Below are 49,693 nucleotides of genomic sequence, written 5' to 3'. Positions count from 1 at the left end.
CGGGGGCTACCGGAGGGGGTCAACAGGAAAATTGCATTTTTGTGAAAAAATCAGATTCCATGGAACTTTCTGAACCAGACAGCGAATTCTCTCATGCCGTCTTCAAAGGAAACTTCAGGCTCCCAACCGCACAATTCTCTCACTTTTTCCAGAGAAGCCCATGTCGATTCCATATCCGCCACAGGACGCGGATGGCGTTCAACCAGAGCCTTCTTCCCCAGATCCTTCTCAAGCAATTCGATCATCCGGGTCACTTTTTCTGGTTTATCCCCGCCAAGATTGAGCAGACGTGACACTCCAGCTTCCGGTGGCTTTGCCAAGATCCTCACAACACCTCTGACGATATCATCGATATAGGTGAAATCGCGTGAAAGGCCTTTCCCTTCATAGAGTGTGACCGGACGGCCTTCTGAGATCGCTTTTGCAAAACCGTAATAAGCCATGTCAGGCCGTCCCCACGGACCATAAACCGTGAAGAATCTCAGTCCTGTCTGCGGAATGCAATACAGATAAGAATAGGATTCCGATGTCAGTTCGGCCGCACGCTTGGTGACCGCATACAGGGAACTCGGCTGTTCGACCCGATCCGTTTCCCGAAAAGGCGTTTCCTGATTGCGTCCGTAAACCGAAGACGAAGACGCATATACAAAATGCCCCAGCTTTTTCAGGCTCCGGCACGCTTCCAGAAGCGCAACCTGCCCCATCACATTCGCCGTCACATAAGAATAGGGATCGATCAGCGAATATCGAACACCAGCCTGAGCGGCGAGATGGATGACGCCTTCCAGATCGGGATGTTGCCCAACAACATCCCGCATGGCCTGCGGGTTGGCCACATCCACTTTCACGAAGCTGAATTTCGGATGAGGCTCAAGTTGGCTTAACCGCGCCATTTTCAGGGAAGGGTCATAATAGTCGTTGAGAACATCAATCCCAACGACATCCATTCCCTGCTTCAGAAGGGCTTCAGCAACATGAAACCCTATAAATCCGGCAACACCGGTAACCAGTATCTTCACAGGACCATCAGTGTTTCAGAGCGGAACTGGAAACAACATCCCCGACACGAATTCCCAGCTTCGCCGTCACACCACCTGCCAGTTCGAGTGTGTTTGCAACCACACCATCACTCCGCAGAATAGCTTCGCTCAGAGGTACGGCATTTTCCGCGATAGCGTGGATGTGGTTCGTGGAATCAATGAAAACGATGTCCAGAGGCACAAGCGTGTTGCGCATCCACATGTCCGACACCTGCGGCGCTGGCCACATGAACAGCATACCCTCGTTCTCAGGCAGGTTCTTGCGGAACATTTCTCCGACTTCCTGCTGACGATAGGTCTTGGCCAGCTCCACCGTGAAAACGTGCTTCTGCCCGTCACGGGTCATGATCGTCAGACTATCCGTTGGCAAACGCGCCTGCGCCTGCGTAATCGGGTCTTCTGCTCTGGCAACACCGGCACTCAGTCCAAGAGCCGCCAGCAGCACAAAACTTAAAGTTCGCATGAAGGTATGACTTTCAGGTTCAGGAAATCAGAAACGGATTGGCCCGCCGTTCTTCGCCGATGGTCGTCGGCATTCCGTGTCCACACAAAACCACGGTATCATCAGGCAGACTTAACAGATGGGTCCGGATGCCATCGATAAGTGCGCGTGAATCCCCATAAGCGAAATCCGTACGGCCGACCGTTCCTCGGAACAGCGTGTCCCCCGCCAGAACGCGCCTATTGTCGTGGTCCATGAAAACGACATGCCCTGGAGTATGACCCGGAATATGCGCCACATGCAGGTCCTGCCCCAGAAAGTGCAGCACCTCTCCGCCCTCGACGAAGCGATCAGGCATTACATTTTCCATGTCGGTAAGCCCGAAAGCAGCAGCCTGTTGCGTAATGCTCTGCAACAGGAACTCATCCCGCCGATCCGGCCCTACAACCGGAACGCTTTGGTTCTGCCGCTTTTCAAGAGCTCTCTTCAGAGAAGCCGCCCCACCAGCGTGATCCAGATGACCATGTGTGAGGAGAATGGCCTCGACAGACATGTCACCCAGTTCCTGAAGGATGTCATCAACATCCCCACCCGGGTCCACCACAACAGCACGGCCCGCGTCATTTGAGAGAATAGTGCAGTTCTGCCGCAAGGGCGTAACCGGCACCCGCTTCGCATACAAAGGAGTCATCACTCCTCCTTCCAGACGATCCGTTCTGATGTGGCGATACAGGCTCCGTCTCCGCACGACAAGTCAACCGGAAGGATTGTATCGCGCAGATCATTGACCCTCTTTCGCAGGAAGGTCACTCTCGCCCTTTCCTCTCCAGACCAAGGTGTCATCATGAGCCGCATCATCCGCACAGAACCCAACGCCATCCTGTCCAAGGCTGTAGAATATCACGGCTTCATTTTCACGCAGGGTGTGGTTGCAGCCGACCTGTCACAGGGTATCGAAGGACAGACCCGCAGCGTTCTCGACCAGCTCGACCAGATCCTTGAAGAACACGGCACCGACAACACCCGTATCCTGCAGGCCCAGATCTGGCTGAAAGACATCGCGGACCGCGCTGCGCTCAACACGCTCTGGTCCGCCTGGCTTCCGGAAAACGCAGCCCCCGCCCGCGCCTGCGTTCAGGCCGTGATGGCCGACCCGAAAATTCTTGTCGAGATCATGCTCACAACAACGAAATGATCTGACCCGAACGATTGTGGCGAGAATACAGCAAGATGTGGTGTCAAAAAGATTTTCCATGGAAATGAAAATTTAACACACAGGTCTGCATTCTACTCTTGTCAGGGTTGCAGGAAGGTTGTTACCTCCCTGTAACCCGAACAACACACAACCAATCAGGATCCTAAAGATCGTGAAGCATAAAAGTTGCCGGAAATCCTTTCTCTCCGCTCTGGCGCTCTCCGCTGTCGCGTTCTTTTCAGGACAGGCTCAGGCCCGTCACAGTTCGGCTCATCACGGACGGTCCGTTTTCCACAGTCACCGTTCCATCAGCCACCATCATGCCTATGCTCACGTCATCCAGTGCGTCGCCTACGCCAAAACGGCCTCCGAGGTCGAACTGCACGGCAATGCGCGGGACTGGTGGTATAATGCTGCTGGCGTTTATGCCCGTGGCTCTGCACCGCAGGCCGGATCGGTTCTAAATTTCCGGGCGATCCGCCGCATGCCCCTCGGCCACGTCGCTGTGGTGCGTTCAGTTGAAGACAGCCGCACGATCTATATCGACCAGTCACACTGGGCCTCGAACGGCATCGCGCACAATGTCCGCGTCGTTGACGTCTCTCCCAACAATGACTGGAGCGCCGTCCGTGTTGCTCTCAATGATCGCAGCGGCCGACTGGGCAGCATCTACCCGACATACGGCTTCATCTATCCCCGTTCCGACGACGGTGACCGCAATCCGGCGCCACATGTTGTGCTGGCCCGTGCCTCAAACGTCTCAGGCTTTCGTCACCGCGCTATCGTGAATGGCTCCGATGCACTGAGCCATCCGATGCTCAGCACCGAAGTCGCCGAAGCTCCGGACGATGCCTTCACCTCGGACGCGCCAGACCGTTCGATTCGCTGATATAATCAGGAAAATATAACCCGGCCACTCAATCCGGTCGGGATTCCCGATGGTAGGGATGGCCGGTATTGATGGCCTGAGCTCGGAAAACCTGTTCGGCAATCAGAACCCTGACCAGCATGTGCGGCCAGGTCAGTTTCCCAAGGGAAATCACGGAATCAGCGCGCTGTATCACGCTCGAATCCAGCCCTTCAGCACCACCAATCAGAAAATGAATGGGACGGCCCGACTCCTGCCAGCGAGACAGCATTTCCGCCAGACGCAGACTGTCAGGCGTCTTTCCCCCCTCATCCAGCGCCACGATCAGGGCATTGTCAGGACAGGCCCCCAGCAGAGCCGCAGCATCCTTGCGCTTCTGCTCCTGGACGCTGCCCTTTGACGGCGCGAGTTCCGTCACCGTCAGGGCGGGCCGGATCCGGCCCGCATAACGTTCGAACAGTTCGCGCTCCGGCCCGGTTTTGAGCCGACCGATTGCGACCAGCTTCATTTAGTCCTGCTCTTCGCCCTGTCCGACCGCGACTTCGTTTTCGCTGCCATCCAGATCCGTGCCCCACATCCGCTCCAAACCATAAAGCTCGCGGCTTTCCGGCTTGAAGAGATGAACGACAACATCGCCGGCATCGATCAGAACCCAGTCACTGCCATTCGCGCCTTCGATCAGAATGCGCTTGATGCCGATCTCATTGAGCTTCTTTTCGATGTGATGCGCCATCGCAGAGATCTGGCGGTCAGCGAGACCGGTCGCAATGACCATGCGGTCTGCGAAGTTCGCACGGCCGACAAGATCCAGAACAACGATGTCTTCACCCTTGTCTTCATCCAGACTCGCGGTGATGACGCTCAGCATGCTGGTCAGAACGTCCGGCTGCACGGCTTCGCGCTTGACGGCCGTTTTCTTCGGTCCGGCAACAGCCGCCTTCTTGCGAGCCGTTCCCGGCACCTTGGCAGCCTCGGCCAGTGCCGCATCGGGGGAGCTGGTTTTCCGGCGCACAGGCTTTTTGGCCTGCGATTCGGGAGAGGTCGTCTTGGTGATGGTTTTTACTCCTGATCGGACTCCGGACGAAACTGGCCGGACTCACGCAACGCTGTAGCCGATATATCGTTCTGCGGCGCAGAAAGGAACGTCCATGCGTTGCCTTTTCGCTCCGCAAGCACCGGAGATTCTCGAGAAGGCCGTCTCTGATGCCGTAAAACTGACGCCGCAGCCCCTCTGAGCGCGGGCGAAACGCTTCCCGGACGCGGAGCAACAGCGATGGGAACCAACGCGGCCAACCGACGCCAGCGCTTCCATCGTGAGAGTTGCGCCAGCCCGTCCGCCCCCATCAGCCAGACGAACCGCACATGCGGAAAGCGCTGCTTCAGCAAGGCCACGGTTTTGACGGTGAAACGCTGCCCCAGACGGGATTCGATATCGGTCGCGACGATTCGCCGCCCATCTGCAATCCGCTCCGCAGACGCAAGGCGCACCCTGAACGGCGCCATCCCCTTGCCCGACTTGAGTGGATTCCCCGGCGAGACCATGAGCCACACCTGATCCAACCGCAACGCCCGCAACGCCCGCCGCGCTACCATGAGATGACCCGTATGGGCGGGATTGAACGACCCCCCCAGCAGGCCGATCCGCATGGTCCGGCCATCCCCAGACGTTGGAATACGTCTCAGCCCCGCACCTGTCCGGTGCCGATCACCTCGTAGCGATAGCATGTGAGCTGTTCGAGCCCCACCGGGCCACGCGCATGCATGCGCCCCGTCGCAATGCCGATTTCTGCACCGAATCCAAACTCCCCACCGTCACAGAACTGCGTGGAGGCATTCCACATCACGACTGCACTGTCCGTCCCGTTGAGAAACTCAGCCGCAGCCTCTGCATCTTCGGCAATAATGGCTTCGGTATGCGAGCTTCCATGCCGGACAATATGATCCAGAGCGTCCTCAACCCCGTCCACAACGGCAATCGACAGCACAGAATCCAGCCATTCCGTCCTGAAATCGTCAGCTCGGGCTGCTTCAAGTGTCGGCACAATCGCGCGAGCCCGGTTATCCGCCCGAAAGGAACATCCTTTCGCCCCCAGCTCCTGAACCAGAAGCGGCAGGAGCATCGGCGCAATCGCAGCGTCAATCAGCAGGGTTTCCGTGGCCCCGCAGACGCCCGTCCGCCGCATTTTCGCATCCAGCAGCACCTTCCGCGCCATGGCCGGATCAGCGCTTGCATGAACATAGGTGTGATTCAGACCATCCGCATGAGAAAGAACCGGAACGCGGGCTTCGCGCTGCACCCGCTCCACAAGGGATTTGCCACCACGCGGAATAATCAGGTCAATCAACCCTGAAGCCTGCAACATGGCCCCCACGAAAGCACGATCGGCAGAGGGCAGAATCTGCACACAGGCCTCATCCAGCCCGGCAGCCCGCAATCCATCTTCCATCGCAGCCTGAATTGCCCGCGCCGAATGCAGGCTCTCCCCGCCCCCGCGCAGAATGACGGCATTGCCAGACTTGATGCACAGCGCCGCCGCATCCGCGCCGACATTCGGACGGCTTTCGTAGATCATGCCGATCACGCCAAGTGGTGTCGCAACCCGGCGGAAGTGCAAACCATTCGGCCGATCCCACTCTGCCAGAATACGTCCCACCGGGTCCGGCAGACGCGCAACATCCTCCAGACCCCGCGCCATGACCTCGATCCGCTCAGGCGTCAGCGTCAAACGGTCGCGAAAAGCAGCGTTCCGATCTTCAGAAAGGCCAGCCAGATCCTGCTGATTGGCCGCACCAATCGCATCAGACCGCTCCCGCAGCGCCTTCGCAGCTTCGAAAAGCGCAAGATTGCGAGTGTCCTCACTGGCGCGCGCCAGACTCCGACTGGCACGACGGGCCTTCTCCGCCAGACCAACCAGAATCCGGGCGACGTCTTCTCCCGCCTCAGACATTGAAGCGGAACAGCAGGACATCACCGTCCTGCACGACATATTCCTTGCCTTCGATCCGCAGTTTGCCGACTTCCTTGGCCCCGGCCTCGCCATTGCAGGCCACATAGTCGTCGAAAGCCACGGTTTCGCAAGCGATGAACCCGCGTTCGAAATCGTTGTGAATCACGGCAGCGGCCTGAGGTGCCTTCGTCCCGGCCGTAATCGTCCAGGCGCGCGATTCCTTCGGCCCAACCGTGAAATACGTCCGCAAACCCAGCAGCTTGTAACCAGCCGCAATCACACGATCCAGCCCGCTATCCGTCAGGCCCAGACCGTCCAGAAATTCCGTCCGGTCTTCATGCGGCAACTGGCTGACTTCCGCTTCAATAGCGGCCGACACCACGACAACGCCTGCACCCTCGGCTTCGGCCCGCTTGCGCACAGCTTCCGAAAACGCATTGCCGGTGGACGCCGAGGCTTCTTCGACGTTGCAGACATACAGAACCGGCTTCGTCGTCAGAAGCTGAAGGCGGGACGCCTCCACTTCCTGCCCCTTCGGAACAGCCGTCCGCGCGGGCTTGCCGTCCCGCAGCGCCGCAAGTAGTGGTTCCATCAGTTCAAGCTGCGCCTGTGCCTCACGATCGTTGCCGCGGGCACGCTTCTGAAGCCCGATCTGACGCTTCTCAAGGCTCTCCAGATCCGCCAGCATCAATTCCGTCTCAATGATGTCCGCGTCACGAACCGGATCAACGCCACCTTCGACATGAGTGATGTCGTCGTCTTCAAAGCAGCGCAGAACATGCACAATGGCATCAACTTCGCGGATATTGGCGAGGAACTGGTTTCCAAGACCTTCGCCCTTGGACGCGCCGCGAACCAGACCGGCAATATCCACGAACTCAAGGCTTGTCGGAACCTTGCGGATGGACTTGCCGATCCGCGCCAGTTCATCCAGCCGCGCATCCGGCACGGCCACACGCCCCGTATTCGGCTCGATGGTGCAGAACGGGTAATTCGCAGCCTGGGCAGCCGCCGTTTCCGTCAGGGCATTGAACAGCGTGGACTTGCCAACATTGGGCAGACCAACGATGCCGCAATTGAAACCCATTCGTGCTCTCCATCATCATTGAAGACCGCTCAGATGCGAACGATCCGTTCCAGAAAATTCCGTTGCCCTGTGTTCGCAGAAACCGAGAAGGCTCACAACCACCTGCCTTCGCGAAAGCGGCTTTTCAGACTTGGCACAATCACGCCGCCAGCAGGGCGACCTTTGTCATGAAGGCTTCGTGCTCTTTTTTGGCCAGCAGGGGTGCCGCATCAGCCATGGCTTCAAGCCAGCGCTCAAGTTCCGGCTCTTCCGCCTTGGCGAAATTACCCAGCACATGACCCGTCACGCGGTCCTTGTGCCCTGGATGACCGATTCCCATCCGCACGCGCCAGTAATCCGGCCCCGCCAGACATTTGTCCATGGACCGCAGACCATTATGCCCCGCGGCGCCACCGCCACGCTTGATGCGTAGCTTGCCGAAAGCAAGATCGAGTTCGTCGTGAAAGGCGGTGATATCATCCGGCGCAATCTTGAAGAACTGCGCGGCCTGCTGAACGCTGTCGCCTGACAGGTTCATATACGTCATCGGCTTAAGGAGAAGAATCTTCTCCCCCCCGATGACGCCTTCGGAGGTCTCCCCCCGGAAGCGCTTGCGCCACGGCGAAAAACCGTGGCGCCTGGCGATCTCATCGACCGCCATAAAGCCGATATTGTGTCTATGACGGCTCATCCCCGGCTCGGGATTGCCGAGACCGGTCCAGAGCCTCATGACATTACTTCTTCTTTGCGCCCGGCTTGGCAGCGGCTTCAGCAGCAGCAGCGGCCTTCGCAGCGGCTTCGGCTTCCATTTCGGCATCAACCGTCGGCGCAGCGATGGAAGCAATGACGACGTCGGTGTTCTGGCCACCCGTCAGCACAACGCCCTCGGTGCCCTTAAGATCCGTCCAACGTACGTTGTCGTGGATCTCAAGACCGCTCAGATCTGCCGTGAAGTGCTCCGGAATGTTCGCCGGATCAGCCTGCACGTCCATGTAATGACGCACGACATTCAGAACGCCGCCACGCTTGATGCCCGGGGACTTCTCTTCGCCAACGAAAGCGATGGAGACTTCGACGTGGATCTTCGTGCCAGCCGTAACGCGCTGGAAATCCACGTGGATCGGGGCGTCGGAAACCGGGTGCAGCTGCACGTCGCGGATCAGGGCCGCAACCGGCTCTGCACCTTCGGCGGCGAGGTTATACACGCGCGAGGACCAGCCACCGCGATGCAGTTCCTTCATGATCACGCGCGGATCAAGTGCGATGATGGAGGGCTCTTCCTTGCCACCGTAGATCACGGCCGGCACCAGGCCCTCACGTCTCGTAGCGCGCGCTGCCCCCTTACCAGCCTTCGCACGCGTCGAGACAGCAAGTGTCGTCAAATTAGCCACTGTTACGCTCCTGCGTATTGAATTTCGTCAACACAGACCTCCAGGGGTGCCTGTGCGAGGCGCGGAGTAGCGGAAAACCGCCACCGATACAACCATTTTCGGACTCAACGGCCCGGCTGCGCCCCTCTGGACCATCCCATCCCGCGACCGCTACGATTGCGTTCCGTTTCCACAGTTTCCGGCAGATATCCCCACCGATGAGCATCGCCGCCCGCATCGAATGCCTGCCCTTTACCCGCTTTCACTGGAAACTGCTGTTACTCGGCGGCCTTGGCTATACGTTCGACGGCCTCGATTCCGCGATTGTCGCTTTCGCGCTGCCTATGCTCAAAACCCAGTGGCATCTGAGCGGCCCGGCGCTGGGCCTGCTCGGAAGCGCTACCTATCTGGGTTACGGGCTGGGCGCCCTGCTGTCCGGCTGGTGGGGAGACCGATCAGGCCGCCGCCGCGTCATGATGAGCGCACTGGCCATCTATGCCATCGGCTCCCTGCTCTCAGCCGGATCGTCCTCCTTCACCGCCTTCTTCCTGTGCCGTCTGCTGTCCGGAATTGGGGCCGGTGCGGAAGCCACCATCATCGCGCCCTATCTCAGCGAGTTCGTCGGCGCCCGCTATCGGGGCGCTTTCACCGCAGCCCTGACCGGATTCTATTCCTTCGGCTACGTCACGGCAGCACTTCTGGGATTCATGCTTGTTCCCGCCATGGACGATGGCTGGCGCTGGGCTCTGGCCCTGACGGGATTTCCAGTCCTCATGCTGCTGTGGTGGCGGCGCGCCCTACCCGAATCCCCCCGCTGGCTCGACGAACGCGGCCAAACGGCAGAAGCCTGCCGGATCGTCGGCGACATCGAGGAAAGCGCGGGCCTTGCGGTCGGCCTGACCACCACGACCGATCGTGGTACTCCTTCCCTGCGACCCGTCCGGGATCTGTTCGCCACGAACCTGCGGCGCTCCACCTTCATGAGCTGGGCCATGTGGCTGGCCATCACCTTCAGCTTCTACGCCTTCTTCACCTGGATCCCGACCCTGATGATCGAACGCGGCATGACCATCACCCGCAGCTTCGGTTACGCCATCTCGATCTATTTCGCCCAGCTTCCCGGCTATGCCTGCGCCGCCCTAATCACCGACCGTCTGGGACGACGCGGAACCGTGGCGCTTTTCATGGTCGCCGGAGCACTCAGCGCCATCGGCATGGCGGCCAGCCAGACCCCAACCGAGGTCCTGATTTTCGGCATGCTGCTATCTTTTTTCATGAACGGCACCTTCGGCGGCATTTACGCCTACACCCCCGAACTCTTCCCGACCGCCCTTCGTGCTCGGGGCATGGGACTTGCATCCGCCATCGCCCGTCTCGGCGCCATCGCCTCACCCATCCTGATCGGCTGGCTTTACCCGATCGCCGGCTTTCCCGGCGTCTTCGGCCTGACCACCCTGATCCTCCTGTCCGGTGCCACCGTCACGCTCCTCTTCGGCCCCAGAACAGAAAAACGCCCGCTCGACAACGAGCAGGCGTTTGCAAAGAGCTGAACTCAGGCGTCCATCTCAGATCATCGGCACACCACCGTTTACTGCCAGAAGCGCCCCCGTGGTGTAGCTGTTCAGCGGATCGGCAAAATAGACATATGCGCCCGCCAGTTCAGCAGGCTGTCCGGGACGGCCCAACGGCACATCGGAACCAAGATGTTCCTGTTCGTCTTCCGGCATGCCCGTTACAATAAATGGCGTCCAGATCGGACCCGGCATCACCGCATTGACCCGGATGCCTCGTCCGGCGAGCTGCTGCGCCATGCTGGACGTGAAATTCGCGATTGCCGCCTTCGTCATGGAATACGGTACCAGCAGCTCTGGCGCCGTCTTGAGATTGACCGAAGACGTATTGATGATGGATGCGCCCGCCTGAAGATGCGGCAACGCAGCTTTCGTCAGATGGAACAGGGCATCCGTATTCGTGGAGAAATGGCGTTTCCACTCCTCGTCTGAAATCTCTTCCAGCTTTGCGCGGGCTTTCTGGAAAGCCGCATTATTCACGAGAATGTCGAGCTTTCCGAAAGCCTCGACGGTTTTGTGGATCATCTCCCGGCAATGTGCTGCCTCACGGATATCACCCGGCAGCAGAAGACACGTCCGGCCTTCAGCTTCAATCTGGGCCTGAATATCCCGAGCATCATCGATCTCCGTCTCCAGATACGAAATCGCGACATCCGCCCCTTCGCGGGCAAAAGCCAGCGCCGCAGCCCGGCCGATACCGGAGTCGCCCCCCGTAATCAGAGCCGCAAGTCCCGTCAGCTTGCCGGACCCCTTATAGGTTTTTTCCCCATAATCAGGCTTCGGAACCATCTTTTCCGAAAGACCAGGGAAAGCCTGCGTCTGACCTTTAAAAGGCGGGCGCGGATAGCAGGTGCGGGGATCGGCTGGCATGGAAACACTCCTGTGTCGTCATGGAACAGAGTTGCTTCCTTAACGGCGCGCCTTCCGGACGGGTTCAGAAATTTTCCTCCCCAAGACAAAATAGAAAATCAGAAAGTATCTTCAGCCTCTTTTGAACATCTGTCGCAATCCGGTAAGCGTCCGATCGTGACACGCTGACGGCGGCGAATAGGCTGTGCTTTCTTCCCGACATTCGGTGTGGAGGAGAGACGACGTGGCGGGTTTTGGTCAGGACTATTGGCAACAGCATTACGATGCGTGGCAGATGTCCGGCCTGACCCGCGCGGCCTACTGCAGAGAGCACGGGTTGGTGCCGCGGAGTTTCCGCCGCTGGGTGGTGCGGATGACTCAGCAGATAGACGAGCAGGACTCACTCGCAGAAAAACGGTCAGCGCCTGTGGTCAGGGAGAAGGGACACTGGAGAGACGTCTCTTCATTGTCCCTTGAGGGTGACCGCCCTGTCGTGATGGCTCAATTGCTATCGGATCGTCAGTTTCGGCGCCGCAAATGGACCCAGGCCGAGCGACAGGACGTTGTGTGGGATTTGCTACAATCCGGCATGTCCACCTGGAAATACGCTAAGGCGCACAACCTCGCTCCCAGCATGCTCTATCGCTGGCTCAAGGACCTGGCCGAGCCGATCCCCGGCCCACATCAGCCCGCACCACTTACAGATCCACCCCCACTTTTCGCAACCGTACAACTGACTTCCGATGCGACAGCGTCTTTACCGACAGCGACAACGCCCCCGCCACTGCGCGACGTAAACGCCACGGCGCCCGTTTCTTCTGGACAAGACATGCAGATCGGCTTGCCCAACGGTGCTTTCCTGCGCGTCCCTGTGCAGATTGAACTCGCTTCGCTGCGGGCCATTCTTAATGTTCTGGCGACACCCCGATGATCAGCCTCCCACCCCATATCCGGGTTCATGTGGCCTTGGGCTACACCGATCTGCGCAAGGGGATCGACGGGTTGTCGGTGCTGGTACAGGAGACGCTGCGGGCCGATCCGTTCAGCGGGCATGTGTTTGTGTTTCGCGGCCGGAGGGCCGGACTGATCAAGCTTCTGTATCACGATGGCAACGGCATGTGCCTGTGTGCCAAGCGCCTCGATCAGGGGATCTTTACATGGCCGGTCACGCAGGCCAGCCCCGGAGAGCCAGCGACAGTTCTGCTGACCCCGGCCCGATTGTCGATGCTTCTGGAAGGGTTGGACTGGCGGGCACAGGCCCCCGCGCGACGCATACTGATGGCAGGGTAAAACGCGCCGATTTTTCTTGTATAAACCCGCAGAAAACTGGCATTTTATAGGTATGCGGATCGCCCTCGACAGCCTGCCGTTTGACCCGATCACCCTGCAAACTCTGGTGCGGGATCTGGCAGGCGCGGTGGATGAGGGGCAGATCGAGATTGACCGCTTACGGCAGATCATCCGGGAGTTCCAGCGCGCCCGGTTCGGTCGTCGCGCCGAGACACTCGAACCTGACCAGCTTCTGTTGACGCTGGAAACCGACACTGAAAAGTCCCCGGTCATGGCACCGCTTTCCCCGCTCATCACGGAAACTATCGGCGCTGCACCGATAGTTAAATCCCCGCATCGCAAAGCCCTGCCAGAGCACCTGCCGCGCACGGATGTAACGATCCCCCCCGACGTGACATCCTGCCCGTCCTGCGGTGGCGCACTGCACGACGCAGGCACGACCACCAGCGAAATGCTGGACTGGGTTCCGGCCTCGGTGCGGGTCGTGCGGATCAACCGGCCCAAATGCGCTTGTCGCGCCTGCGGGACGCTGCATCAGGCTCCAGCACCTGAGCGCATCGCCGAAGGGTGTCTCGCCACTCCGGGTCTAATCGCGCATGTGCTGACCAGTCGCTATTGCGATCATTTGCCGCTGTATCGCCAAAGCCAGATGTTGGCCCGTCACGGTGTCGCTCTCGCGCGTTCCACGCTGGCCGATTGGGTCAAGGCCGCCGCCTGGTGGCTGGCCCCGCTGCGCGACCAGCTGATGAACCATGTCTGTGCCGCAGAACGGGTTTTCGCAGACGACACCCCACTGCCCATCCTTGATCCAGGACGAGGCCGGACTAAAACCGGGCGGCTCTGGGCTTACACACGCGACGACCGCGCCTTTGGGGATAATGTCCCGCCAGCCGTGGTGTTTTATGCGACACCGGATCGTACGTCCTCCTGGCCTGCCCGCCATCTGAAGAACTATCGCGGCATTCTGCAAGTTGACGGTTATGCCGGGTTTGAGCAACTGACACGAGACGGAACAGTCCATCTGGCAGCCTGCTGGGCGCACACGCGCCGCAAGTTTTATGAGCTGCACCAGACCGGATCACCAATCGCAACCGAGGCTTTGGTGCAGATCCGGTCTCTGTATGAGATTGAGGCATCCCTTCGGGGGTTGCCGCCCGATCAGCGACGAACCCTTCGGGAGGAGCACAGTCGACCGCGTGTTGAGGCGCTGGCACTCTGGCTCCGACAAAAACTGGCTTTACTGCCCTCTCGCGCCAGACTGGCCGAAGCGATCCGCTATGCGTTGAAGCGCTGGGACGATCTCGCGCGGTTTATCGAGAACGGACGCATAGATCTCGACACCAATCCGGTGGAACGGGCCATCCGACCTGTCACGCTTGGCCGCAAGAACGCCCTGTTCGCGGGTAGCGAGGGCGGCGCCAACCGGTGGGCCATCGTGGCGTCCCTGATCGAAACAGCCAAGCTCAATGGGATCGAGCCATTTGCTTGGCTGCGTGACGTGTTGACGCGCATGATCGATGGATATCCAGCCGCACGTCTCAGCGAACTGCTTCCGTTTCCCCAAAGCGCCAACGGCTGATTGGGGGGGGAAGCAGAATGTCTATTTTGGGATGAGATTTCTCGACAGCAGACGTTATTTCGACTTCTAAGTAAAAAATCGTCAAGTTTTATAGTCTTTCGGCTAGTAATTTTGCCGCTTCTTCAGCCGAAAAGAAACTGTTGCTTCTGTTGGATTTACTGAGGTCGCCATCTAAGCCTATACATTTGAACGTCCAACCCCAAGCGCGACAATGACTGAAGTTCACTGGAGACAGGTCTATGAAGTCTATCGGACGCAATGTCTACAAACTGCTCGACTTTGAAATCGATGCCATCTCATGAATGAGTCTCGCTACACGCCGGAACGTATCCGCAGTTTGCATTACAAAAGCGCGACAATCACTCTCTCGCCAAAATATATCGCGATTGTATCTGAAGAAATCTGGCGCGGGACCTATTTTTCGCGGACAGGTTGGTGCGCGCATGCGCCCTGCGACGCCTCCGCTCTGTGGATAGGCGAAAATTTTCGTAAGGCTCTGGAAAGCAGCGAATATTTTAACAAGCCTGGCGTCCCCTCTCTCGGTCGTGACGAAATCCGGGCGATGGAAGAGGCTTCCAATACGCGGAGGCTGGCGTTCTGGAGCGAAATTACTCAGACCTATGGCTACAAGGATATCGATCAGGCCGGGCGAAGATGCGATGTTGTGCTTACGTCCTGGCATGATCTGATCGAGGATTTCGTCACCCTGATAGCCACACTCCGTCTTCCGGGTGGCCATCGGGGCTGGGGCCCCATGGAAAAGAAGAAATACGCGGAGAAGAGGATTGCCGTCCCTTTGTCCGTGTCGGACGAGGCGTTAGGCCTTGCCATCCGTGATGCTCTCTCACGCTGTGAAGCCTCGGGACGACAGAAAATCAATACTCCGTCAGAATAGTTGGCTTGCAGCGTTCGATACTTGCGAGCGCAACTTCAAACAGGGCGTCCTGCATGACCTTGGGGTGCCGCCCTGATGAACATCGAATTGGATGACGTCCGCTTTCAGGTCATGCGTCGTTGCTATCTATGTCTGCCACGAGGGCGACTGCCGCCTGTCTGCTTCTGCATCACTGAGCGGACAGGCAGATCAGGGGGGGGTAAGCGGAAGGTCGGCTTTGTGTCGGGTAATCGATAAAACCGGATATTCACATGGGCGACCCTCGCGAAGACCTTCACCATATTCGGGTCATTCAAATAACCTATGAGCTTTTCTGGAAACCGGAATTTATTTATAAAATTGCAAATTGATTCAGTGCGTTACCACGTGTTGGAGTGATGGCAAACAGCCTGCGAAACCCCGTTGAAGAAGACAGAACGGACCTATAGCGGGTCTCTCAGGCCTTTGAAGAGCGGATTAAGCTCAGCCTGAAACTGCAGGCTGCAATTGAGTCCTATGTTGCTTGTCTCAGGAACCGTGTAATCAAATCATGGGGACATGGAACCGATCCTGATCGTCGCAGAACAGCGCGGCCGATCAGGCGCGTATATTTTTCGGGATGAGTATATCAGATGCGTATTTTTAAAGGTTTGTTTTTGCTGACATTACAGCTCACATTTGGGGTCACAGCAGCTGTAGCCTCAGATACGACGACCTTCGTACCCTCGACATCATGTGCGACTTATCTGGACTACGCGAATAGAGACAAAGCATCTGTTAACGCGCCGGATGCACGAAACAGAGTGATCTCGGCAATGAAAATCATGCAACCGTATATGACGGAGTTTGCCTCGCTTCATCTGGGTCAAGAGGTCATGGGGCAGATTATGCGAAGCTACTTTATCAGGCTGGAGCTTGAATGCCACAGTCATCCCGATCAACTCTTATCCCAAGTCATCCCAAAGGTTGGCAATGGCCTTGTTGATAACCTGAATGACGCTTTGGCCCATTCAGGAGTTAAGACGCATCTTTCCTATCCATCTTTTTGAGCGGCACGGGCGGGTCATCAAACGTCTCTGATGAGGGCGTAAGCAGCCGTCAATCGTGCAATTCTCGGACGCTTACGCAATCCGAACGGAATCATGCCTGATTTCCATTACAGAAACGTTTCGTTTTTGCGGAATGGAATCTCAAGGTGCAGACAGTCACGACAGGTGCGCAGCGCAATCCGGGGATAGACCTCCTCAGAGGCCTCTCCATCATCCTCGTCGTCATTCATCACCTCGCTCTGCGCATCCCCCTGATGCACACCGGCCTTGCCGTAGTCTTTCCAGCCTTGCTGCTGAAAGCCCTGACGTGGGATGGCGCCAAGGGTGTGAAGATCTTCTTCGTCATTTCAGGCTTCCTGATCACCGATCACACAATGCGGCGCTGGGGCAGTCTGGGCGGCATCAACATCTTCGCCTTCTCCGGACGCCGCGCCTGCCGGATCCTGCCATGCCTTCTGGTCCTTTTAGGAGTTCTCGCAGCGCTCAACCTCTTGGGAGCACCTGATTTCCTCTTTCATCATGAGGGCCAGACCCTGCCCGGAGCCATTTTCGCCGCCCTGTTCATGCATCTGAACCTCTATGAAACCCGGACGAACTACCTCCCTCCCAACTGGGACGTATTGTGGTCACTGTCGGTCGAGGAACTGTTCTACCTCGCCTTCCCGATCCTCTGCCTTCTGAGCGGGCGCGCTCCAAAACTGATCGGCTCCAGACTGCTCGTCTGCATTTTCGCGTTGCTCGCCCTCTCCCTTCCGTTTGCGGAATGGCAACTCCGGGACGCCTCGGAAATCTGGCAGGACGAAGCCTATGGACCGGGCATTTCCGCAATCGCAATGGGCGTCTGCACAGCCCTGCTGGCACACCAAATACCGCCTGCAATGTTCGCGCGTCTCACGCCTTGGCTGGGCTGAGCCGGAGCTTTCGGTGTCGGGCTCTATCTGCTGGACAGCCATATCCTCTGGCAGACCCTGAACTACGGCGCCCCGCTGTTCTTCACAGTATCCTGCGCGGCCTTGCTACTGGCCTTCTACAACGGCTGGGGCAAGGCGACCGCAAGCCGGTTTCTGGCATGGCCGCGCCACTGGGGCAGACTGAGCTACGAAATCTATCTCAGCCACATGTTCGTGGTCATGCCGATGGTCCACCTGTTCAAGGTCACTGGCGAAAACTGGACGTTCGGCTGGGTCTGGTTCCTCCCGACCCTCTGTCTATCTTTCTACCTCGGCGCCCTCGTGGACTGTTTCCTCTCACGCCCCGCCGATCGCTGGCTGCTGGAGAGATCCGGCCTACGCCGCCCTCAGCCCAATGGAGAGGCCAGCGGGCGGATCGCCGAAATCTGATGCCCGATATGCCCACCGCCCGCGAGGGTCCGGCGGCGATGGCTGAAGAAACGCGGGTCTGTCAGCGTATCCACCCCGAGAATCTGCACATTCTGGACCCCGGCCTGTTCCAGACGAAACCCGCAATAACCCGGCAGATCGAACAGGAAATGCCCGGCGCGGGGCGCTGAACGGAAAAAGATTTCCCCCTCCGCCCCATAAGCCAGAACAGCATCGCGCATATCCGGCCCGACTTCATAGCTCGCCGGTGCAATACAAGGCCCGACAACAGCCCGAATTCCCACAGCCCCCAGCACAACCATCTGCGCCACCACGGATTCGAGAATTCCACCCGCAGCGCCACGCCAGCCCGCATGGGCCGCACCCACAATCCGCCCATCCTCAGAAGACAGCAGCACCGGCCCGCAATCCGCCGTAATCACACCGACGCCGATCTCAGGCCGGTCCGTCACCAGCGCATCCCCGACCTGCCCGGTGCCCGCCACCCACAGGGGCGTTTCGGTTGTCACAGGCACAGTGATGTCACTATGCGTCTGCTTCAGCCCCAGCAGATGATCCGGCTCCACCCCGAGCGCCCGCGCCACACGCGCCCGGTTTTCCGTCACATTCGTAGGGTCGTCCTGAGAGGACAGCGAACAGTTCAGACTGTCATACGGCGCCGGAGAGACGCCCCCGAGCCGCGTGAAGAACCCATGCGGCACCTTGAGAAGCGATCCCTTCAGCACGGCCTCAGACATGCGCCGACACCCGAGCTGAAATCTGGGCCGGGCGCCGCATCGCGTAAACCATGAGCCCCATCCCCGCGAGCGCCATCGGAATACACAGCAACTGCCCCATCGTCGTACCCCCGGACAGGAACCCGATATTCGCATCCGGCTGACGGAAGAACTCGCAGAAACTCCGTGCGCAGGCATAGCCGAACAGAAACAACCCCGACAGGAACCCGAACCGCTCGCGCGCCGCCGGACGGCTGGCCGCAAACAGCATGACGCACAGCAGGAGCACGCCCTCGGTCAGGGCTTCATACAATTCGGACGGATGACGCGGAATCGGCCCACCCGTCGGAAAAATCATTGCCCAGGGCAGATCCGGAGATGCCGGACGCCCCCACAGCTCCCCGTTCACGAAATTCGCACAGCGCCCAAGCCCCAACCCGATCGGTACCACCGGCACGATCCGGTCTGCAAAAGCCAGAAAGCTCAGACGGTTCTTCCAACTGAAATAGGCCAGCGCCAGAATGACGCCCAGCGCCCCGCCATGAAACGACATCCCGCCATCCCACGTCTTGAAGATTTCCAGCGGGTGCGAAAAATAATCCATCGGCCGGTAGAACAGAACGTAACCCAGCCGCCCGCCCAGAAGCACACCCAGAATAGCGTAGAACAGGAAGTCATCGACCTGCTCTTTCGTCGCCACTTCCGGCGACAGACGGTTCAGACGCTTCGCAATGGGCAGCGCAATGATGAACGACACCATGTAGGCGAGCGCATACCAGCGCACCGCAAGAGGGCCGACATGAAAGGCAACCGGATCAAAATCAGGGAAGATCAGAGGATGGCTCACGGAATCGGCTCTCAGAGATTGGGGTGGGAACGGGAAAGATAGTCGCGCACATACTGCCCGATTCCATCTTCAAGAGACGTAAACGGCGCATCATAACCCGCAGCGCGCAGTCGGCTCATATCCGCACAGGTAAAAGACTGGTACTGCCCGCGCAGTTTCTCGGGCATGTCCACGAACTCGACATCCCGCGCCCGCTTCGCAGCATCACAGACCGCATGTGCCAGATCGAGATAACTCCGCGCCACACCGGTTCCGCAGTTGAACAGCCCGCTGACCTGCGGATGGTCGAACAGCCAGAGCATGACGTTGACAACGTCCCCGACCCAGATGAAGTCCCGCTGCTGCTGCCCGTCAGCCAGTCCCGGCACATCCGAGCGGAACAGCTTTGCCGCACGATCCTGCACGACCTCGTCGTATTTGACCTTCACGACCGAGATCATCGACCCTTTGTGGTATTCGTTCGGCCCATAGACGTTAAAGAACTTGAGTCCGGCCCATTGGGGCGGCACAGGCGCTCCGGCTTCAATTTCCCGCTTCACCCACAGATCAAACGCCTGCTTGGACCAGCCATACAGGTTCAGCGGCCTCAGACCATCGATGCCTTCCAGCCCGTCACGGAACATCTCAGGCCGATCCGCTGCCCCATACGTCGCAGCAGACGACGCATAGATCATCCGCACACCCCGCGCCGCGCACCAGCGCCATAATGTCTGCGACAGGGCCACATTGCTCGACCAGACGAGGTCTCCATCCCGCGCCGTGGTGGCGCTGATCGCCCCCATGTGAAACACGGCTTCGACATCCGGTGCGGACGCAAGGAAACCTTCCAGCTCATCAGGCGTGATGATGCGATCCGGCGCATGGGACGCCAGATTGCGCCACTTCACCCCGTCTCTGAGCCGGTCAACCACAACCGTCCGCAAACCCCGGCGACGCAGGGCGGCATGAAGACACGAACCAATGAATCCGGCCCCGCCGGTGACGATAATCATCCTTCCTGTATAGTCTGCCCCCGATAACGATCCAAGCGACGCGCCCGACACGACACGCCGCAGAACAGCAGGAACTTCATCATGGCTGACAGACCCCGCTTTTTCGACGACCTCGCTGGCCTCGCCGGTAACGCATTTTCCGCCGTGACCGGCGCCCGCGAGGAACTTCATGCCATCGTCCGCACCCGTGTGGACGAAATCCTCAACAGCCTCGACCTCGTGCGCCGTGACGAATTTGACGCGGTACAGGAAATGGCAACCCGTGCGCGCATGGCGCAGGACGCAGCCGAGCAGCGTCTGGCCGCAATCGAATCGCGCCTCGCGGCTGTCGAAGAGCTCGCAACCGAAGAAAAAGGCGGCCCGCAGGGCTAATCTGCAACAGTCACCCCAGACCGTGTAGTTATTGTAACACGTAATGCTTGCACCCAGGGCAAAGGCTCCATAACGTATTGATGTCGGGAGCGGATTTTCCGCTTCCGGCCGCAGACATCTGGAGCGCCGCACCGGCGCCAGGCCGGTGCCAGGCTCCACGGCCTTGGGAGACCCGCCATGCCTGCCCTGAGCACCTCACTCACCAATGAAACAGAATCCCATCCGCTCGACCTGATGGAACAGGTCATGGGCCTTTATGAATGGGAGTTCGAACGCCTCGGCCCCTCCGAAATGGCCGCCCAGGCCCCCGGACAATGGTGCGACTATTCCTTGTATTTCACGTGGTCCGATGAACTCTCGGCCCTGCACCTGAACTGCATCATGGACCTGCGCTCCCCCGCAAAGCGCCGTCCGGCCGTCCACGAACTCGTTTCCCTTGCCAATAACCGCCTCTGGATCGGCCATTTCGCCGTCGATCCCGACACAGGCACCCCGTCCTACCGACATACGTTGCTGCTGCGCGGCGTGCAGACGCTGCCCGGCGAAAGCATGGAAGACCTCGTGGAGATCGCGATGTCCGAATGTGAGCGATTCTATCCCGCCTTCCAGTTCGCGCTCTGGGGCGGAAAATCACCGCAGGAGGCCATAGACGCCGCCATGCTCGACTGTGTGGGAGACGCCTGACCGTGCCATTCTCCGTCCCTTCAATCCTTCTTGCAGGGTGCGGCAAGATGGGAGGCGCGCTGCTCGACGGGTGGCTCGCCTCCCCCACACCGCCACGCCTCGTCGTCCTCGACCGACACCGAACCGGCTCGGACGATACGGTCACTATCGTCCGGACAGCCGCCGAAATCCCTGCCGATTTTCAACCTGACATCATCGTCCTCGCCGTCAAACCAAGCGTTGCCGAAATCGTGATCGATGCACTTGGAAAGGCTATGGGGCCCCGCCTGAGCGGTGCCGCCATTCTCTCCGTTATGGCCGGACGCACCTGCGAGACACTTTCGGACTCTGCACGACTTGCTGGCGCGGATATTCCGGTTCTGCGTGCCATGCCCAATACACCTTCCTCGGTCGGTGCCGGGATCAGCGGTCTCTATGCTTCAGCCGCCGCCACGCCTGAGCAGAAATCCATCTGTCACGATCTGCTTTTTGCGGTCGGAGACGTCGTACCGGTCGAGAACGAAGACGATCTGTCAGTCGTCACCGCCATTTCCGGCTCCGGCCCCGCCTATGTGTTCCTGCTGGCTGAACTACTGGAAAAAGCGGGGCAGCAGCATGGTCTGGCACCAAATGTCGCTCGCCGTCTGGCCCGTGGAACAATTTATGGCGCAGGACGCATGCTCGACGATCTGCCCGAAAGCGCCGAAGACCTCCGCAAGGCCGTCACCAGCCCCAACGGCACCACCGCCGCGGCGCTAGCCGTGCTCATGAAACCCGATGCCTGGCCCCAGACGGTTCCAAAAGCTATTGACGCTGCTACAAAACGGGCCGACGAACTCGCTGGCTGACAGTTTCTTTATGGGAGAGAGCTTGTCGGCAGACCGCAACGCTCCCACCATAAACCAGAAGCTTTCGACAGGAGACCCGTATGGACGGACGGCAGGACCCCTTTGAATCCGACGACATGGCACTGAGTGGTCCGCCGGATCTGGCACAGGAAGCCTTCGACGCCGCTCTTCTCCAGTCCGCCCTGTCCTTGGCTGCAAGCGAAGGCTGGCACCGCTTTTCACTCGTGGATGCCGCCCGGGACGCCGACCTTCCGGTCGAGACGGTCCGCAAACGCTACCCCGTCAAAGCCCTTCTGCTGCTCCAGCTCGGGCGTCTGGCCGATGCCAGCGCCCTGCGTGACGACGGCAATGGCGGCACGCTGCGGGAATATCTCTTCGACCTGATCATGCGCCGCTTCGATATCTTTCAGGAATATCGCGAAGGCGTCCGTGCTGTTTTTCAGGCCGTGCCCTACGACCCGGCTCTGGCTGCCTTTCTGGCCGGCACCACTCTCGATTCCATGAAATGGCTGGCAGAAGCTGCCGGGATCGACTGTACGGGCTTTGGTGGTGTTCTGCGTATCAATGCTCTGGCCGCTGTCTGGGCCCACGCCATGCGGGCTTGGGAAAAAGACGAGAGCCCGGATCTGGCTGCCACCATGGCCGCCCTCGATAACGCGCTGGACCGTGCAGAGCGTTACGGTATTCTCAAACCCTCAGCACGACGCAAAATGGACGAGGCCCTGAACACAACCGGCCTGCCCGATCACGATCTTGAACTAGAATCCTGACTTCGGACTTTACGAAGGCAACCGGTTCGGACTAGAAGGCCAAAAGCATGCGCTTCCAAAGAAGCGCATCGATTGGGGTGTAGCCAAGCGGTAAGGCAGCGGATTTTGATTCCGCCATGCGGAGGTTCGAATCCTCCCACCCCAGCCACCCTCTCTCAGACAGCCTGTTTCAGCCCCGGACTTGCCTTGAACCGCACGGTCCGCCCCGCAGAAACATCAACAGCTTCTCCGGTTCTGGGATTAATCGCCTGCCGCGCTTTTGTTTCACAAACCGTGAACGTTCCAAATGACGACAACGTAAACCCTCCTTCTTCCCGTAATTCCTCAATAATCGCGTCAATCATGTCATTGACGGCTCTCTGGGCGACAACCCCAGTGCAATTCATGGAATCCTGAAGAACTGCGGCAAGAAAAGCTTTACTCATGAATAAAACTCCGGATTTACTCAGTACAGATCGGGTCTTTCCGGTACAGAAATGCCGCTTAAACGAACTAACGAGCGAATTGCTCATCTTTTCGAAATGTCATAATATTTCATATAGATCCAGATCATAAACAACCATAATATCATGAATTTAACGTTTCTTCCTTCGGCGGGTCCATACCGATGCGCGTCTGCCTGTTTGCCTATTACAACCCTGACGCCAGACTACCGCCTCACACCCGGCATCTCCTCAGCCAGATCGCCTCCTGCGGTTTCACAATCCATATCGCAGCCTCGGGCCTCTCAGATTCTACAGCCCAGTTCCTGCGGGACGACCTTGCAAACCCAGCCGCCCCGATCCCCGCGACTGTCCATCCGCGCCCCAATACCGGACTGGACTTTGGAGCATGGCAGTTCCTGCTCTCCAAAGGCTGCACGGAGAACGCAACAGAGATTCTTTTCGCCAATGACAGCGTTTTCGGCCCTCTCCTCCCTCTGCGCCCCATCATGAACCGGATGCGCGAGAAAGAGTTTCAGATCTGGGGCATGGTCCGCTCAGAGGCAGTCGTGTCCCATCTCCAGTCATGGTTCCTGTGCATGACGCACGACGCCCTGAAGCATCCGGCGATCCAACGCATTTTCAACCAGCCGTTCAACGACATGACCAAGGACGAAATCGTCCTGCATGGAGAACTCGGCCTCGGACTGGCCATCAAGGCTGCCGATCTGTCCACAGGAACCTCCTGGAGCAGCAACCGGGGTCTTGCCCGTCTTCTGGCCCTCAATCCCATGCATGCGGACTGGCGAACCGTCCTGCGATCGGGCAATGCCCCGTTCATCAAAACGGAGCTTCTGCGCGACAATCCGAGCGGCATCGCCTCCATCCATCTCTGGCGCGCGGAAATCCCCGATCCAACTTTTTTCAATCCGGACTGGATCGCAGCGTATCTGGCTGCAACACCACCCCGCAATCGTTCTGGTCGGGCAAGCCTGCGCGCCCGAGCGGTTCAGGCACTCGCAAGCGAAGACCGACGCCACGCCCTCACCGCCCTTCTCCTCGGACGCTAGACCGTTCGACCTGACGCCTGTTTCAGGAAGCCATAAAGCTCGTCTGCCTGCGTATCATAGGTCGCAAGACGCTCCCGAAAAGGATTGGCGTAATCTGCAAAGCGTTCAGGCGCATCCAGCAACGCCGAGACAGCCTCCGCCAACGTCCCGGCTTTGCCATCCAGCGGCAGGCAGGTTCCGTTCACCCCATCCACCACGTCTTCGGACTGCCCTCCCGGAGAGGTCGTCACAACCCAGACATCCCGTGCCAGCGCCTCACGCACCGTCAGGCCGTAACTTTCCTTCCATTGAGACGGGAAAAGCAGCACGTCGATCTGATCGTAAAAATCATCCAGCCCTGACTGCGTATAGGCGGGAACAACACGAAGCCGACCCCGCACAGACCAGTCTTCGGGAAAAATCGACTGGAACCCCAGATTGAGCTTGTTATCAACCAACACAAGCTCCCAGTCACTCCGGGACAGGGACTGCATCGCATCTTTCAGAAGACCATAGCCTTTGACGGCCTCCGTCCCACCGACAAACCCGAATCTCAGTGGTGTCCCGACAGTCCGCTTCCTGCGCGGACGCTCAGGCCAGAAAAACCCGTTCCGGTTGACCACGATCCGTTCGGGCGCAATCCCGTTCGCCAGATACAGCTCACGATGCGCCTGTGACGGACTGATCAACAGAGCCGCCCCTTTCAGGGCCTGTCGCATCACCACTGCCCGATCCGCAAGATGCCGTGCTCCCGGCACACAGGCCTGACAGACAGCCGGATCAATGGTCGTCTGGAAACAGTAGCGCCCATCGGCGCGCACCATGAACTGACGCTCACACAACCACCAGGCGTCATGCAGCGTCAGAACATAGGGAACCCCCTTCTCCTGACACACCCGCAAAAGGCCGACTCCAAGTCCCTGCGCGGCATGGACATGGACCACATCAGGCTGACAGGCTTCCAGAATTTCCGAGAACCTCGCCGCCATGACCGGATTATCCAGTTGCCCCAGTCCGCCCTGATCATCTGGCAGAACCGAGGCAAAAACCGTCATACCATTCACATCGTAGCGAATATCGCCATTAGGAAGATCCGCAACGCTTGAGCGGGACGTCAGAACACTGACCTCCGCCCCTTTGCGCACCAGCCGACGCCCCATCTCCTCAGCCACGATCGTAGCCCCACCAAAAGAACGGGGGGCGAAATAGACATTCGCCATCAGAACTCTAAGGTCCTGCGCTTCCCGAACGACTGGGAGACCAAACAGAAGTCGGGCCTGCGTTTGTACCATCGCCTCCGGCGCGTAGCGGGCCATCACGTCTTCATACGCGGCCTCCGCCAGACGCATGCGATAACCGTCGTCCCGCGCCAGCCTGAGAAAAGCGTCCCGCCATGTCTCGGCATCCGCCGCCAGACACCCGTTCTGTCCATCCCGCATCACAGTCAAAAAGGCTGCGCGAGGCGAACAGATCGCAGCCACCCGGACAATCGTCGCTTCAAGAAACTTGATGTTGCTCTTGCAATCGTTGAACAGCGTCGGTTCCAGCGGCGCAATCGCAATATCCGTCTGCGACAGAGCTTTGAGATAGTCGGCGTAGGAGAGTTCGGTCAGACGTTCGACCCGGTCTCCAAACTGCTCAAATGCCTCAGAAAGCTGCAGCTGTCCGATCACCCTCAGGCAAAGTCGAGGCTCCTCAGTCATCGCAGCCAGCAAACCTGACTCTGCCTGCCTGAAATCCGCGTCGTGGGTGTTGGTTCCAGATCCATAGGAGACCCATAAACGCTCTGAACCCGAATGCCGCGGCAGTGCCGTCGCAACTTTCAGCGTTTCCACATCCAGAGCATTCTCCAGAACCACTACGTCCGCAAGACCCGCCTTACGCATGGCCCCAGCCAGCGCTTCGGTCGAGGCAATACCCCGGCCACAGGCCAGCATACACCGGCGAAACAACACCACCCCGGACAGCAGAAGATCGCGTTCTGCTGCGGGCAGCGTTTCGATATTCCCGTTCTGGCGATATTCCTCTTCATCGAAAATCAGATCGTCGACCTCCCATCGGGGGGCAAGCTCTAACCGATGGGCTTCCTGAACAAGCTTCAGAACATCCTCAAATCCGGGAACCCGATAAAAAATAACCTGCGTACAAAGCTGCAACGCTGACATGGCATCAGAAATATCGCGCCAGTCAACAACCTGAACCGACCACCCCAGCTCCGTCAGAAAATCCCGTTTTTGCCAAACACGATATTTGGCACATTGCCGCAGACTAAGTTCTGCAATGATCAATACTTTCGGTCGAATCCTATCTATCTGGTATCCAGAAGAAGTTCTATAAGGATGGAGCTGCCCCGCCTTGCTTCCAGCTTCAGGAAGACCCTCCCGAACTTTCGCGCGAACCCGTTGCAAACGACGCAGGCGATGGACGACGGTCTTCTGAATGCCAGCCAACCCGTCCCGGCCCCACAAACGCAGAAAGCGCCCAGGAACCTCCCGCACAGGTCGGCCGGACAGCAGTTTACCCAACATCAGCGCACGAACGGCACGCAAAGGAAGCGTCACACGCCAGGACAAGGAGGTCTGAATCAGGGAAAGCTGCCGAAGAAGAAGCTGATTTTCTTTTTGCAGCTGCTCCGCTCTCAACCCATTCAGCCGGGCCGCACTTCGATAGCTTTCAATCAATGTGTCGCGCGCGTTATCGCGCATTCCGTCAGGCTTTCGCAAAGGTCAAATACAGTATCAGAAACACGAAAGGCCGGACCCTCGCGGATCCGGCCTTCCTGAACATCACAGATCTGTCAGACGACAGAGACCCGCTATCAGCTCAGGGTGAAGTTTGAGGCGTTCAGATCAGTAACGCCAAGGAAGGTGATTTTGGAGTTGTCGGACAGTTCGATCGTGGTGTTACCACCAGCAACCGTAGCATTCGACAGAACGTTCGCCAGACCATTGTTGTTCTGAAGGCCATACTGATACAGAGCCATCAGGTTACCAGCTGCACTGCCGAAGTCGGTGATCGTGTAGTCACCGCCAGCAGAGCCCTTGTTCAGAGCGAACAGGTTTGCAGCGCCCGAACCACCCGTAAGGGTCGCTGAGCCCGAACCACCAACCAGCGTATCAGCAGAAGAGCCACCGATGATCGTTTCGTTGCCCTTGCCTGCGAACGCGTGCAGCGTGCCGTTGGAAGATGCAGCCGACACAGTCTCGTTTCCATCACCACCAACGAACAGGTTGGTCGAGCTTGCGGAACCACCAACCAGAAGCAGGTCGAGGCCCGAGGCACCGAACAGCGTAGACGTACCAGCAGAGACAGTCGTTGCGCCTGTGCCGTTCAGGAACGTCAGAGAGCCCGAAGCCGTGATGGAATTGGACGTACCGCGGATCTGCCAGATGTCGGCAGAAGCCGAAATCGTGTCGTTCAGGCCACCCGAAACGGTGCTCATGGCGCCGGTCGAGAAGTAGGTGCTGGAGCTGCCACCCGTGATGAAGCTGTTGTTGCCACCAGAAACGGTGTTGTGCGACGTCGTGTCGTAAACCGTTGCGTTGGCACCCAGCGTAACCACGGAGCTACCGCCGAGCAGCGTAACCGTGTCCGTACCGGCCTTGCCGTCGATGGTGTCCTGGCCTTCGGAACGAACAACATTCGTACCGCTGCCCAGAACAATGTGGCTTGCGCCTTGGCCATCACTAATGGTGTTATTGCCGCTGGTACCTGTAATGGTGTTGTTGCCATCACCCATTGCAATGGTCCAGTTACCCGAAGAACTTGCACCATCGAACGTGTTGTTTCCAACACCGCCAACGAAGGTACCGTCCTGGTTACCAGCCTTGAACGTGACGCCGGCATAATCGCCAGCAAGAACACTGATACTGCTGGCCGTACTGCCCGACACATCCAGACTCACGGCAGAATTCAGCGTGTCCTGACCGTCCTCGGAGTAACTACCGACAGCGATATACTGGGTGGCACCGCCAGAAATGGAGTAATTACCGCCCTCACTGATCAGGCCGTGGCCAATATTGGACCCCGAAACAGAATTACTACCGGCGACCAAGTCATAAGTATCAAGCCCACCACCGGTATGAAGGGTGGAAAGAGCAGCCTGATACTGCTGAGCAAGAAGCTGGGTCTGTCCACCATTGACCGTAACCGCAAAGGTCAGGCCGGAGGCGCCAACAACTGTAGTAATGGTACCCATTACCGTGCACTCCTAAAAAAGATTGCCTCGCACCGGCGGCCCTCGGACCACCCAAATGATCGAGCGACGAGTCTTGCATATATCAGAGCCGGATTGTCAAAGGCAATCAACTTTGCACACGATACAAGGCTCCATGATCTGTCATTTAGGGAATGCGAAAGGCAGCGCCGGTAAAGAGTTCTCCATGTTCATTACGTGAAAACGGAAAAGAGCGGATAATCCAACCCTTCAATCAAATCCTTTTATATCGAAAAAGTTCCGTCAATGTTAATTTCACGAGAAATAAATATTAACGCTACTGCTTCAATCCTTATCAGAACCTCATGTCTCTTTTTAAGATATACCCTCCCTCGCAGAAAAACCGATCCTCACAGGCCCGCTCGTGAATTTTTCCAATCCGCCCTCTCAACTCCCTTCAAAGCCCGATGATTTTCTGGTCCGTCTGACGCTTCTGCTCACATCAGAAACGGTTGACGACCGAAGCCTTTCTCAGCAGCAGGACCAGGCTAATCACATCCATTTGATCACCTGGCTGATGATGATCCTGACTGAGGAAAAAGGGGTTTCAACCGCCCTTGTAGAATATTCACCGCATCTTCCCGGCCGGACTGGAAAAACTCTCCGTAGATTTCTGGCGACCTACCTCCCGGACACCGACGTCCAAATCGTTCCCTACCCATCTCGGGTCGAAGAACACTCTCCTCGCGCCCTGCTTCAGATCGTTGGAGATGCAACGAAGATTTCTCCTTCGGTACCCCTTCTACATTTCGGCGCCCATCACCCCGATGGATCTTTCGCATTCACTCCGGAAAACGTTCTGATCAACGCTGGCGACTCTCCCTTTCTAGGCTTCCTGCTGTCAGACACTCCACAAAGCAGGAATTATCGTCATGCCATCCAGCAGCTTCTCCGCAACGATCAGAAGAACCGTCTTCTGCGTGTCCGGTCACAGGAACTGCACCAGGAATCCCTGAAGAAAACACATATCATTCAGGAGCTGCGTGTTTCACTTCGCATGCTGTCCAACCGCAAAGCCGCAGATCTTGCAGAAACACATTTCCCTGAACCAGAGGCAGAGAACGCCTTACACCCCGTTGTGTCTTCCACTGTCCCCATCACGCCGCCGCCCCTCTGGTTTCGCGTCGGTCGTCGCCTGAAACGTTCTCTTTTTCCTCAACCTGCACCTCTCGCCACTCCAGATCAGGATGCGGCCACAAGCGAAGACACCACAGCTTCTCCAGCAGCGCCTTTTTCCGTCTCCCGCATCCTCTTCATTGCCGGCGAACCGGATACACCGGGCGTTCTCTACCGCTGCGGCCGAAATGCAGCCGCAGCCCGCGATGCAGGCTTCGACGCCAGAGTTCTGCCCTGTGCTTCGGTCGGTTATGACGATATCCACTGGGCGGACGTCATGGTCTTCTGGCGCGTTGAATATAGCGGTCATGTCAGTACGATTTTCGATCTCGCGAGATCTGAAAACGTCGTCACCATCTTTGACGCCGACGATATCGTCTTCGTACCGCATTACGCACGCGTCGATCTGATTGATGGCATCCGCTCAATCGGCGCCACGGAAGAACAGATCGAGCGCTGCTTCTCGGACATGCGACGCACTTTCCTGCGCTGCGATCAAGGTTCAACCACGACGGCGGAGCTTGTCTTTGCCATGCACAGTCTGCGCCCCGTCGTTCACCTGCTGCCCAATATTTACGATATGGCCTCGCTGAAACGGGCCCGGATAGCCCTGCGCATGCGTGGAGAGCCGGGACGCGTCAATGCCGGAGACGGACTGGTCCGCATCGGCTACGCCGCAGGCTCGCGAACACACCAACGGGATTTCGCCCCCATCTGTCCGACCATCGCAGATATCCTACATCAACGCCCACAAGCCCGGCTTGTGCTGTTTCGCGAACCCGAAACGCATCGCCCCATTTTGCTCGTAGAAGAATTTCCCAGCCTGATCCCCGTGCAGGACCAGATCGAATGGCGCGACATGGTGCCGCTCGCAGAACTGCAGGACGAGTTCGCACGGTTCGACATCTCCATCGCACCGCTGGAAACAGGGAATGTCTTCTGCGAAGCCAAGAGCGAGATCAAGTTCTTCGAGGCCGCCCTGTCCGGTGCAGCAACGGTCGCGTCCCCTACAGGCCCATTCCGACGCGTCATCCATCACGGAGAAACCGGCTTTCTCGCCGATAGCCCGTCCGAATGGCATGACGCTTTGCTAGAACTGATCGACAACCCTGAACGGCGCGTCCGGATGGCGCGGGATGCCTATCATTCCATTCTCTGGCCCTTCGGTCCGCAGGCTCAGGCCCAGCGAATGAAACTCGCACTCACCTCCCTGAACGGGGACGACGCAGCGGCCCGCTCTGCCGAGACACATCTGGCCAGAGATCGCCTTGCCCCGCCAGACCTGCCCGTCATCCCCGCCAGCCAGACCATTTTTCATCATGACGCGTTGGGAGAAGCCCCGGTCACGGTCGTCATCACCTCCTATAATTACGAGGCACATCTTCTGGACGCACTGGAATCCGTTGCCGCCCAAACACTGCCCGTGCTTGATCTGATCGTCGTGGATGACGGATCTTCCGACGGTTCCCTCGCTCTGGCCACAACATGGATGGAACGACACCGCGAACGCTTCAATCGCCTGATCCTGCGCCAGTCCCTCACAAACGCCGGACTGGGCGGCGCGCGAAACATCGGTATGGATGCCGCCGAAACGGTCCATGTCATGCAACTCGATGCGGACAACACCCTCCGCCCCGAAGCCTGCGAAACACTTCTGGAGGCCATGAATAACGGCACGGCCTATGCCTATCCGCTCATCGCCTGTTTCAACGAAAACGGCCCGGTCTTGATGGACATGACTGCTGACACCCACCACCAGCCCGGCACCCCCGAGCTTCTGGGAGACCTGCCCTTCAACCCGCTCTCCCTCGTTTCCGGAAACCGCATCGACGCGATGGCCATGGTCACGAAATGGGCCTGGGCTGCTGTCGGCGGCTACTATGTTTCACGTGAAGCAATGGGATGGGAGGATTTCGATCTGTGGTGCTCCATGGCGGAACGCGGCCTGCCCGGCCATCATGTCCCGCAAATTCTAGCTGATTATCGCCAGCATGAAACATCCATGACGAATGCCTCGACTGAAAAAGACGCCCACAAGGCCCGCGTCGTGGCCTTCGTTCAGGACCGCCATCCGTGGATCCGCCTCAGCGCCGAACAGGCAAAACCCCGGAAAAACTGAGCCTCTTCCAGACCGGCCACAAAAAACCCGCTCCCGGACAGCTCCGGAAGCGGGTTTTTCATAACCTGAAAGATCGAACCGGGCTCCCCGAAAGAAGCCCGATACGCCCCAATCAGAACGGTGCGTCGATATCCACAACGTCGATCAGCTTGTGATTGACGAATTCCTTGATGCCCAGACCGATCAGCTCGCGGCCATAACCCGAACGGGCCACGCCACCGAACGGCAGATCAGCCTTCACCATCGTCGGATGGTTGATATAGACCATGCCCGTATAGATCTGCTCGGCAACCTTCACGCCACGCTTGGTATCCTTCGTGAAGACCGAACCACCCAGACCGAACGGCGAGTCATTGGCAATGCGAATGGCGTCCGCATCGTCCTTGGCACGATAGAGCTGCGTGACCGGACCAAAGAACTCCCACAGACGGGCTTCATTGTTCTCGTGCAGGTTGGTCATCAGCAGCGGCTGGAAGAACGCACCCTTTTCCGGAACGGACGGGCCAATCGCTTCGACAACCGCACCATGCTTCTTGGCTTCCTCAACCTGAGCCTTCAGATCGTCCGCAGCCTTCTGCGAAGACAGCGGTGCCAGCGTGGTGGACGCATCCATCGGATCGCCAGCCTTCAGCTTGAGAACTTCCGCCTTGTACAGCTCAAGGAAACGATCATAGACGGCATCCGCCACGATCAAACGCTTGGCAGACACACAGACCTGACCAGCATTCCAGTGACGGCCGAAAGCCGCCCATTTCGCGGTCTTCTCCAGATCCGCATCATCCAGAACGACAAAAGCATCGGAACCGCCCAACTCCATCGTGGACTTTTTCAGGGCCTGCGCTGCAATCCCAGCAACAATAGCGCCTGCGCCTTCGGACCCCGTAAGCGCCACGCCACAGACGCGCGGATCCTTGAGGATCGTCTCGGTGTGATGACGGGCAGCATACAAATTGCGGAAACCGCCCTTCGGCAGCCCAGCTTCTTTCATCAGGTCATCGAACGCAGCCGCACACTGCGGCACATTGGAAGCGTGCTTGAGAATGACCGTGTTACCAGCAGAGAGCTGCGGCGCAATGATGCGGGCGATCTGGTAGAACGGGAAGTTCCACGGCTCGATCGCAAAAACAATGCCCTGCGGCTGATGGATCAGAACGGCGTCCCCCGAGTTCGGGTCCGCAACTGGCAGCTTCTCGGATTTGAGAAGTTCTTCGGCATGTTTGGCATAATATTCGAAGATTTCAGCCGACAGGATCGTCTCGGCCTTCGCTTCGGCGTAAATTTTGCCCATTTCCAGCGTCAGGAGCCGGGAATACTTATCAATATCACGACGAAGGATATTGGCGGCGGCGGTCATGATCTTCGCACGCTCGGCGAAAGACGTGTGGCGCCAGCTCTTGAACGCATCATAGGCTTCGGTCAGCGCGGTCTGGACTTCCTGATCCGTGGCATCTGGAAAAGTCTTGAGCGTCTCACCGGTATAAGGGTTGATCGTAGCATAAGCCATGATGGGTCATATTCCTGTAAGGTGACGTGTTTGAGACATATTGGCACGAATGCCAAAAGACAAAACCCCCTAACAATCATTCCTCCCAAAAGTTCACAGAGCTGTGTTCGTTTCAGGGAGATTATCCCATAACTCCTCAAGCCAGGCTATCGCGGTCCCATCAGAGGGCGCGCGCCAGTCTCCCCGTGGCGAGAGAGACCCGCCCGCTACCAGTTTCGGCCCGTTGGGCATGGCCGACCGCTTGAACTGGCTCGTCCCAAAAAACCGTCGCAGAAAAATTTCCAGCCAGTGCCGGATTTCGGCCAGATCGTACGAAATTTTCCGATCTTCCGGATAATGCGCGGGCCAGTCTCCCCGGGCAGCGTCCCCCCAGGCAATCTCAGCCAGAAACGCGATCCGTGACGGGCGGAACCCATAACGCAGGATGTAAAAGAGCGTGAAATCCTGAAGCGGATACGGCCCGATCGTCTGCTCCGTACTCTGCACGCCCTGCCCGGTATCGGGAACCAGCTCGGGCGTGATCTCTGCGCTGACAATCCGCTCCAGAACGGGACCCACCCCTTCACCCAGGTTTCCCTCACACGCCAGCCAACGGATAACATGCTGGATCAGCGTCTTCGGCATCCCGGCATTGACGTTATAGTGGGACATCTGGTCCCCCACGCCGTAAGTGCACCAGCCCAGCGCCAGTTCCGACAGATCGCCGGTCCCGATCACAATTCCATTGCGGTAATTGGCAATCCGGAACAGGAAATCGGTCCGCAATCCCGCCTGCACGTTCTCGAACGTGATGTCATGCACGGGCTGCCCTTCCGCAAAGGGATGGTCGATCCCCGCCAGCATGGTCTGCGCCGTGGGCCGGATATCAAGCTCGTTCACCTCGACACCCAGCGCTTTCATGAGCGCATGAGCCAGAGACCGGCTTTCGGTTCCGGTCGCGAACCCCGGCATCGTGTAGGCCAGAACATGCGTTCGCGGCCAGCCAAGCTCATCCGCCGCCCGCACCGCCACCAGAAGCGCGAGCGTGCTGTCCAGCCCACCCGAGACGCCAATCACGGCCCGCTGCGCCCCGCTCGCCTGCAACCGCCGGCGCAACGCACTGACCTGAATGGTCCATCCCTCGTAACAGTCCCGCGCCAACGTCCGCGCATCGGACGGCACAAACGGAAACCGCACAACCTCCCGCTTGAGCCCCAAATCCGTCATCGGAGGCTGGAGCGTGAACCCGACCGTCCGGAACTCCTGCCCCGCCTGCCCGAACTGCCCGGTCCGCATCCGCTCCTGCCGCAACAGATCCAGATCCACATCCGCCACAACCAGCCGCTCTCCCTGCGGAAAACGATCCGACTGCGCCAGAAGTCGCCCAGCCTCATGAATCGAGACCTGCCCGTCCCACGCCAGATCCGTCGTGGACTCCCCTTCACCCGCCGCCGCATAAGCATAGGCTGTCAGCGTCCGCATGGATTGCGCCTGACACAACAGCGACCGATCATCCGTCCGCCCGATCGTCACCGGAGAAGCTGACGGGTTGAGAATAACCATCGCGCCTGCTTCCGCGAGCTTTCCACTCGGCGGAGATGCCACCCACAGATCTTCACAGATTTCCACGCCGAGCGTCAGGCCACGTTGATCCTCCGCCTGAAACAGCAGATCCGCACCGAACGGCACATCCTCCCCAAACAGGCGAATGCTCCCCATAGTCCGAAGCCCGGACGTGAAGTGCCGGGGCTCATAGAATTCGCGATAGCGCGGCAGATGCGATTTTGGCACCACACCCAGAGCCCGCCCCCGATGCACAACCGCCGCACAATTATAAAGCAAGCCGTCTCGCACCAGTGGCACTCCCACCACCGCAACGGACAACAAATCCCGCGATCCCGCGACAACACGCCGAAGCGCCTCAAGCGCCCCATCCAGGACCACGTCCTGAAACCGCAGATCATCCAGCGTGTAGCCTGTCAGCCCCAGTTCAGGGAAAACCACCGCCGCCACACCCTGCCGGTCACAGTCCCGCAAAACGCCCAGCGTCCGCTCCGCGTTTTTCAGCGGATCAGCAAGCGTCACCGGCAGCGTACAGGCTGCGATCCGTGCAAACCCCTGATGATACAAAGAGCGGAACAGGGTCATGGCGATCCTCCGGTGGCGGCTTTACGAACAACAGGAGTCCAGCACCCGGCTCCCACACAAAACGGATGTTGCGAAAATGAACCCATTCATCCCGCCGCCGTTCACCTTTTCAAACCCCGCTTCTCCGTCGGAGGGCGCGACTGACAAAGGAGACATTTCATGGACCTGCTACGCTGGACCATTGCCTTCCTGATCCTGGCCCTGTTTGCAGCGGTGCTGGGCTTTGGTGGAATTTCGGCAGATTTTGCCTATATCGGCAAGATCCTTTTCTTCATTTTCCTGGTGCTGCTGGTCATCAGCCTCATCTTCGGGCGCGGACGCGGCACCCGCCTCTGAACACAGCCCTCAGCGTCGGGAGCGTCCCATGCGGACGCTCCCGATCAGGGCAATCACGAAAACCGCGACAGCATACAGACCACCCAGTTCCGTCATGGAAACGGGCAGACCGAACAGATAATCCGGCGAATCACATGGCTTGTTCGGCCGAGTCGGCATCGCCGCCATCCAGTCCTTGAAACTGCCCCCGTGAAAAGACGGGGCACGGCATTCAGGCGCAGGGCTTGGCCAGAACTTGTGCTCCACACCCGCATGCAGCACGGCCAGACCAATGCTGGTCATCAGACATAACAGTCCGGCAAGCACCGTATACCGCGCATAACGCCTCGGAAGCAGAGCCGTGACAACGCCAATCCCGATCAGCACCCACCACGGACGCCGCTCCCACAAGCAAAGCTCGCAGGGCGCGAGCTTCAGCCAGTGTTCGGCAAACCAGACAACCCCGAGCGCCACCGCTCCGGCCAGAACATAAAAGCCGCCCAGCGCAGTTGTGGAAACGGGGCGGCGCGGTCTGTTCATGGGCACGGACGGATTTCCTCCAGACTATCAAGGAACTGCTTGGACCAACTTCCTGCGGTATTGCGGGAAACCTCCTCATACATCGCCGACCATGCCGCATGACGCGCCTTGACGTCCATCGTCAGGCCAGCATGCAACGCATCCGCCATGCCTTCAGCATCCAGCGGGTTGATGAGCAACGCCTCAGGCATTTCCGGAGCTGCTCCCGCAAACCGCGACAGCACCAGAACGCCGGGATCGTCCTCGTCCTGAGCCGCAATGAACTCTTTGGCCACCAGATTCATACCATCGCGCAGCGGCGTGACGAACCCCACATCCGCCATCCGATACAGACCAGCCAGAATATCGCGCCCGATCGGCCAGGTCGTATAGCGGATCGGCACCCAGTCCGGCGTGCCATAAGCGCCATTGATCGTCCCGACCAGCCCATCCAGTTCTTCCTTGAGCAGCCGGTAACTCTCCACCCCACCCCGCGATACCGGCGTGACCTGAAGGAACGTCACCTGCCCGCGATGCTCGGGGTAATTCTTCAGAAGAGCCTCAAATCCCTTCATCCGCTCCGGCAGACCCTTGGAATAATCCAACCGGTCCACCCCGATGATTAGCCGCGTCCCTTCCAGCGTATCGACGATCTTCACGACCTCGTCCGAGACCACGCTTTCAATCGCCTGCTGGCGGAAACTCACAGGATCAATCCCGATCGGCACGGCCTTGACTGCGGCTTTCAGACCGTAGGCCTCGAAGCACCCTCTGAGATTGGCCTCGTCCTCAACCGTCTGGACACCAATCAGATCACAGGCCGCCAGACCGGTCAGCAGCATATCGAGCTTAGGCAGAAGCCGCGCCACACTCCATGGCGGGAACGGAATATGCAGGAAAAATCCAATCCGCCCCGTCACGCCCCTATCCCGCAGCATCTGGCCCAGCGGGAACAGATGATAGTCATGGATCCAGATCGTATCACCCGGCTCCAGAAGCGCGATCAACCGATCTGCAAAAACCCGGTTCGCCTCGTAATAGACGTCGCAATCCTCGCGGGTGTAGCGGATCAGATTGGTGCGGTAATGACACAAAGGCCAGAGCACACCATTGGAAAAATTCAGATAGAACCGGTCATGCTGCTTCTGCGTCAGGTCAAACGTCACATAATTGACGTTCCCAACCTGCTCGCGCTGGACAGGTCGATCAGCCGCATCCGCATGCTGATGACCCGACCATCCAACCCAGACAGTCTCCCGCGTTTGGACCGCATCATACAGGCCAACCGTCAGGCCGCCCGCAGGCTGCGTCCGCTCCCCCGGTGCGGGTGTGCGGTTCGATACAATGATCAGGCGCCCCATCCGCGTCCCTCCGAAAGCTCGTGCAGCCAGCGCCGGAACGTGGCCGCATCTGGAAAATCATCAGGAATGAGCCAGCCCGCACCACCCATCTGGCGCGCAGCCCTCACCCCGTCCCGGTCCGTGACGTCATCGCCGGCAAACAGTGGAAGGCGCCCCCTGAAAGGCGGTTCCGCCATCAGTTCTTCAAGCGCCTTGCCCTTGTCGATTCCCAGAGGCCGAAGCTCGATGGCCATCTGCGCGTCCTGAAGATGAAACCCGTGGCTTTCCACAGGCCAGATCGACGTCAGATCCCGAAACGCCGATTCCGCCTCGGGAGCTTGGCGATAATGCAGCACCATTCCAGCTTTTTTGTGTTCAATGCTGGCCCCGGGATAACGGACAGCGAGTTCCTCGCTTTTCGCGGTCCAGTCGGACGGAACCAGAGGCAACGCACGCTGGCGCACGTCCTGATCCGGCGCCGGACGTACCGCAACACCGTGCTCCCCTGCCACAGCGTAGGGAATCCCCGGCAGAAAATGATCAATCTGGGCGATGGGGCGTCCCGTGATGATCGCCAGCGCACCATCAAGCATCTCGCGCAGCCGCAGCAGATCGGCCGTCAGCCCTTCAGGGACACGTACGCCTTCAGGAGTGGGAGCGATATCGACAAGGGTTCCGTCGAAATCAAGCAGCAGAGCCGCCCGGGATGGGGAAAAGGGAACCTGAATCATGAAGCTGTCATTTCTTCCTGTTTCTGGGTCATTCCGCCCCGTCCAGCCTTATTCGAGACCGGGATCGGCCTGAGGAGGCGGTAACGGTTGCCCCGACGACTGCGCTGGTGCAGCCGGAGCAAGAGACGGTGCCGCACCGGAGGACGGTGCGAGCGGAATGGGATTATGACTGTCCGGAGCAAGCGGTACAGGACCACCTGAGGCGGAACCGGGCGGGGATGCCGGAGCATCGCCGCCTTCTTCCACCGGAACCTCCGCACCGGCGAGCACGGGAGCCTTCACCACAGGCAGAGGACCCGCCTGCGGTGCCGTCGACACACCCGCACAGGAGACAACGCGCACATCGTACAAAGGGCTGCCATAAGTTGCGACAGAAGGTTCCTGCGCCAGCATCCACCCATCAAAAGGCGGTCGCTGAGGGTCACTGGTATCCTTCAAGTGCAGCAGAGCCCCGGCATCCGTCGCCAGCGTCTGCGGCCGGGTCACACAGGCCTCAACCCCGACAGAAAGACTGCGATAGGTCGCACTCCCACCAACCGGAACCGTCAAAAGCTCCAGATGACCGTCCAGCCGGTCCAGCACACGCAGCACCGCCTGTGACTGGCCTTGCCAGGTGGCAGCCGGATACATGGCCGGAGGCGCCACGCCCACCGCAGCCTGCGCCGCGATCGGCAGAAAAACCTCAGCCGCACCACACAGCAATGCGACGCCCACATACCGTTTCATCATGACGGTTCTCCCCCGGAGCGCCCCTGCAAAGGATTCTTTAGGTCCGACAGCATGGCCTGAAACGTCTGCAACATCGCCTGTGGCGCAACCCCCATCAGAACCCCGTCTTCAAAAGCATCCTGCAGGGCCTGACGCAGTTCCGCATCGTTCTCGCGCAGGATCTGCACTTTCTCCACGCAGGACACAGGGTTCCCCTCATGGTCGACCCACAGAAAAGCACCCTCACGCGCCTGCGTCATGGCTCAGGGCTCGTCCGACAGACTGCCCGCAGCCGGCTTGGACGCAGCAGCTTTCTGGCTCTTCTGCAAAGAATCCGTCACGGAGAAGATGAACTTGCTCAGAAGCTGTTCCAGACTGATAGAGCCTTGAGTTTCAGTCATGACACCGCCGGGCTTTACCAGCGAATCCGCCCCACCCGGAGACAGCGCAATATATTTGCCGCCCAACAGACTGTCAGAGGTCACGATCGCGGCAGAATCCGTAGGCAGCTTCACATCGGGCGCCAGCGTAAACGTCACCTGCGCCTGAAACGTCTTCGGATCGACCGTGGTCCCAATCACATGCCCGACGGTAATTCCGGCCAGACGCACGTCGGACCCTACATTCAGCCCGTCAATCTGGCTGAACGAGGCATGAACCGGATAGCCTCCGTCATTGCCCTGATGATGCCCGACCATCGCCGCCACCAGAAGTCCTGCAAGACAGACAAGGACTGCGAACCCGGCCAGAAGCTCCAGCCGGTCATGGCGGACCGTAACAGCGGTCATGACAATACCCTCGTGAAAATCATCCTTCCTGCACTACCCGACTCCGCTTCCCGCGTCCAATCCCCCCGCAGAAATCGTCCCGATCAGGCGTGGGAAAAATGTTATCCCCCATATCCCCATGTTCCCACCCATTAGCGCCCATCCGGAGGCCCTTTTCCGGCTTACGGGCTAACCGGCGCAGGGCGTAGATTTACGTCATGACAGCTCGCCTTCACTGGACCGGCGTTCGCATGAGGACGCTTCAGGTCATGACCGACCCCGACGACAGCGCCATGCGCTCCGTCACCCTTCCCGCTGCCTGGGATGACGAGGCCGCACAGGCCCTTGCGCGCATCACCCTGAACGGCGGGCCGGTCAGACTTGCCGCCGAGGCCGCGCGCTGGGTGGACACGATCGACGCGTGCCCGCCTCTGCCTGGCACTCCGGCGAACACCCCCGCTCCGGGGCGCAGCCTGTCCTATCTCCTGCTGATGCAGCAGATGGCACCCAATACGGCGCTGTGGCAGTGCCAACCGGACGAAGCGCCCGGCTTCACCATCCGCCTGTCCAGCTTCGTGCAGGATGCCGGATTCGCCACAGAACATTTCGTCGCCTGCCTGCGTCTGGCCTGCGACGCCCTGCGACGCCTTCATGCCGCAACACGGATCGAACGTACCGGCGAGCTGCCTTTGTTCGATCTGCCCGCGAAGCCTGAAGACGAAGCCGCAGGTCTCGTCCTCCTGACGGATCTTGACGCCTGTCTGGCGGCCCTCGGCCTCGACTATGACAGCGACGACGCCCGGAACGCGGCTCGCGCCCTGTCCGCACTCGCCACCACGGTCGCCCGTGCCGGGACGAAGCTGCCGCCGCCCGCCATCCCGGAATCCCCGCTGGCAGACCTGCGCACTGCCGCAGCTTCGGCCTACAACGCGGAAGATGATCGGCACTTCTGCCCGATCGAAACCGGATTTTCTTCTCCCGGTCCTACTGAGGGGCTTCTGGGTGTGGAAACCTGCGGTCTCGCCCCGGCCTTCTCTCCACTGCGCGAAGACGGACATCTGCGCGCCTCCACGCTGGCCCGGCTGGCCTGCCGCGGTCTGACGCCCGAATCCGCACTCGCACTGGCGCTTGCGGGCGAAACACCACTGCCGCCCATTCGCCCCGAAGCGCAGGGTGCCATGCATGCGGCCCTCAAAAATACCGTGGATTTCCTACCTGCCGTGCCCGAACCCGACCTCGCCGATCTTCAGGCCAGACTGGCCCGCGGCGTACGACGTCCGCTCCCCATGCGCCAGACCGGCTTCACCCAGCGTGCCGCAGTGGGAGGGCACAGCCTCTTCATGCGCACCAGCGAGTTCGAAGACGGAACGCTCGGGGAAATCAGCATCACCCCACCCCGCGAAAGCCCCATGGCCCGCGGCCTGATGGACTGCCTGGGTCATGCCGTCAGCATCGGCCTGCAATATGGCGCCCCATTGGAATCCTTCGTGGAGCGATTCGCCTATACGCGCTTCGGCCCCGCAGGCACCGTGGAAGGCGATCCTTCTACAGCCTACGCGACCTCAATGCTGGACTATGCCTTCCGCACCTTATCTGATGCCTATCTGGGTCAACCCATGCCCGACGCCCCGCGTCTCGAACCCAGTTCGGAAGATCCAGCCCCCATGCTCCCTTTCGGACGGAACTCCGGCGAAAGCCCGGAATGGAAGGACCGGGGACGGCGGCTGAAACTGGTCAGCTAGGACGAAAACGGGTTTCAGAGGCTCCGGCGAGCAGAATACATTGACAGTCAACGGACTCGCCGGTAGCTAGCGCCTGCGCTGAGAAGGAATCCGGTTGAATGACCGGGTGAAAACGATGCGTACAGGGTAAGGGATCAGATCTCATGGGACACGCCCCTGCCGGTAACGACGGAAACTTCGACGAACGCCTCAAACGCGCCCGTCAGAAGCTCGATCCCCGCTCAGGGGAATTCGCCGTAACCGACGCGGGCAATGATGAAAGTTCCATGTCATCCCTTGGACTGGCGATCCGCGTGGGAACCGACCTTGTGGCCGGGCTCGCGGTCGGTGTAGCCATAGGCTACGCCTTGGGTCACTGGTTCGGGTACAGGGCTTTGTTCCTGTCCGTTTTCGCCCTGGCAGGATGTGGTGCCGGCATGTTGAATGTCTGGCGGGTTTTGAAGGATTCGGACATGGTGTCCGGACCGAAAGATGACGGGAGAAGCCAGCGTGGCAGCCGGATCGACGATTGACGCGCTCGGACAGTTCGAGCTCCATCCGGTTCTCGGGCATCTGGGAGAAGCCCTGCGGTTCTCGCAGTCACCACTGTTCATGCTGATCGCCGTCGCCATCGTTCTCGTTTTCCTATATGTCGGAATGCGTCCTGCCGCCGTTGTGCCGGGCCGCCTTCAGGCCGCTGCCGAGATCAGCTACGACTTCGTGCATGACCTTGCCGTCAGCACGATCGGCGAAAACGGCGCGACGTTCTTCCCGTTCGTCTTCGCGATCTTCTTCTTCATTCTGGCCGGCAACTACCTCGGTCTGCTGCCCTTCGCCTTCACGTACACCAGCCATATCGCCGTGACCTTCGGTCTGGCCATCATGGTGTTCGTCATCTCGATCCTTGCTTCCATCCGTTTTCAGGGTGTCGGCTTCCTCAAGCACTTCCTGCCCGCTGGAACGCCTGTCTGGCTTGCTCCGCTGCTGGTGCCGATCGAGCTCATTTCTTTCCTTTCGCGTCCGGTCAGCCTGTCGATCCGACTTTTCGCCAACATGGTGGCGGGTCACGTGCTTCTGGAAGTGTTTGCCGGCTTCACGATCATGCTCGCCGGTCTGGGCGCATTCGGCCACGTTCTGGCCATCGCCCCGATCGCGATCAACATCGCGCTGACGGCCCTCGAACTGCTGGTGGGTGTGCTGCAGGCCTATGTGTTCGCCATCCTCACCTGCATCTATCTGCGTGAGGCCGTCGCTCACTGAGCCACACCAGCTTCGCACTAACCCTTTTAATCGACCCAACTAAGGAACCTGACAATGGACGTTCAAGCCGCTCACGAATTCGGCATCAGCATCGCCCAGGCCGCCCGTGACCTCGGTGCCGGTATTGCCGTTTTCGCCCTCGCCGGCGTTGGCATGGGTCTCGGCAACATCTTCTCGACGCTGATCAGCTCGGTCGCCCGCAACCCGGCTTCGCGTCCGCATGTCTTCGGCATCGGCATGCTGGGCTTCGCGCTGACGGAAGCCGTCGCGCTGTTCGCCCTGCTGATCGCGTTCCTGATCCTGTTCGCCTGAGGTCGAACATGTACCGTACGCCACGCCTCTTCCTGTTCGCCGCTCCGCTTGCGGCCGTGCCGGGCCGTGCCGTGGCTGCGGGCATGCCACAGCTGAACTTTCACGATCCGCTGCTGATCGGACAGGTCGTCTGGGGAGCCGTCATTTTCGGCGGCTTCTATCTCGCCCTGAGCCGCTTCGCACTGCCGCGTGTCGAACGGGTCCTGACCAACCGTCGGACCCGCATCCAGAGCGATCTGGATGTTGCCCGCAAGGCAAAAGCCGAGGCCGACCGCGCCAGCGCGGAACTCCTCAGCGCCCGTCATGAAGCAGCCGAGCAGGCCCGCGCCCATGTGGAGCGGATCCAGAGCGAAGCCCGCGCCAGCGCGGATGCTCACGCTGCGGAAACGGCCAAGCGTCTCGAAGCCGAGATCGCAAACGCCGAGACCCGAATCACCCAGTCCCGTGAACAGGCCCTGTCCAGCCTGTCCGAGATCGCCACCAGCACCACTCAGGATCTGGTTGCGCGTCTGATCGGCACTCAGGACGAACAGACTGTCGCCAGCGCCGTCAAACGCGTCAGCGCCTGAAGGAGACGATGATGTTCCACGATCCCCGGTTCTGGACCGCCCTCGCCTTCGTCCTGTTCTTCGTCATTTTCGGACGCAAGCTCTGGGTCGCCATCACCGGCCACCTGGATGCCCGCGCTGAAAGCGTCCGTCACGACCTCGATGAAGCAGCCCGCCTGCGTCGCGAAGCCGAGCAGATGCTGGAAGATGCCACCCGCGAGCGTGAAAAGACCCTGGCCGAAACACAGGCCATGCTGGCACGCTCCGAGGCCGAAGCCGCAGGTCTGGCAGAACGCGCCCGCAAAGACGCTGAAGCCGCCGCAGCCCGCTACGAGAAGATGGCGCAGGATCGGATTCACGCAGCCGAACGCTCGGCAATCCGTGAAATTCAGGATCGCGCTGCTCAGATCGCAGTCGCCGCAGCCCGCGACGTTGTGTCGACCCGTCTGACGGAAAGCCCCGACATCGCCTCCAGCCTGCTCGACCAGAGCATCAACAGCCTGCCGGAAGCCCTTCGGCGCTCCGCTGCCTGATCCGATGCCCGCCTCCACGGTGCAAGGTTCCTTTCATGACGACGGACAGCCCACAAGGCTTTCCGTCGTCATGGCCGTTCTGAACGAGGCGGATAATATCCTCCCCGTCTGTCAGGAACTGGCCGAAACCTTTGGTGCAGACTCTGCAATAGAAATTCTGGCTATTGACGACGGCAGCACCGACGCCACCGTCAAAAAGCTTCTGGAAGCCCGGCAGACCCTGCTGCCCCGCCTGCGCATCATCAGTCATCCGAAGCGCCTCGGAAAATCAGCCGCCCTCCGGACCGGCATTGCCGCTGCCAACGGGCAATGGATCGCCACCATTGACGGCGACGGGCAGGATGATCCTTCCGCCATCCTGACAATGCTGGAGCGGGCGACATCGACGCAAGGTGTCCCGCCTCTGGTGGTAGGCGTCCGCCGCAAGCGCAACGACCGCCTGTCCCGTCGGATCGCCACGCGCTTCGCAAACGGGTTGCGCCGTCGCCTCCTAAACGACGGCTGCCCCGATACAGGCGCACCGCTTAAACTCTTCCCGCGCGACCTCTTTCTAAAAATCCCACAGTTTGAAGGCGTCCACCGCTTTCTTCCCGCCCTGTTGGGACATTACGGCGCACCGCTGATCTGCATCGAAGTCCAGCATCGCGCCCGACTGCACGGCAATTCAAAATATACCAATTTCAACCGGGCTCTCGTGGGTATCCGTGACCTTCTGGGCGTCATGTGGCTCCAAAATCGCACGCATCTGCCCGATCACCTGACCGAACACTGAAACCGTCACCGGGTCCCGCTTTCGCGGCTCCCTGCCGCACGTCCGGCCTGACAGAACGGCGCGGAGAGTGCCCATGACCCTGAACCTCCGGCATTATGCTTTTCTGGGGCTGCTGGCCTTTCTACTCGCCCTTCCCGGCCGCATGACCCTCCCACCGCTTGACCGGGACGAACCGCGCTACATGGAAGCATCCGAACAGATGCTCCTCTCGCACAATTTCATCGACGTCCGCTTCCAGGACAAGCCGCGCTATCTGCAACCGGCCGGAATCTACTGGCTGGAAGCGGCTTCGACAGCCGCCGCAGAAAAAATCTTCGGCCCTTCCGTTCTACGCAAAACCTGGCCGTACCGGATTCCAAGCCTGCTTGCCGCAGCGACGATCGTACCGCTAACAGCCTGGATCGGCGCAACCCTGTTCGGAGGCCCCACTGGCCTGATGGCTGCCGGCTTATTGATGGTCTCAACCCTGTTCGTCGCTGAAAGCCATATGGCGACCATCGACACCGTCCTGCTGCTTGATATCCTGTGCATTCAGGCGGCACTTCTGTGCGCCTTCACAGATCGACAGAAAAACCGCCCCACGCATCTTCGGGTAGCCATTGCCTACTGGTTCGCTCTCGGTGTGGGCCTCATGCTCAAGGGCCCCGTCGTCCTCATTCCGGGTTTCGGCACTCCTCTGGCCCTGTGGTTGATGGAGCGGGACCGGTCATGGTGGTCGCGTCTTCGCCCGCGCTGGGGCTGGCTCATCATGCTTGCCGTCGTCGTTCCCTGGTGCGTCGCCATTGAAATCATCAGCGGCGGAGACTTCTTTGCCCGCGCGGTCGGTCGTAACTTTCTTGGCAAGGTAGCCCATGGTCAGGAAGCCCACGGACTACCCCCCGGCTTTCACCTTCTGGTCTTCGGACTGGCCTTCTGGCCCGGATCGCTTTTCGCCGCCCTCGCCATCCCAGCCGTCTGGAAGAATAGAAAACTGCCACAGGTCCGCTTCTTACTGAGCTGGATTCTTCCCCACTGGCTGGTGTTCGAACTAATCGCCACCAAACTCCCCCACTACGTCCTGCCGACCTATCCGGCGATTGCCATTCTCACCGCCGCCAGTCTGATGCTCTGGCCCATTCCCAAGACCCCGCGATGGGCCAAAGCCCTGCTCGGTGCTTACGGCGTTTTGTGGACGATCGTCGGTCTCGCATTCTGTTTCGCCGGGAGTGTCGCGCTCTACAGCCTTGAGCACACACTCTCTCTCCCAGCCCTTATCGCTCTGGGTGGCGCCCTGCCACTAATGCTCGGGGCCATCATAATGCTTCTAAAACAAGAGCGCAGACAGGCCGCCTTCTGCGCCATGGGCGCGGCCGTCATCATGCACGCTGGCCTTTTTCTGGGGGTCATCCCGAACCTGCAAACCATCCGTCTCAGCCCAAGAATCGCAGACCTCTTTGAAAATATTCGGCCATGCACCGACAGCGTTCTCGTATCATCGTCTTATTCAGAACCAAGCCTCGTTTTCCTTGCAGGTCCCAACACCCAACTCATCGGCCCAACCGAATCAGCAGAATATCTGCATCATCACCCGCAATGCAGCTTGGCACTGATTGATCGTAAAGATGAAGCCGCATTTGAAAAGGCCCTCAATAAATATGGACTGAGTGCTGTAGAGTATGGCCGCCTTCAGGGTATCAATTACTCAAACGGGCACCATCTCAATCTAGGACTTTTTGCCCCTCGGTAACTTTATTCATATCGAAAAACAGATAGATGTTAATAATATTTGAACTCCTCTGCATGTTACGCGCTTCACGTAGTGGAGACCTCTATCCTTCCTGACTGTTACATGTTTTATTAATACAAAAACTTCACTAAAGAGTCTTTGAAAGGATTAAATTTTAGTTTAGCTTAAAATATTACATATGATTAAATCATTAATGGTTCGTCAGGAGAAATTTAGTGATTATATGCCAAATCGATGAATTTTCCGTTACTGGTATAAGGGGATGGGCAACAGACACCGAAAACCCATCAGAACCAGTATTTCTTCACGCTCTGGCCGATGGTCAGGAATTTCTCCAATTCGATTGTAAAGATCTACGTGAAGATGTTCACGCCTCCGGGGTTCCGTCGAAGAATACCGGGTTCCATATTCCAATGCCGCCCAGCCTTCTTGACGGCAAAAAACATAACATTACTTTCAAAAATCGCCTTAAACAGATTGAAATTTACTCCCAAAACCAAAAACTGGAACATATTTCCTTCTCTGGAAGACTCCCTGTAGAAACACATTCTTTCGTAGACGGTTTAAAGCAGGGCGTCCTGAGTGGCTGGGTTGTTCGTGGAAATACCGTCGAGGGTTGGAAGGGAAACCAACAGATTCTCGTGACCTGCAATGGTCAGAAAATTGCCCAAATTGAAGCCAACAGATATCGAGGCGACGTCGGAAAAGCCCTGTCCTGCGATCCTTATTGCGGCTTTCAGTTTTCGCCACCAGATCTGTATCGCAAACCTTACGAGCAAGAATTCCGTTTTTATGTCCTGCCCGACATGCTGGAAGTCGCAAATAGCCCCTGCCTGACCAGCTTTGTTACTGATGCAAACGAAGCCCTGATCATCGACGTAATTGATCAGATTGATGCGCTCCACGTAGAATTAACCCGCCTGCGCCGTAAAGTTCGGGAAATTCTTCCGCAGCCTGGATTTACCATCGCTGATTACCACTCTTGGGCAACTTCTTACTTCCCGATTCTTCGGAAATATGTTGATCGCACCCGGAATGACGATCTTATCACTGGTAATCCTCTGGTCAGTATTGTCTGCCCAGTATGGAACCCGAATCTCACGGATTTTACAGCCGCAATTGAAAGTGTTCGTGCCCAGACCTGGCAAAACTGGGAACTTATTCTTGTTGACGACTGTAGCAAAAACCCTGAACTACGCGCCGTCATTGAAAATTTTGCTAAAACTGATGCCCGTATAAAGCCACTGTTCCAGAAAGAAAATGGCGGTATCAGCGTTGCTACAAACGCTGGCCTTGAAGCCGCACAAGGTGAGTGGATCGCGTTTTTCGATCACGATGATCTTCTTGCAGATGTCGCCGTCGAATATATGCTCAGAGAAGCGACAAGAAGCCATGCAGATCTGATCTATTCAGACGAAGATAAAATTGATGCTAGTGGTTATTATCGTGAGCCCGCGTTCAAGACTGACTGGAATTATAGACTTCTTCTAGGCGTTAATTACGTCTGCCACTTTGTTATGATTCGTCAGTCTGCCCTACAGAAAGTCGGTGGCCTGAATAAAGAATATGACGGTGCGCAGGATCATGATTTTCTGCTGCGGGCCTCTGAACACATTCCTGCAGAAAAAATCCATCACGTTCCCGAAATTCTGTATCACTGGCGCATCACTGCAAATTCCACAGCCTCAGACATTGGTAACAAGCGCTACGCTATTGATGCTGGCATCAATGCTGTGAACGATCATCTGGAACGCCGCAATCTTCCTGCCCATGTTGATTCCCAAATGGGAATGACGCTCTATGCCGTGGATTGGCAATTCAATCAGTTTCCGTCTGTTACGATCATTATTCCTTACAAAGATGAGATCCCAACAACGGCCCGATGCCTGGATGCAATCCAGAAGTATACCCGTTATCCGAATTATAAAGTCATTCTGGTTAACAACTGGTCGATCACAAAAGAAGCAGAAGATTTTGCAAAGAGAGTCGACGAAATTCCTAATGTCGAAATTCTGACAGTTAAGGAACCCTTCAACTACTCACGAATCAACAATCTCGCCGCAAAAAACGAAACATCTGATTTTTTTCTGTTCCTGAACAACGACGTTTTTGTTGAACAGGAAAACTGGCTTGAAATTCTGGTCAATGAAGCTCTTGCAGATCCGCAGGTTGCAATCGTTGGTGGAAAATTTGTCTACCCCAATCAGACCGTCCAACACGCAGGCGTACTGCTTGGGATCGGAGATGTTGCAGGTCATGCCCATGTTGGCATCCCACGTAACGAGGGTGGTTATGCCGGTCGTGCTTACTTCCCGCAGGAAATTTCAGCTGTAACCGCAGCTGGAATGCTGATCCGTCGTCCGGCATTTGAATTGGTGGGAGGCTTTGATGAAGAACATCTCAAGGTCGCGTTCAACGATATCGATCTGTGCCTGAAGGTTCGCGACGCCGGCTACAAGATCATCTGGACGCCTGACTTCTGTGCAGAACATCACGAAAGCCTCAGCCGAGGCAGTGATGACCGCCCCTCAACTGAACGTCGTTTCTTCCATGAAACGCAGTTTATGATTGAGAAATGGGGTAAGACCCTTCGTACGGATCCATTTTACAATCCGCATTTCACCCTTGACCGTCAGGTCTTTTTTGACCTGACCATTCCGGGAGTTGACGAAACGCGATATCCGCCTCTCGAATCAACCAGAAAAAAAATCCGTCCCCTCTGGGATAGCCCGACACTTACAACAGAGCAGAAGACACCTTCTGCTACAAAAAAACCTGTCTCTAAAAAAAGTCAGACAGGAACTCGAGGAAAAAAAGTTTTAAAGGAAACCGTAACGGATGCTGCTGAATAACAGTAAGATTTTGTAGAAAACAAAATCCACTGAAGAATCATTGTATCCAGAACATGAACTGATCCATCCGGGTCAGTTCATGTATCCTCCCATTGCCTTGATACGGCTTTTCTGAAGCACCCCTTTCTGCCTTTCGCTTCAGAGAGAACAGAGTTGTCGAGCTTGGAGTTCGGCAGATCATCAGTAAGCACAGGCCGTCGAACCCGCTTTCGGCTCACTACATATCCCAAGCAATCAGACGCGATCCGAAAAAGTCTCTGAAATCAAAACGTTTCAGTCATCGCCTCTTGTCAAATCCATAGCGGAAAAATGCCTCCGATCCCTGAACGCCCAACATTCAATATGGG

The 49,693-nt window shown here is 58.4% G+C and carries 51 protein-coding genes and 1 tRNA gene; 27 read left to right on the top strand and 25 right to left on the bottom strand.

Annotated elements, in window-relative coordinates; genetic code table 11:
* Nucleotides 1-50 precede the first annotated feature (50 nt).
* Genes GKO01_RS12415 through GKO01_RS12405 form a run of 3 tightly spaced genes read right to left on the bottom strand, consistent with a single transcriptional unit; the run spans nt 51 to nt 2,173 of the window.
* On the bottom strand, nt 51-1,019 hold the full coding sequence (locus GKO01_RS12415; RefSeq protein WP_099287306.1) for an NAD-dependent epimerase/dehydratase family protein: 969 nt from the start codon (nt 1,017-1,019) through the stop codon (nt 51-53).
* Nucleotides 1,020-1,026: 7 nt separating this feature from the next.
* Nucleotides 1,027-1,503: a DUF192 domain-containing protein gene (locus GKO01_RS12410; protein ID WP_099287305.1), complete on the bottom strand. Its 477-nt coding sequence runs from the start codon at nt 1,501-1,503 to the stop codon at nt 1,027-1,029.
* Nucleotides 1,504-1,522: 19 nt separating this feature from the next.
* Nucleotides 1,523-2,173: an MBL fold metallo-hydrolase gene (locus GKO01_RS12405; RefSeq protein ID WP_099287304.1), complete on the bottom strand. Its 651-nt coding sequence runs from the start codon at nt 2,171-2,173 to the stop codon at nt 1,523-1,525.
* Between the two features lie 153 nt (nt 2,174-2,326).
* Here GKO01_RS12405 and GKO01_RS12400 point away from each other — a divergent pair, with 153 nt between their 5' ends.
* Both GKO01_RS12400 and GKO01_RS12395 read left to right on the top strand, forming a co-directional pair.
* The gene (locus GKO01_RS12400; protein ID WP_099287303.1) at nt 2,327-2,677 is read left to right on the top strand and encodes a RidA family protein; all 351 of its coding nucleotides are present in this window, start codon (nt 2,327-2,329) and stop codon (nt 2,675-2,677) included.
* A gap of 172 nt (nt 2,678-2,849) precedes the next feature.
* Nucleotides 2,850-3,566, top strand: a complete 717-nt coding sequence (locus GKO01_RS12395; RefSeq protein ID WP_099287302.1) for a CHAP domain-containing protein — start codon at nt 2,850-2,852, stop codon at nt 3,564-3,566.
* 28 nt (nt 3,567-3,594) lie between these two features.
* Here the strand turns inward: GKO01_RS12395 and GKO01_RS12390 are convergent, their stop codons facing one another.
* The 7 genes from GKO01_RS12390 to GKO01_RS12360 all read right to left on the bottom strand — a co-directional run bounded on the left by GKO01_RS12390 (nt 3,595) and on the right by GKO01_RS12360 (nt 8,950).
* Nucleotides 3,595-4,053 carry a 23S rRNA (pseudouridine(1915)-N(3))-methyltransferase RlmH gene (locus tag GKO01_RS12390; protein WP_099287301.1) on the bottom strand — a complete coding sequence of 153 codons (459 nt, stop codon included), beginning with the start codon at nt 4,051-4,053 and terminating at the stop codon, nt 3,595-3,597.
* A complete protein-coding gene (gene rsfS, locus GKO01_RS12385) occupies nt 4,054-4,506 on the bottom strand; it encodes a ribosome silencing factor (protein ID WP_099287312.1) in 453 nt (150 codons plus the stop codon).
* A 98-nt stretch (nt 4,507-4,604) separates the two neighbouring features.
* Nucleotides 4,605-5,192, bottom strand: coding sequence for a nicotinate-nucleotide adenylyltransferase (locus GKO01_RS12380; RefSeq protein WP_244901459.1), 588 nt, complete (start codon nt 5,190-5,192; stop codon nt 4,605-4,607).
* A 32-nt stretch (nt 5,193-5,224) separates the two neighbouring features.
* Nucleotides 5,225-6,493: a glutamate-5-semialdehyde dehydrogenase gene (locus GKO01_RS12375; protein ID WP_099287300.1), complete on the bottom strand. Its 1,269-nt coding sequence runs from the start codon at nt 6,491-6,493 to the stop codon at nt 5,225-5,227.
* On the bottom strand, nt 6,486-7,580 hold the full coding sequence (gene ychF, locus GKO01_RS12370; protein WP_099287299.1) for a redox-regulated ATPase YchF: 1,095 nt from the start codon (nt 7,578-7,580) through the stop codon (nt 6,486-6,488). Before ychF ends, GKO01_RS12375 begins: the two co-directional genes overlap by 8 nt.
* Before the next feature lie 139 nt (nt 7,581-7,719).
* Nucleotides 7,720-8,289: an aminoacyl-tRNA hydrolase gene (pth, locus tag GKO01_RS12365; RefSeq protein ID WP_099287298.1), complete on the bottom strand. Its 570-nt coding sequence runs from the start codon at nt 8,287-8,289 to the stop codon at nt 7,720-7,722.
* A gap of 4 nt (nt 8,290-8,293) precedes the next feature.
* Nucleotides 8,294-8,950: a 50S ribosomal protein L25/general stress protein Ctc gene (locus tag GKO01_RS12360; protein WP_099287297.1), complete on the bottom strand. Its 657-nt coding sequence runs from the start codon at nt 8,948-8,950 to the stop codon at nt 8,294-8,296.
* 197 nt (nt 8,951-9,147) lie between these two features.
* On the opposite strand from GKO01_RS12360, the gene GKO01_RS12355 reads away from it, so the two are divergent.
* Nucleotides 9,148-10,479, top strand: a complete 1,332-nt coding sequence (locus GKO01_RS12355) for an MFS transporter (protein WP_099287296.1) — start codon at nt 9,148-9,150, stop codon at nt 10,477-10,479.
* 15 nt (nt 10,480-10,494) lie between these two features.
* On the opposite strand, the gene GKO01_RS12350 is transcribed toward GKO01_RS12355, so the two are convergent.
* Entirely contained in the window at nt 10,495-11,370 is an 876-nt protein-coding gene (locus GKO01_RS12350; protein WP_099287295.1) for an SDR family oxidoreductase, read from the bottom strand.
* Nucleotides 11,371-11,593: 223 nt separating this feature from the next.
* On the opposite strand from GKO01_RS12350, the gene tnpA reads away from it, so the two are divergent.
* The 7 genes from tnpA (at nt 11,594) to GKO01_RS16330 (ending at nt 17,481) form a co-directional block, all read left to right on the top strand.
* Nucleotides 11,594-12,280 (top strand): IS66 family insertion sequence element accessory protein TnpA, encoded by a 687-nt coding sequence (gene tnpA / locus GKO01_RS12345; protein WP_244901458.1) that lies wholly within the window; start codon nt 11,594-11,596, stop codon nt 12,278-12,280.
* Nucleotides 12,277-12,639 (top strand): IS66 family insertion sequence element accessory protein TnpB, encoded by a 363-nt coding sequence (gene tnpB, locus GKO01_RS12340; RefSeq protein WP_099287294.1) that lies wholly within the window; start codon nt 12,277-12,279, stop codon nt 12,637-12,639. The genes tnpA and tnpB overlap by 4 nt, the downstream gene beginning before the upstream one ends.
* Nucleotides 12,640-12,691: 52 nt before the next feature.
* Nucleotides 12,692-14,218, top strand: coding sequence for an IS66 family transposase (gene tnpC / locus GKO01_RS12335; RefSeq protein WP_099287293.1), 1,527 nt, complete (start codon nt 12,692-12,694; stop codon nt 14,216-14,218).
* A 298-nt stretch (nt 14,219-14,516) separates the two neighbouring features.
* Entirely contained in the window at nt 14,517-15,113 is a 597-nt protein-coding gene (locus GKO01_RS12330) for a hypothetical protein (protein ID WP_145994765.1), read from the top strand.
* Nucleotides 15,114-15,724: 611 nt separating this feature from the next.
* Nucleotides 15,725-16,141, top strand: coding sequence for a hypothetical protein (locus GKO01_RS12325; RefSeq protein WP_099287291.1), 417 nt, complete (start codon nt 15,725-15,727; stop codon nt 16,139-16,141).
* 146 nt (nt 16,142-16,287) lie between these two features.
* Nucleotides 16,288-17,052 carry an acyltransferase family protein gene (locus GKO01_RS16335; protein WP_244901457.1) on the top strand — a complete coding sequence of 255 codons (765 nt, stop codon included), beginning with the start codon at nt 16,288-16,290 and terminating at the stop codon, nt 17,050-17,052.
* A gap of 102 nt (nt 17,053-17,154) precedes the next feature.
* Complete coding sequence (locus tag GKO01_RS16330; RefSeq protein WP_244901455.1) at nt 17,155-17,481, top strand: hypothetical protein; 327 nt, start codon at nt 17,155-17,157, stop codon at nt 17,479-17,481.
* Here GKO01_RS16330 and pgeF read toward each other — a convergent pair.
* The 3 genes from pgeF to rfaD are packed head-to-tail and all read right to left on the bottom strand — an operon-like array spanning nt 17,439 to nt 20,036.
* A complete protein-coding gene (gene pgeF, locus GKO01_RS12315; RefSeq protein ID WP_099287290.1) occupies nt 17,439-18,218 on the bottom strand; it encodes a peptidoglycan editing factor PgeF in 780 nt (259 codons plus the stop codon). The two genes, GKO01_RS16330 and pgeF, sit on opposite strands and share 43 nt — an antisense overlap.
* Nucleotides 18,211-19,029 carry a prolipoprotein diacylglyceryl transferase gene (lgt, locus tag GKO01_RS12310; RefSeq protein WP_099287309.1) on the bottom strand — a complete coding sequence of 273 codons (819 nt, stop codon included), beginning with the start codon at nt 19,027-19,029 and terminating at the stop codon, nt 18,211-18,213. The genes pgeF and lgt overlap by 8 nt, the downstream gene beginning before the upstream one ends.
* A 26-nt stretch (nt 19,030-19,055) precedes the next feature.
* Complete coding sequence (gene rfaD / locus GKO01_RS12305) at nt 19,056-20,036, bottom strand: ADP-glyceromanno-heptose 6-epimerase (protein WP_099287289.1); 981 nt, start codon at nt 20,034-20,036, stop codon at nt 19,056-19,058.
* An 81-nt stretch (nt 20,037-20,117) separates the two neighbouring features.
* Between rfaD and GKO01_RS12300 the strand changes: the two genes are divergently transcribed.
* From GKO01_RS12300 to GKO01_RS12280, 5 genes are all read left to right on the top strand, one after another.
* Nucleotides 20,118-20,408 carry an accessory factor UbiK family protein gene (locus GKO01_RS12300; protein ID WP_099287288.1) on the top strand — a complete coding sequence of 97 codons (291 nt, stop codon included), beginning with the start codon at nt 20,118-20,120 and terminating at the stop codon, nt 20,406-20,408.
* 177 nt (nt 20,409-20,585) lie between these two features.
* Nucleotides 20,586-21,092 carry a type III secretion system chaperone family protein gene (locus GKO01_RS12295; protein ID WP_062030506.1) on the top strand — a complete coding sequence of 169 codons (507 nt, stop codon included), beginning with the start codon at nt 20,586-20,588 and terminating at the stop codon, nt 21,090-21,092.
* A gap of 2 nt (nt 21,093-21,094) precedes the next feature.
* Nucleotides 21,095-21,919, top strand: a complete 825-nt coding sequence (gene proC / locus GKO01_RS12290; RefSeq protein WP_099287287.1) for a pyrroline-5-carboxylate reductase — start codon at nt 21,095-21,097, stop codon at nt 21,917-21,919.
* A gap of 80 nt (nt 21,920-21,999) precedes the next feature.
* A complete protein-coding gene (locus tag GKO01_RS12285) occupies nt 22,000-22,689 on the top strand; it encodes a TetR family transcriptional regulator (protein WP_099287286.1) in 690 nt (229 codons plus the stop codon).
* Nucleotides 22,690-22,762: 73 nt separating this feature from the next.
* Nucleotides 22,763-22,837: transfer RNA gene (locus GKO01_RS12280), tRNA-Gln, on the top strand.
* A 7-nt stretch (nt 22,838-22,844) separates the two neighbouring features.
* Here the strand turns inward: GKO01_RS12280 and GKO01_RS12275 are convergent.
* On the bottom strand, nt 22,845-23,114 hold the full coding sequence (locus GKO01_RS12275) for an HU family DNA-binding protein (protein ID WP_099287285.1): 270 nt from the start codon (nt 23,112-23,114) through the stop codon (nt 22,845-22,847).
* Between the two features lie 176 nt (nt 23,115-23,290).
* Here GKO01_RS12275 and GKO01_RS12270 point away from each other — a divergent pair, with 176 nt between their 5' ends.
* The gene (locus GKO01_RS12270; RefSeq protein ID WP_099287284.1) at nt 23,291-24,181 is read left to right on the top strand and encodes a rhamnan synthesis F family protein; all 891 of its coding nucleotides are present in this window, start codon (nt 23,291-23,293) and stop codon (nt 24,179-24,181) included.
* Here the strand turns inward: GKO01_RS12270 and GKO01_RS12265 are convergent.
* Together GKO01_RS12265 and GKO01_RS12260 are read right to left on the bottom strand one after the other, a co-directional pair.
* Nucleotides 24,178-26,865 carry a glycosyltransferase gene (locus tag GKO01_RS12265; protein ID WP_099287283.1) on the bottom strand — a complete coding sequence of 896 codons (2,688 nt, stop codon included), beginning with the start codon at nt 26,863-26,865 and terminating at the stop codon, nt 24,178-24,180. The genes GKO01_RS12270 and GKO01_RS12265 overlap by 4 nt on opposite strands.
* A 113-nt stretch (nt 26,866-26,978) precedes the next feature.
* Nucleotides 26,979-28,358: a beta strand repeat-containing protein gene (locus GKO01_RS12260; RefSeq protein ID WP_099287282.1), complete on the bottom strand. Its 1,380-nt coding sequence runs from the start codon at nt 28,356-28,358 to the stop codon at nt 26,979-26,981.
* Between the two features lie 538 nt (nt 28,359-28,896).
* On the opposite strand from GKO01_RS12260, the gene GKO01_RS12255 reads away from it, so the two are divergent.
* Nucleotides 28,897-31,611 (top strand): glycosyltransferase, encoded by a 2,715-nt coding sequence (locus GKO01_RS12255; RefSeq protein WP_099287308.1) that lies wholly within the window; start codon nt 28,897-28,899, stop codon nt 31,609-31,611.
* Nucleotides 31,612-31,723: 112 nt separating this feature from the next.
* Here the strand turns inward: GKO01_RS12255 and GKO01_RS12250 are convergent, their stop codons facing one another.
* Both GKO01_RS12250 and GKO01_RS12245 read right to left on the bottom strand, forming a co-directional pair.
* Nucleotides 31,724-33,115 (bottom strand): NAD-dependent succinate-semialdehyde dehydrogenase, encoded by a 1,392-nt coding sequence (locus GKO01_RS12250; protein WP_099287281.1) that lies wholly within the window; start codon nt 33,113-33,115, stop codon nt 31,724-31,726.
* Nucleotides 33,116-33,208: 93 nt separating this feature from the next.
* Nucleotides 33,209-35,242: an NAD(+) synthase gene (locus GKO01_RS12245; RefSeq protein ID WP_099287280.1), complete on the bottom strand. Its 2,034-nt coding sequence runs from the start codon at nt 35,240-35,242 to the stop codon at nt 33,209-33,211.
* A gap of 159 nt (nt 35,243-35,401) precedes the next feature.
* On the opposite strand from GKO01_RS12245, the gene GKO01_RS12240 reads away from it, so the two are divergent.
* Nucleotides 35,402-35,578 carry a DUF1328 domain-containing protein gene (locus GKO01_RS12240; RefSeq protein WP_077803655.1) on the top strand — a complete coding sequence of 59 codons (177 nt, stop codon included), beginning with the start codon at nt 35,402-35,404 and terminating at the stop codon, nt 35,576-35,578.
* Nucleotides 35,579-35,587: 9 nt separating this feature from the next.
* Here the strand turns inward: GKO01_RS12240 and GKO01_RS12235 are convergent, their stop codons facing one another.
* Genes GKO01_RS12235 through mlaD form a run of 6 tightly spaced genes read right to left on the bottom strand, consistent with a single transcriptional unit; the run spans nt 35,588 to nt 39,643 of the window.
* A complete protein-coding gene (locus GKO01_RS12235) occupies nt 35,588-36,097 on the bottom strand; it encodes a disulfide bond formation protein B (RefSeq protein ID WP_099287279.1) in 510 nt (169 codons plus the stop codon).
* On the bottom strand, nt 36,094-37,437 hold the full coding sequence (locus GKO01_RS12230; protein WP_099287278.1) for an alpha,alpha-trehalose-phosphate synthase (UDP-forming): 1,344 nt from the start codon (nt 37,435-37,437) through the stop codon (nt 36,094-36,096). The genes GKO01_RS12235 and GKO01_RS12230 overlap by 4 nt, the downstream gene beginning before the upstream one ends.
* Nucleotides 37,425-38,147, bottom strand: a complete 723-nt coding sequence (gene otsB, locus GKO01_RS12225; RefSeq protein ID WP_099287277.1) for a trehalose-phosphatase — start codon at nt 38,145-38,147, stop codon at nt 37,425-37,427. Before otsB ends, GKO01_RS12230 begins: the two co-directional genes overlap by 13 nt.
* Nucleotides 38,148-38,195: 48 nt before the next feature.
* On the bottom strand, nt 38,196-38,876 hold the full coding sequence (locus tag GKO01_RS12220) for a DUF2155 domain-containing protein (protein ID WP_099287276.1): 681 nt from the start codon (nt 38,874-38,876) through the stop codon (nt 38,196-38,198).
* A complete protein-coding gene (locus GKO01_RS12215; RefSeq protein ID WP_086647914.1) occupies nt 38,873-39,115 on the bottom strand; it encodes a hypothetical protein in 243 nt (80 codons plus the stop codon). The genes GKO01_RS12220 and GKO01_RS12215 overlap by 4 nt, the downstream gene beginning before the upstream one ends.
* A 3-nt stretch (nt 39,116-39,118) precedes the next feature.
* Entirely contained in the window at nt 39,119-39,643 is a 525-nt protein-coding gene (gene mlaD, locus GKO01_RS12210) for an outer membrane lipid asymmetry maintenance protein MlaD (RefSeq protein ID WP_099287275.1), read from the bottom strand.
* A gap of 197 nt (nt 39,644-39,840) precedes the next feature.
* Between mlaD and GKO01_RS12205 the strand changes: the two genes are divergently transcribed.
* From GKO01_RS12205 to GKO01_RS12165, 9 genes are all read left to right on the top strand, one after another.
* Nucleotides 39,841-41,364: a TSCPD domain-containing protein gene (locus GKO01_RS12205; protein WP_099287274.1), complete on the top strand. Its 1,524-nt coding sequence runs from the start codon at nt 39,841-39,843 to the stop codon at nt 41,362-41,364.
* A 143-nt stretch (nt 41,365-41,507) separates the two neighbouring features.
* On the top strand, nt 41,508-41,876 hold the full coding sequence (locus GKO01_RS12200) for an AtpZ/AtpI family protein (RefSeq protein ID WP_099287273.1): 369 nt from the start codon (nt 41,508-41,510) through the stop codon (nt 41,874-41,876).
* Nucleotides 41,854-42,603, top strand: a complete 750-nt coding sequence (locus GKO01_RS12195; RefSeq protein ID WP_099287307.1) for a F0F1 ATP synthase subunit A — start codon at nt 41,854-41,856, stop codon at nt 42,601-42,603. Before GKO01_RS12200 ends, GKO01_RS12195 begins: the two co-directional genes overlap by 23 nt.
* An 84-nt stretch (nt 42,604-42,687) precedes the next feature.
* Nucleotides 42,688-42,915 (top strand): ATP synthase subunit C family protein, encoded by a 228-nt coding sequence (locus GKO01_RS12190; RefSeq protein ID WP_024717170.1) that lies wholly within the window; start codon nt 42,688-42,690, stop codon nt 42,913-42,915.
* A gap of 8 nt (nt 42,916-42,923) precedes the next feature.
* Nucleotides 42,924-43,484 (top strand): F0F1 ATP synthase subunit B family protein, encoded by a 561-nt coding sequence (locus GKO01_RS12185; RefSeq protein ID WP_099287272.1) that lies wholly within the window; start codon nt 42,924-42,926, stop codon nt 43,482-43,484.
* A gap of 11 nt (nt 43,485-43,495) precedes the next feature.
* Nucleotides 43,496-43,996 carry a F0F1 ATP synthase subunit B family protein gene (locus tag GKO01_RS12180; RefSeq protein WP_077803650.1) on the top strand — a complete coding sequence of 167 codons (501 nt, stop codon included), beginning with the start codon at nt 43,496-43,498 and terminating at the stop codon, nt 43,994-43,996.
* A gap of 4 nt (nt 43,997-44,000) precedes the next feature.
* On the top strand, nt 44,001-44,768 hold the full coding sequence (locus tag GKO01_RS12175) for a glycosyltransferase family 2 protein (RefSeq protein ID WP_099287271.1): 768 nt from the start codon (nt 44,001-44,003) through the stop codon (nt 44,766-44,768).
* Between the two features lie 73 nt (nt 44,769-44,841).
* Complete coding sequence (locus tag GKO01_RS12170; protein ID WP_099287270.1) at nt 44,842-46,494, top strand: ArnT family glycosyltransferase; 1,653 nt, start codon at nt 44,842-44,844, stop codon at nt 46,492-46,494.
* Nucleotides 46,495-46,709: 215 nt separating this feature from the next.
* A complete protein-coding gene (locus GKO01_RS12165; RefSeq protein ID WP_244901452.1) occupies nt 46,710-49,346 on the top strand; it encodes a glycosyltransferase family 2 protein in 2,637 nt (878 codons plus the stop codon).
* The last annotated feature ends 347 nt before the right edge of the window (nt 49,347-49,693 follow it).

It is taken from the genome of Gluconobacter kondonii, from assembly GCF_002723995.1.
Taxonomy (GTDB): Bacteria; Pseudomonadota; Alphaproteobacteria; order Acetobacterales; family Acetobacteraceae; genus Gluconobacter; species Gluconobacter kondonii.
Note: the sequence above shows the minus strand (reverse complement) of the source record. Positions and strands in the feature narration are given on the sequence as shown.

Coding starts and splice junctions, on each gene's coding strand:
- GKO01_RS12255 (WP_099287308.1), top strand. CDS start 28,897: ATGATCCTGACTGAGGAAAAAGGGGTTTCAACCGCCCTTGTAGAATAT.
- GKO01_RS12275 (WP_099287285.1), bottom strand. CDS start 23,114: ATGAGTAAAGCTTTTCTTGCCGCAGTTCTTCAGGATTCCATGAATTGC.
- GKO01_RS12205 (WP_099287274.1), top strand. CDS start 39,841: ATGACAGCTCGCCTTCACTGGACCGGCGTTCGCATGAGGACGCTTCAG.
- GKO01_RS12245 (WP_099287280.1), bottom strand. CDS start 35,242: ATGACCCTGTTCCGCTCTTTGTATCATCAGGGGTTTGCACGGATCGCA.
- GKO01_RS12240 (WP_077803655.1), top strand. CDS start 35,402: ATGGACCTGCTACGCTGGACCATTGCCTTCCTGATCCTGGCCCTGTTT.
- GKO01_RS12300 (WP_099287288.1), top strand. CDS start 20,118: ATGGCTGACAGACCCCGCTTTTTCGACGACCTCGCTGGCCTCGCCGGT.
- GKO01_RS12235 (WP_099287279.1), bottom strand. CDS start 36,097: ATGAACAGACCGCGCCGCCCCGTTTCCACAACTGCGCTGGGCGGCTTT.
- GKO01_RS12390 (WP_099287301.1), bottom strand. CDS start 4,053: ATGAAGCTGGTCGCAATCGGTCGGCTCAAAACCGGGCCGGAGCGCGAA.
- GKO01_RS12400 (WP_099287303.1), top strand. CDS start 2,327: ATGAGCCGCATCATCCGCACAGAACCCAACGCCATCCTGTCCAAGGCT.
- GKO01_RS12250 (WP_099287281.1), bottom strand. CDS start 33,115: ATGGCTTATGCTACGATCAACCCTTATACCGGTGAGACGCTCAAGACT.
- GKO01_RS12405 (WP_099287304.1), bottom strand. CDS start 2,173: ATGACTCCTTTGTATGCGAAGCGGGTGCCGGTTACGCCCTTGCGGCAG.
- GKO01_RS12330 (WP_145994765.1), top strand. CDS start 14,517: ATGAATGAGTCTCGCTACACGCCGGAACGTATCCGCAGTTTGCATTAC.
- otsB (WP_099287277.1), bottom strand. CDS start 38,147: ATGATTCAGGTTCCCTTTTCCCCATCCCGGGCGGCTCTGCTGCTTGAT.
- tnpC (WP_099287293.1), top strand. CDS start 12,692: ATGCGGATCGCCCTCGACAGCCTGCCGTTTGACCCGATCACCCTGCAA.
- GKO01_RS12325 (WP_099287291.1), top strand. CDS start 15,725: ATGCGTATTTTTAAAGGTTTGTTTTTGCTGACATTACAGCTCACATTT.
- GKO01_RS12175 (WP_099287271.1), top strand. CDS start 44,001: ATGCCCGCCTCCACGGTGCAAGGTTCCTTTCATGACGACGGACAGCCC.
- GKO01_RS12215 (WP_086647914.1), bottom strand. CDS start 39,115: ATGACGCAGGCGCGTGAGGGTGCTTTTCTGTGGGTCGACCATGAGGGG.
- GKO01_RS12375 (WP_099287300.1), bottom strand. CDS start 6,493: ATGTCTGAGGCGGGAGAAGACGTCGCCCGGATTCTGGTTGGTCTGGCG.
- GKO01_RS12260 (WP_099287282.1), bottom strand. CDS start 28,358: ATGGGTACCATTACTACAGTTGTTGGCGCCTCCGGCCTGACCTTTGCG.
- GKO01_RS12295 (WP_062030506.1), top strand. CDS start 20,586: ATGCCTGCCCTGAGCACCTCACTCACCAATGAAACAGAATCCCATCCG.
- ychF (WP_099287299.1), bottom strand. CDS start 7,580: ATGGGTTTCAATTGCGGCATCGTTGGTCTGCCCAATGTTGGCAAGTCC.
- GKO01_RS12200 (WP_099287273.1), top strand. CDS start 41,508: ATGGGACACGCCCCTGCCGGTAACGACGGAAACTTCGACGAACGCCTC.
- mlaD (WP_099287275.1), bottom strand. CDS start 39,643: ATGACCGCTGTTACGGTCCGCCATGACCGGCTGGAGCTTCTGGCCGGG.
- GKO01_RS12285 (WP_099287286.1), top strand. CDS start 22,000: ATGGACGGACGGCAGGACCCCTTTGAATCCGACGACATGGCACTGAGT.
- GKO01_RS12380 (WP_244901459.1), bottom strand. CDS start 5,192: ATGCGGATCGGCCTGCTGGGGGGGTCGTTCAATCCCGCCCATACGGGT.
- GKO01_RS12185 (WP_099287272.1), top strand. CDS start 42,924: ATGTACCGTACGCCACGCCTCTTCCTGTTCGCCGCTCCGCTTGCGGCC.
- GKO01_RS12180 (WP_077803650.1), top strand. CDS start 43,496: ATGTTCCACGATCCCCGGTTCTGGACCGCCCTCGCCTTCGTCCTGTTC.
- GKO01_RS12410 (WP_099287305.1), bottom strand. CDS start 1,503: ATGCGAACTTTAAGTTTTGTGCTGCTGGCGGCTCTTGGACTGAGTGCC.
- rfaD (WP_099287289.1), bottom strand. CDS start 20,036: ATGATTATCGTCACCGGCGGGGCCGGATTCATTGGTTCGTGTCTTCAT.
- GKO01_RS12350 (WP_099287295.1), bottom strand. CDS start 11,370: ATGCCAGCCGATCCCCGCACCTGCTATCCGCGCCCGCCTTTTAAAGGT.
- GKO01_RS12355 (WP_099287296.1), top strand. CDS start 9,148: ATGAGCATCGCCGCCCGCATCGAATGCCTGCCCTTTACCCGCTTTCAC.
- GKO01_RS12170 (WP_099287270.1), top strand. CDS start 44,842: ATGACCCTGAACCTCCGGCATTATGCTTTTCTGGGGCTGCTGGCCTTT.
- GKO01_RS12230 (WP_099287278.1), bottom strand. CDS start 37,437: ATGGGGCGCCTGATCATTGTATCGAACCGCACACCCGCACCGGGGGAG.
- GKO01_RS12220 (WP_099287276.1), bottom strand. CDS start 38,876: ATGATGAAACGGTATGTGGGCGTCGCATTGCTGTGTGGTGCGGCTGAG.
- pth (WP_099287298.1), bottom strand. CDS start 8,289: ATGAGGCTCTGGACCGGTCTCGGCAATCCCGAGCCGGGGATGAGCCGT.
- tnpB (WP_099287294.1), top strand. CDS start 12,277: ATGATCAGCCTCCCACCCCATATCCGGGTTCATGTGGCCTTGGGCTAC.
- pgeF (WP_099287290.1), bottom strand. CDS start 18,218: ATGTCTGAGGCCGTGCTGAAGGGATCGCTTCTCAAGGTGCCGCATGGG.
- GKO01_RS12265 (WP_099287283.1), bottom strand. CDS start 26,865: ATGCGCGATAACGCGCGCGACACATTGATTGAAAGCTATCGAAGTGCG.